The following is a 57,671-nucleotide window of genomic DNA, read 5'->3' as shown; positions in this document are numbered from 1 at the left end:
ACGTGATCGAAATGCCCTACCGCCCGGAAATTACCGGTGCCAGCTTACCCCAGGAGTTACCTCACGCTTATTTGCTGGGCGGGCAGAGCTGCCTCGCGGGGGATCGAATTGGTGAATACAGCTTTGCCGAGCCGTTGAATGTCGGCGACCGTTTGGTGTTTGAAGAGATGGCGTATTACACCATGGTCAAAACCAACACGTTTAATGGAATTCCGCTGCCTTCGATTGCACTGTGGAATTCGGATACGGATGAACTCCGGATGGTCAAAGAGTTTGGTTATGAGGATTTTAAAGGGCGCCTGTCGTGAATTACCGGCTTGAGATTACTTCGCCCCGAAGCCCGTGGCGGTATAGCACCAGGTACAGGTTTTTGGGACCGGGCTAGGCGCCCCCCTGTGAACCCATCCCTGGGCGCTGCGGCGCAAACATCCTGTTTGCGACGCTCCCAAAAACCTGTACCTGGCACTATCCCTTCAGCTTTAACCTCAGTGCCAATAATTTTTTTGAGTTACGAAGTATTTAGCTGTAATGCGAAGGCCAAGTGTTGGGGATCTATTTTCAAAAGCGTCGGCGCCATGGACGGCGCCGCCGCAGCGCCCAGGGATGGGTTCACAGCGGTTTTGAAAATAGATCCCCAACGCTTGGCCGCCACAGAAGGTCCTAGTGGGCCTCTCAATCTGGAACTGCGAAACCTAGAATCACTAGGCAAAATCTCATGCACCAAGATGATCCAAACATTTTCCTCGGCTCCGAAATCGAACAGCCCAAACCCGAAGAGGCACTGTTCCATATCCTACCGATCCCCTACGAGGAGACCGTCTCCTACGGAGGCGGGACCGGTAAAGGACCGGCGGCAATTATTGAAGCATCCCACCAGCTCGAGACCTTCGACAATTTTTCCTCCCCTTGTGATCTTGGGATCTACACGCGCAAAGCGGTGGACGTGAGCGGCCCCGCCGAGGGGGTGATGGAGAATATTGCCAGTGCCACCAGCGAAATCTTGCGACTCGGTAAAATGCCCGTGGGGATCGGCGGCGAACACTCGGTCACCTGGGGCATCATCAAGGGCTATCTGGACGCGGGCATCAAAGACTTCGGTGTCGTGCAGATCGATGCACACGCCGACCTGCGGGACCGATACGAAGGCCACAAGCACAGTCACGCCAGTGTGATGCGCCTGGTATGTGAGGCGGGCATTCCGCTGTATCAACTGGGTATCCGCGCTTATTGCGAAGAGGAAATCGAGGCGCGTAAACAGTACGGCGTCGGCTACATGGACGCACACGAACTGGTGCCTACCCAGATCCAGTCCATCGAGCTGCCACAGGACTTTCCCAGCAAGGTGTTCTTCACCCTGGATATCGACGGGATGGACCCATCGGTCTTCCCCTCCACCGGCACCCCGGTACCGGGTGGTCTCGGCTGGTACCAGACTCTGAACCTGTTTGAATCCGTGGCCAGGCAGCGCGAGATCATCGGCTTCGACCTGCTGGAGTTCGCGCCCATCCGCGGTTTCCACGCCTACGAATTCGGTGCGGCGCAGTTGCTGTACAAGCTAATGGGCATAATACAGCGCAACCTGAACGCCAGCTGAACTGACAATTCTTAACGGTGACGCGCCGTCCCTCGCTAGAAAGCGCCCCCAAATGCGGTTATTATTTGCACAGATAGTAAGTACTCGCTCGCGGGGGAATTCATGAAAAAAGCGGCTAAATACCTCTTGCTGGGAGTAGGCCTTGCGGCACTGCTTTCCTTTGCATTTGCCGCACCTGCGGAGGCTCATCCTGGGCACCGCGGTCATCACCACGGCCACCTTCCAGCCTATGGTCCACGTTACCGTCCGGTCTACGGGCGCGGCTACTGGGGCCCCCGTTATCGCGGGCCGCGTATCAGTATTGGGGTAACGGTTCCGGTACTGCCCGCGGGTTACGTGAACCTGGCAGTGGGCGGAGTGCCCTATTACTACTCCGGCGGTTACTACTACCGCCCGGCACCAACCGGCTTTGTGGTGGTCAACGCGCCGCTGGGCGCAGCGGTACTCACCCTGCCCGGCAGTGCGGTGCGCGTGCAAATCGGCGGACTGACGTATTACCAGTACGGCGCTTCCTACTACCAATGGCGCCCACAAATGAATCGCTACGTGGTGGTGCCGGCACCGGTCACTACCGTGGCAGCGGCCCCGGTAGTGGGTGTAACCCAGCAGGCCTACTCGCCGGGTCAGGTAGTCAGCGAGCTGCCGGTTGGTTATACCGCCGAAGTGATCAACGGCATCCAGTACTATCGCTACGGCGGCCACTACTTTATGCCGACCCAGCGCGATGGCCGTGAGGTCTATGTCGTCGTGCAGGTGTGATCCCCAACGACACAAACACCACATTGGTTTACAGGCCCTCGCAGGCGCGCCCGAGATAGCGGGCGAAGTCGGCGAGGGTCTTGTAGAATCCAGACAAACGTCCCGCATCCCAAGCCGTCTTCAGATCGACCACACCTGCAAACCCGTCCCGGTGGAATACCGGCAGACGAAATTAGCCAAATTCTTCCGTTGCTGCAGGCACGCAGCACTCGAGCCGGTAATCAAACTCACATAACCGCTTCAGCCGTTTGCGCTGCAACAGCTACCGCGAGCCTGTCCCACTGGCAGACTCGGCGCTTTGGTATAGGCTTTCAAAGGCTGTGGTGTGCACGACTACCTCGGACAGCGACACACCACTATCTGCGTAGCCCGGCGCGGACTTAACGCCCGCACGAAAAATGACAACAAACGGAGAGAACATTGCGCAACCGGCTCCCGCTTTTCGCCGCTTCATGGAACCGCATCTGTCACCTTGTCTGGCGCCTTTTCTGGCCGAGTGTTTGCCATCTCACTGTGGTTGTGGCGCTTTGCTGGGCGAGCTTCGCGCTCGCAGATGGATTCCCCAAGGGCCGCTGGGTCGACCTGTCCCACGACTTTGCCGATGACACCCTCTACTGGCCCACTGCCGACAAATTTCACAAAGACACGGTGTTCGCCGGGGAAACCGACAAGGGGTATTACTATTCCGCGTATAACCTGGCGGCAGCCGAACACGGCGGCACCCATGTGGATGCCCCGGTGCATTTCGGTCGCGGCCAGCAAAGCGTGGACCAGATACCCCTGCAGCAACTAATCGGGCCCGCAGTGGTAATTCGGGTCGCCGGGCAGATTCCGCAAGCGGGCAAAGGCGCCAATAGGAACTATCTGATTAGCGTTGCCGACATAGAACGCTGGGAACAGCAGCACGGCAAGATCGAGAAAGACACGATCGTGTTATTTGATACCGGCAGTGCACAGTACTGGCCAGACCCGGTGAAGTACCTGGGTACCGCAGAGCGCGGTAAAGCGGCCGTGGATAAACTGAATTTTCCCGGGCTATCTCCCGAGGCGGCGATATTTCTGGCAGACGAGCGCGGTATAAAAGCGGTAGGGCTGGACACGCCGAGTATCGACTATGGCGCGTCGAAACTATTCAAGGCGCACCGCGAATTATTCAAGCGGAATGTTCCCGCACTGGAAAACGTAACCAACCTGCAGGCGCTACCGGAGAAAGGCTTCACCCTGATTGCATTACCGATGAAAATCCGCGGTGGCAGCGGTGGGCCTACACGCGTGGTGGGATTTATTCCGGAGGATTAGCAGAGCAATTGCGCCGACGCTTAACCCGGCGCGAGGGCATCAAGAGCATCGAGGGCTGAAGCGGCAGCGGCTGAATGCGCTAACTGTAAATACAACACCTCATAGGTCGCAGGCAGTCCCACGTCGGTGCGTTCGCTCTCATAGGCTTCGGTTAGCTTGCGCAATTTCGCCCGACTCAGCAGCCCCTTGCCCGCTTCACGATTCACATTGTGGGCACCAATGCTCTTCAATTCCCGCATCAGCGATTTCACATCATCAAAATGCAATACACGCTGCTCGACCGCGGTGGTTGTTTGCAGGTGATTGGCCACACAGGCACTGTGCCAGTCACTCTCGGGCAGGAAACGATTCACATGTACCGCGTCATCCACCGCCGCCCAACTAACTTCCAGCTCACTGAGCGTCCCCGGTAGCAGCGTGGAAATTAATACGTCTCCAGCGGGCGCCAACACCCGGCGTATTTCCGCAAACAACTGCGGCAACCGGTAACACCACTGCAAGGCAAAGCTGGAAAAGACCAGATCGATACAACCGTCTGCCAGCGGCAGCTGTTCTGCATCCGCCGCCACATACGCATTGCTTACGGGACGGTGTGCGCGGGCAAACTGTAGCATCTGCGGGGCGATATCCAGCGCAATAATTTCCGCATCGGGGAAACGTTTGCGCAGCAGCTCGCTGCCGTAACCAGTGCCACTGCCCAGATCGAGAATGCGTCTTGGTACGCGGTGCTCCGGGGCGCGGCTAAGCAGCTCACGACAGACCGCGCGCTGCAGGTGGGCGGCGGCGTCATAACTCGCTGCCGCACGGCCAAAGGCCCGCGCCACGGAAGTCTTTTCCAGCGGTGCGGCAGAGTTAGAAACAGCGCTAGAAATAGAGTTACCAAGTGAATTACCGACAAAGTCGCGAATGATCTCCGCGACTTGCGCGGGACGGCTCAGGTGCGGGCAGTGCCCGGATTGCGGGATCACCTTGCACGACGCACCCAACACTTCCAACGCACTCGCAGCCTGTACAGGTACCAATGCATCACCTTCACCAAACAGGTGTAGCGTTGGCACCACAGGAGCAGACAACAGCTTGCGGTTATCCAGGCTACCAAGGCATTCGAGGGCCTGCGACCAGCTTTGTGGAACCGCTGCGGGCACCTCGGCCTTTAGCGTTTTCAGCAAGCCGCGCATCTCGGAATCACCGCGCGCCTGCAGGCCGGCAAAACGCTGCATATTTTTTGCCGGCGCCTCACGCTGGGCGCGACAGAAATCTGTGAACACCGTTTCCGGCATAGCCGCCGGCCAACCATCGCTGGCGACAAAGCGCCCGTTGGCACCGATGGTCACCAGTGCCCGCACTTTGTTACTTCCAACTCGCTTGCTGCGTTCGGCAAGCTGCACCGCGAGCATCCCACCCAGGGACCAGCCCAGTAGCAGACAATCTTCCGGCAACTGCGCTTCCAGTTCGGCAAGCAGGGTTTCGGTTTGCGGCCAGGGCTCGTTAGTACGCGCACCAAAGCCCGGCAAATCCACGGTGACAATGTGGCCATTAAAGGGGCCATCGAAGGGGCCATTGAAAGTGCCGGCAACGGATTGCCACTGCGCCAGCAACGGCTGCCAGCAACGGGAGTCGCCGCCCCAACCATGAATCAGCGCCAGACTTTTAATTTCGCCCATTGAACGAGTCACACCGGCACCTCCACCGCGCGCAGCGCCTGCACCAGTGCCTGCAGCAGGCCATCGATCTGCGCCTCGCTGTGTGCAGCGGACAGGGTGATGCGCAAACGCGCGGTGCCCGCAGGTACCGTGGGTGGACGAATGGCGCCCACCAGAAAGCCCGCTTCCTGTAATCGTCCGGCGACGGCGAGCACGGTTTGCTCACAGCCGAGCACCAGCGGCTGAATGGCACTGGTGGAGTTTTCCAGTGGCAACTGCAGCGTCGCGGCGCGCTCGCGGAAATAATCAATGCGCTGCTGCAAGGTCTCGCGCAACGGCTGTTGCTGCATCAGCTCGAGCGCGCGCAGGCACCCGGCAGCCACTGCCGGCGGCATGCCGGTGGTGTAGATATAGGTGCGGGCAAATTGGGTAAGGTATTCGATCAGCGCTTTTGAGCCTGCGACAAAGGCACCCGCATTGCCAGCCGCTTTGCCGAGGGTACCCATGAGGATGGGCGCACTGTGCTGGTCCAGCCCGGCGGCGACGGCACTGCCGGCGCTGGGATTCTCAGCGCTTCCCATCACGCCAAAGCCGTGGGCTTCATCCACCATCAACCAGGCGTCGTAGCGCTGACACAGCGCGGCCATCTGCGCGAGCGGTGCGGAGTCGCCGTCCATGCTGTACACGCCATCCACGGCGAGCAGAATTTTTCCGCTGTTTTTTTCCCGCGCACGGCGCAGCTGAACTTCCAAAGCCTCCAGATCATTGTGGGCAAAGCGCAGGTACTGGGCGCCGGAGATGCGCCCGCCATCAATCAGCGAGGCGTGATTGAGTTTGTCCTGCACCACAAAATCGCCGCGGCCAACCAGCGCATTGATAACACCAACGTTGGCCATATAGCCGCTGCCGAAGAGCAGTGCTGCTTCGCGGCCGGTGACTTCGGCAATCTTGTTTTGCAGTTGCTGGTGGATATCGAAGTGGCCATTGACCAGATGCGAGGCGGTGGCCCCGGCACCCAGCGCGGCACCGTGCTGCTGCGCTGCAATCACATCGGGATGGGTGGCGAGACCGAGATAATCATTGCTGCTGAAGGTAACCAGGGTACGGCCATCCACCTCGGCCACAGGGCCCGGCGCAGCCGCGAGAACTTTGTGCTTGCGGTACAGCTGCTGCGCCCGGCGTTCTGCCAGGCGCGCATCGAGAAAGTCCTGCAGGCTATTTACCACAGCGGTCACAGCAATAACTGAACTTACGCCTTGGCGGCGTCGTAGAAGAAGGGGTCGGATTCCTGTTCGGAAATTTTTGCCTGCAGCTCGGCTTCCACTGCGGACTCATCCTCGTACTGCTGGTATTCCTCTGGCTTGATGCCCAGGCGCTTGAACAATTGCATGTCCTCGTTGGCTTCCGGGTTGCCAGTAGTCAGCAGTTTTTCGCCGTAGAAAATCGAATTGGCACCGGCGAGGAAGGCGAGGGACTGCATCTCGTCGTTCATGGATTCGCGACCGGCGGACAGGCGCACATGGGACTTCGGCATCATGATGCGCGCCACTGCGATACAGCGGATAAACTCAAACGGATCCAGATCTTTGTTGTTTTCCAGCGGCGTGCCGGCAACTTTTACCAGCATATTAATCGGCACCGACTCGGGGTGCTCGGACAGGTTGGCCAGTTGCATCAGCAGGCCGGCGCGGTCTTTTTCCTCTTCACCCAGGCCGATAATGCCACCGGCGCACACCTTCATACCCGCCGCACGTACATTCGCCAGGGTATTCAGACGGTCTTCGTAGGTGCGGGTGGTAATGATGTCGCCGTAGTATTCCGGCGAGGTATCCAGGTTGTGGTTGTAGTAATCCAGGCCCGCTTCGGCCAAACCCTTGGCCTGCTCATCGCTCAGCATACCCAGGGTCATGCAGGTTTCCATGCCCAGGGCCTTCACTTCCTGCACCATCTTGGTGACATAGGGCATGTCTTTGTTCTTCGGTGAGCGCCACGCGGCGCCCATGCAGAAGCGGGTCGCGCCACTGGCCTTGGCTGCGCGCGCCTCTTCCAGCACCTTCTCCACCTTCATCAGCTTTTCGCGCTCAAGGCCGGTGTCGTAACGGGCGCTTTGTGGGCAGTAGCTGCAGTCTTCCGGGCAGGCACCGGTTTTGATCGAACACAGGGTGCTTACCTGAACCCGGTTGGCATCAAAGTGCTGTCGGTGCACCATCTGCGCGGTAAACAGCAGATCGTTGAACGGCAGCGCGAACAGGTCGAGCACCTGCTGGCGACTCCAGTCGTGGCGAATTTCGCCGTAAGTAGACGAGGCGGAAGACATTTGCAGATTGGCGGTCACTGGGATTACTCTCCTCAGACGACGAAACTCCATAGGGGGTTCGCCGTCGATCGGCTGCGGGACAGGGCTCCGAGCCACATTGTTCTTGGTTTTTACAGGTAAATCGTGCGCGAAAGGCTGTCAGTGTAGCGGTGGCCCTATCGCTGTCAACCAACAGAACCCATTCTGGTTTACAAGTCTGCAGTCAGGGAGGATTGCGGTGCCGCTATTGCGATTACTGGGTCAAGTACTCACCCGCCCCCTCGATAAGCACTTTGCCCGCTGCCTGTTGTGCGGCAGCGGTGACGAAGTGCAGGCCGGAGTCTGCGCATCGTGCCAGTGCGATCTGCCTTCGCTGGGCCACGCCTGTATAGGCTGTGCGCTGCCGCTGGCAGAAACGCAGGACCGGCACTTCGACCGCTACTGCGCCACCTGCATTCAACGCCCGCCACCCCAGGCCAGCAGCGTCGCCTGCTGGGCCTATGCCTACCCGATCGCACAGCTGGTGCAGCGTTTCAAATACCAGCGGGACTTTGCCGCCGGGCGCACGCTCGCCGAACTCGCGGCACAGGCGCTCCACCCGCACGTACAACAGCCCCCCCGCATCGACATACTGGTGCCGATTCCCATGCACTGGCGCAAGCAATTATTCGGCCGGGGCTACAACCAGGCGCGGCTGATCGCCGATATCTTCGCCGACTACTGGCGCCTGCCAGTGGCACCAGACGCACTGCGTAAAGTTGCCGCCAGCGATAGCCAGCAAACACTTTCACGCGCCCAGCGACGCAAGAATCTCGCCCACAGTTTTGCCGCCGGGCCGCAGGTAAAAGACCTGCATGTGGGCCTGGTGGACGATGTCATTACCACCGGTGCCACCCAGGAGGCGGCGGCCCAGTCACTCCTCGCAGCAGGCGCATCGCGCGTCAGTGTTTACGCTCTGGCCAGAACCCCCTGATAGTCAGCCAATCCCCCCTCAATGACCCGCCAGACTCGCGCATCCATTCATAGACCAATGTGACTCTAGGCGCCAAAATAGTCGCCCTTTCGCCGCCGCTGCGCAAAAAACCACCGGCTGCTAACGTTATAACTAGAGCGTGCTCGTAATTGCCCCTTCACTAGCAGGGCTATGCGGGTGCGATGCACAGGATGATGGGACCGAGAAACATGAGTGAATTCCAACTACCTCGCGGCATCGTGATCAGCGGTACCGGTCTGTGGACACCGCCTGAGGCCATCAGCAACGAAGAGCTGGTGGTGGCGCTGAATGCCCACGCGGAAAAATTCAATCGCGAACATGCCGATGCCATCGAATCCGGCCAGGTAAAAGCCAAGTCTTTTTCTTCCGCAGAGTTCATCGAGAAAGCGTCCGGTATCAAGAACCGCTACGTGATCAGCAAAGAGGGCATCCTCGATCCGAACCGTATGCGCCCGTACCTGCCGGAGCGCGCCGATGACGAGCTGTGCCTGCAGGCGGAGATGGGTTTGAACGCGGCAAAGCTGGCGCTGGAAAAGGCCAACAAGAAACCGGAAGACATTGATGCGGTGATTGTGGGTGCGTCTTATCTGCAACGCGCCTATCCGGCGATCTCCATCGAAATCCAGTCTGCGCTGGGTATCGACGGCTTTGCCTTCGATATGGAAGTGGCCTGCTCTTCCGCCACCTTCGCCCTGCAGCGCGCGGTGGATGCGATCAGTTCCGGTTCTGCCAAATCCGTACTGGTAATTAACCCGGAGCTGGCGTCACCGCAGATCGACTTTTCCGATCGCGACAGCCACTTTATTTTCGGCGATGTGGCGGTGGCCACCGTGGTGGAGCGCAAGGAGAGCTGCAATACCGACAGTGCCTGGGAAATTCTCGGCACCAAAGCCAAAACCGTTTTCTCCAACAATATTCGCTCAAACTTCAGTTACACCGCACGCGCCGCGGATGTGGATCCGTTTGGCGAGGGCAAGCTGTTCCGCCAGAACGGGCGCAAGGTGTTCAAGGAAGTCTGTCCGATGGCCGCCGCACATCTGGAAAGCCAGGTGCAAGAGCTGGGTTTCGAACCGAATGAGGTCAATCGCTGGTGGCTGCATCAGGCAAACATCAATATGAATTTATTGATTGCGAAAAAGCTGATGGGCAACGACGCCTCCCCTGAGCGCGCACCTATCGTATTGGACCAGTACGCGAATACCGGCTGTGCGGGTTCCATCATCGCGTTCAATTTGCATAACGACGATTTGCCGGTTGGCAGCAAAGGGGTGATTTGTTCCTTCGGTGCTGGCTACTCTATCGGCAGCCTGGCGCTGGAGAAAATTGCCGTTTGATTTTTGTCTCGTCACTTAATGTGGCGATCTATGAGCCTCTCCGCATGTCGATGAGCGGAGAGGCTTAGAGCCCTCCTTCTCCTTCCCTCCCCTCGCTTTTGTGTATTTTTCAACGCACGCTTGTTGTGCATCCGGGCTGTTATTGGCACGGATTTACTGCAAAAGTTTATATTTCACGAAATTACATTTTTTGGCGTAGAAATCATGCAATTTGCGTGATCAAGGTCTGGCACTGACGCACCAAGTTTCGCTTACAGTCATATATCGGCGTTTAAGCAACGCCGAGCTTGCGGCTTTCCATCGCGCGCGGCCCTACCGGCTAATCGTACTGGCGCAAATTATTGCTGCGAAGTAGCCCTGCCAACAGCAGTCCGCTGCGACTCAGCACACCACCCAAACAAAGATCCTGATACGGGGAGAACAATAAGAATGAAATCCATTCTGAAGGGGTATTCTTTTGCCGCCATTTCGGCAATCACTACGCTGGGGCTACTCGGCAATCACTCACAGGCTGTTGCACAGATTTCTGCCGATGCAGATTTTTCCAATGTGCCGCAGCGCCTGATCGTTCGCTACAAAGACACCCAGGCACGCGACTGGCAGTCACAGGCTACCACCCTGTCTAATCGCGGCGGCGTGAAGATGGGCCACCTGCGCAAAATGGCGCTTGAAGACCGCCAGGTATTTCGCCTGGAAACACGGATGGCGCCGGGCCAGCTGAAGAAGCTGCAGGCCACACTGGAAGCGGATCCCAATATTCTTTCCGTCGAGGAAGATGCGTTTATGGTGCCGCAATACACACCGAACGATACCTACTACAACGTACAGTGGCACTACTTTGAAGCCACTGGCGGTATCAACCTGCCCGCCGCGTGGGACAAGCAAACCGGTGCGGGTGTGACGGTTGCGGTACTCGATACTGGATACGTGTACCACTCGGATCTCGATGCCAACATCCTGCCCGGTTACGACTTTATCGATGATACCTTTGTGTCTAACGATGGCGACGGCCGCGACGCGGACCCCTCTGACCCCGGCGATGCCGTTACCCGCAACGAGTGCGGTATTTTCAATCCACCCCAAGACCAGAGCAGCAGCTGGCACGGTACCCATGTGGCCGGCACTGTCGCCGCGGTTACCGACAACAACAAAGGCGTAGCCGGTGTTGCCTTCGACGCGAAAGTGGTTCCGGTACGTGTACTGGGCAAATGTGGTGGTTACCTTTCCGATATTGCCGACGGTATCGTTTGGGCGTCCGGTGGCAATGTTTCCGGCGTACCGGTAAACGCAAATCCGGCCCAGGTGATCAACATGAGCCTTGGCGGTAGTGGAGCCTGTGATTCCACCTATCAAAGTGCGATTAACACAGCGGTTACCAATGGCTCAACGGTTGTTGTCAGCGCGGGTAACAGCGACGCCGACGCTTCAGGCTATCGCCCGGCCAGCTGTGACAATGTAATTTCTGTCGCGGCCACCGAGCGCTTCGGCGCCCGCGCGTATTATTCCAACTTTGGCTCCACCGTCGATGTGAGCGCACCCGGTGGCGATGTCGCATACGATGCAACCCATGGTGTCGCATCAACCCTGAACGACGGCGCTACCGGCCCAGGTGCCGAAAATTACGTGTACTACCAGGGCACCTCGATGTCGGCACCTCATGTATCCGGCGTTGCCGCATTGATGTACGCAGCCAACGGCGGCGTTACTCCAGCTCAGGTTGAAAGCGCACTCAAGTCTACCGCGCGTGCACTACCCGGCGCCTGCTCCGGCGGATGCGGTGCGGGTATTATCGACGCGAGCGCGGCGATCGATGCGGTCGGCGGCGGCACTCCCACTAATCAGGCACCGAATGCGAGCTTCACCTTTAACGCTTCAGACCTGTTCGTGACCTTCACCGATAGCAGTAGCGATAGCGATGGCAGTGTTGTGGGCCACAGCTGGGACTTCGGTGATGGCGGCAGCTCAACGGATGCCAACCCGAGCTACAGCTACAGTGCGGCCGGCACCTACTCTGTGACCCTGACCGTGACCGACGACGATGGCGCTAGCGATAGCAGCACACAGTCGGTAACCGTTAGCGATGGCAGCGGCGGCCCGAGCAGCGACGGCTTTACCGAGAGCAACATCAGTGTTGCCTCGCGTGGTTGGGAGTACTACACCATTGACGTACCCGCCGGCGCGACCAGCCTCGAGGTATCCACCTCCGGTGGCAGCGGTAACGTCAACCTGTACGTACGCCTCGGCGCCAACCCAACCAACAGCCTGTACGATTGCCGCGACACCGGTGGCGGCAACAATGAGTCCTGCACCATCGCCAACCCGGCGGCTGGCACTTGGCATATCGGCCTCAAGGCTACCCGCAACGGAGCCAGCGGCGTGACTCTGGATGCTTACTGGTACAGCAACTAAGGTGCGCTAACGCACCGCGCGGATTTCCTCAATTCGCAAGCAATATGGGCGCCCTGTTTACAGGGCGCCCTTTTTTCTACCCGATAAAACACGGCTGCCGACTACGCTTTTGCTTGCGGCGGCGTTACCACCCATTCCGGCTCCTCGTAAGAGCCGAGCACCCGAATCTCGACAAAGGGCGCAGCACTGCGAATGATGCTGTCGATCTCCGGGTTGTGTTTTTCCTGCATCGCATCGCGCTGCGCTTTGGAATCCCAATGTGCAATCGCAATCATCTTGTCCGGTTCACCAATCTTGCGATGCAGTTCAGTTCCACGTGCCCCCGGCGCCTGCTGAATCAGCTCTGATGCGCGCACCCAGGCATCGGCGTATTGCTCCGCACGGAAGCCCTGTTTTATCTGCACCTCAAAAATGTATTTCACCGTGTTCTCCTGTCGATTTCCCTGTATCCATGGACATCCATGCGTTCCATGAACAGTTGGTGCGCCAGTCCATCCGCGTTAGCATAGCGCCCCCATTTGATCCGAGCCCTATCGCGCTCAGTGGAGCCCCCATGACCGAATCGTCACATCCCTACGACGCGCTTACCCCCGACCGGGTAATCGACTGCGTGGAGAGCGTGGGCCTGCTGTCTGACGCGCGCATATTCCCACTCAACAGTTATGAGAACCGCGTTTACCAGGTAGGGATCGACGAGGCGCAACCGTTAATCGCCAAGTTCTATCGCCCGGGACGCTGGAGTGATGCGCAAATCCTCGAGGAACACGCGTTCTCGCTGGAGCTTGCGGCCGCAGAGATTCCCGTGGTGGCACCACTGGAATTTGATGGCACCACGCTGTTGGAAGCCCACGGGTTCCGCTTCGCACTTTTTCCGCGCCGCGGCGGTCACCAGATCGAGCTGGATAACTTTGACCACCTGGAACAGGTGGGCACCATGCTCGGGCGAATTCACGCCATCGGTGCTGCGCGCCCCTTCGCGCACCGCCCGCAACTGAGCCTGCAGCGCTTCGCTATCGATAGCCGCGAAACCATTCTGGCCGGAGATTTCCTGCCGCGAGAGAATGTGGAGGCCTACGCCACCACCACGGCACATCTCATCGAACAGATTGCACCTCAGTTTGAGCGGGAGTGGCCCACGCTGCGTCTGCACGGCGACTGCCACAGCGGCAACTTCCTGTGGCGGGACGATACCCCCTGGTTTGTGGATCTGGACGACTGCTTACAAGGTCCGGCCATCCAGGATATCTGGATGCTGATTTCTGGTGACCGCGCGGAGGCAACCGCTTATCTGGATACTGTGGTCGAAGGCTACGAAACCTTCTACCCTTTTGATCCGGCTCAGTTACAGCTGGTAGAACCGTTGCGCTGCCTGCGCCAGATGCACCACGCCGCCTGGCTGGCGCGGCGCTGGCAGGACCCGGCGTTTCCCAAGGCATTCCCGTGGTTCAATACGCCCCGCTACTGGGCAGAACATATTCTGGCCCTGCGCGAGCAGCTTGCCGCGCTGCAGGAGCCGCCCCTCACACTTGGGGCAGTCTAACCAGCGCGTAAATCGTGGTGAGAAAAAAGGAGCTGTATCCGATGGAAAACGTAAAGCCAAGCGCTGATCAAGTCGACCAACTTGACCCGATCTGGGACGGCATTCGCCGGGATGTCGCGGTGCAGGTCGAGCGGGAGCCGATCCTGGCGAGCTTCCTGCACGCCACCATCCTGAATCACGCCACGCTCGAATCGGCCCTCAGTTTTCACCTGGCCAACAAGCTGGACAGCCCGGTTGCTCAAGCCCTGCTGATTCGGGAAGTGATTGACGAAGCACTGGCCGCGGACCCGAGTATCGGTACCGCCGCGCGCGCGGACCTGGCCGCGATCGAACAACGCGACAGTGCCTGCCACTCGCTGTATGAGCCGTTCCTGTTCTTCAAGGGGTATCACGCCCTGCAGGCCTGGCGCGTGGCCCACTGGCTGTGGCAACAGCAGCGACGTTCACTGTCCCTGTTTATCCAACACCGTATCTCGGTGGTATTCGGTGTGGATATCCATCCCGCCGCCGAGCTGGGGCAGGGCATCCTGCTCGACCACGCCACCGGCATCGTCATCGGCGAGACGGCGGTGGTGGAAGACAATGTCTCGATCATGCAATCGGTGACCCTGGGGGGCACCGGCAAGGAAAGCGGCGACCGCCATCCGAAAGTGCGTTGCGGTGTGCTGATTGGTGCCGGCAGCAAGATTCTCGGCAATATCGAGATTGGCGCCTGCTCGCAGATCGCTTCCGGCAGTGTGGTGCTGAAGCCAGTACCGGAGAAATCTCTGGTAGCCGGGGTGCCCGCCAAAGTGATTGGCACGGCAAGCTGCGACCAGCCCGCCATCAGCATGAATCAAACCGCAATATCGCAGGTGGATCAATTGCGCTGATTCTGCTGTCACAGGTTGCACACATTCATTCCAGCCAGGCAACGGCAAGACTATCCTTTAACCATGAAATACAGTCTCAGTGCCAAAAACCTCGTTTGCCGCAACCTGGAAACTAAAGCTGGGTACTTTGCCGGGCTGGCCAACCCCAGTCAGACCAAAGAAATCACCGGCCTGCTGCGCACCGACAGCGGGCTCCTCTCCTCGCATTTCAACCAGGTAGTGAGCAACTCGGTGGTACAGCCGCGCATTTTGCAGCGTTTTGTCGTCGATTATTTTGCCGAGCGCCACAGCCCCTTTTCCCTGTGGCACTGTGCAAACAAGCCACTGGATGACGTGGCACTGGCGGAACTACATCTGATTCGCCAACCGCCATTGATTGCCATGGCGGCGGAGGTCAAACAACTGGCCCCAAACGACAAGGCCGATGACAAGCTGACGATTAAAAACGTCACGCGCGCAGAGGATGTCATCGCCTACGGCGACCTGATTGCCGCATCACAAAGCTGCAACCTCGAAGCCGCGCAAACCAAGAAGTTCTACAAACACTTATCCGAATTACCCGAACACAAATACAGCCGTCTGAAAATGCATATCGGCGAGTTCGAGGGAAAAGCGGTGGCCACCGGCTGCCTGTTTTCTTCCGCCGATGCGCTCGGCTTCTACGACCTGTGGACATTACCCGAATATCGCGATCACGGAGTCGGCAGTGCCATGTTCCAGCAAATGGTGCGGGAAGTGTTGCATAGCCACCACAAGCACGCAGTGGCACTGGTGGGAGAAGACCAACAAGACCTCTGGTTAGATACTGGCTTTTACGCCGTGGGCGAAGTCACCTGCTACGAATTCACCCCCGAGCGCGGTGCCAGCAGCCTCCGCCAGGACGCGCCCAATGACGATGCAAGTGAAGATCGCGAAAGCGCATGAGTGCAGCTAGCGGATAACCAGCGAGATTACGCACGCTCAATCGGAAACGCGATCACCTCATCAATACGCTCTGCCTCGCAGGCCAACATCAATATCCGGTCCACCCCCAGCGCCACGCCCGCGCAGGCCGGCATGCCAGACGCCAGCCCCTCCACCAGACGCTCCTCGTATGGATTTACCGGCTTGCCATGCTCTGCACGGTATTTCTGATCCGCTTCAAACCGGCGCTGCTGTTCCGCGGCATCGGTCAGTTCCCAGTAACCATTGGCCAGCTCCATCCCCGCCACATAGGCTTCAAACCGCCGCGCCACCGGCGCACCCAGCTCATCGTGCTCCACCCGCGCCAGTGCCGCCTGGCTCGCGGGGAAATCGTAGACCAGCGTAATCCCACGCTCGCCTGACGAATCCATATTCGGCTCGATATGGTGGCTCATCAACAGATCCAGACACTCATCGCGATCCGCCGGCTCGAACGACAACTCCAGCACCCGCGCCACAACCGCCTTCAACTCCTCCAGCGACGCCCGGTGCGGATCGATATCGAGAAACTTCAGAAACAGCGCGCGGTAACTGTAGGAACACACGCGAGAAATATTCAGCACCCACGACAGAAACTCACCCACCTCGATCATCAGCCGATGATCGTCCCAGCCCACCCGATACCACTCCAGCATGGTGAATTCCGGATTGTGCCGACCACCGGCCTCGCCATTGCGAAACGCCTTGCCCAGGTAATAACAATCTCCCATGCCCGCGGCCAGCAAACGCTTCAGGCCAAACTCCGGGCTGGTCGCCAGGAACGCCGGCGCGCCGCTACAGTCCGCCGTGATCGAATCGATATGCGGGTCGCTGGTGGCGCGACGGGACAGAATCGGCACCTCCATCTCCAGCACCTGACGCTCGCTGAAGAAACGGCGGATATCCGCGAGCAGGGTGGCGCGGCGGCGGAGGTTGTCGAGTGGGGCAGAGGGCTGCCAGAGGCATTCAGACATAGGAGTTTAAATTTAAAAAGATGTACCAGTTTAGCTGCCTAGAACCACCAATCGCCGATGCGAAGGCAAAGTGCCGGGTGCGGGTTTTCAGGAGCGTCAGCGGCAAGGACGCCGCTGACGCAGCGTACAGGGATGTATTCACAGCGGTCCTGAAAACCCGCACCCGGTATTTTGACGCCTCGAGGCCCTGGAAAAAGGAACCACCGCAGCCACAACTAAAAAGGGCGAATACCAGAGTATTCGCCCTTCAGAATCGCTGAGCAAAAGAGGATTAGTCTTCCTTCGCGCGACCCAGGTATTCCGCGGTACGGGTATCGACCTTGATAGTCTCACCGATTTCCAGGAACAGGGGTACCTTCACCACGGCACCGGTAGACAGGGTCGCCGGCTTGGTGCCGCCCTGTGCAGTATCGCCACGCACACCCGGATCGGTATCGGTGATTTCCAGGATCACGTGGTTTGGCGGAGTGACCGCCAGCGGCGCACCGTTATACAGAGTGACCACGCAGATATCCTGCTCCTTCAGCCACTTCGCCGCATCGCCAACCGCCTTCGCGTCCGCCTGATGCTGCTCAAAGGTCTCCGGCTCCATGAAATGGAAGAACTCACCATCGTTGTAGAGGTATTCCATGTCGCGGTCCATCACGTCCGCACTCTCCAGGCTCTCACCGGAACGGAAAGTACGCTCCCACACGCGACCGGTCTTCAGGTTGCGCAGCTTCACGCGATTGAAGGCCTGCCCCTTACCGGGCTTCACGAACTCATTGTCCACAATGGAACAGGGGTCGCCGTCCAGCATTACCTTCAGGCCGCCTTTGAATTCGTTAGTGGAATAATTAGCCATGAGCTCCTCGAAATATCAGCATTACGCCATCAAATTGATTAAACTTCGCGCGCCCCTCCGGGGCCAACCAGTAGCCAACGGCCACCGCGCCAAAAAAACAGCCCGCTATGATACAGCACCGCCAGCCCGCACGTGAAATAAGCAGCATCGAAATCGCCGCCTCCGGCGAGGAGATCCTGCGCCCGCGCCGCTGGCAGGAAGAAATGAGCGATCTGGTGCGCGACCCGCAGGAACTGCTCGAGCTGCTGCAACTGGATGCTGAGCAGCTGCCCCAACTGAGCGCTGCCTCGGCCACCTTCGAACTGCGCGTGCCACGCCCGTTCCTGAGCCGCATCCGCCCCGGCGATCCCAAAGACCCACTGCTGTTGCAAGTATTGCCCACCGCAGCAGAACTGCAGCCCAGCCCCGGCTACAACAACGACCCACTGGAGGAAGCCAACGCCAATCCGGTGCCCGGCGTCGTGCATAAATACCAGGGCCGCCTGCTGTTGATTGCCGCCGGCCAGTGCGCGGTCAACTGCCGCTACTGCTTCCGCCGCGCCTTCCCCTACGGCGACAACCATTTGAACCGCCAGCAGTGGCAGCAGGCGCTGGACTATATCCGCGCTCAGCAGGGCCTGCGTGAAGTGATTTTAAGCGGTGGCGACCCCCTGGTGATGAGCGACCGTCAGCTGGCCTGGCTGGCGGGCGAGCTGCAGCAGATCCCGCAGCTGGACAAGCTGCGTATCCACACCCGCCTGCCCATCGTCGCGCCGTCCCGCGTCAACGAAGAACTGTTGGGCTGGTTTACCCGTAGCCGCCTCAAGCCTGTACTGGTGCTGCACTGCAATCACCCCAACGAGATTGACGATGAGGTCGCGGCCGCCCTCGGCCGATTGCGCGCTGCCGGCGTTACCCTGCTCAACCAGGCTGTGCTGCTGAAAAACGTCAACGACAGCGCCGACACGCTGGCCGAGCTTTCCGAAAAGTTGTTCGCCAATGGGGTGCTGCCGTATTACCTGCACCAGCTGGATCACGTGCAGGGTGCCGCACATTTCGAAGTGGCAGACACCCGCGCGCGCGCACTGGTGGAAAGTGTGCGCCAGCAACTGCCAGGTTATCTGGTACCGCGCCTGGTGCGGGAAATTCCCGCGGAAAAATCCAAGACACCGGTATAAACAGCGTTTGTCGCTGAGCCCCCAACGCTGGCGCTCGCATGGAGCCGCCAAACACGCTCCAAAAGCCCCCCAAAAGAGCTAATATACGACAAGTTTGTCGCCTGTTCGGCGATTTTTGGCGCCGTAAGCTTCTATTTAGACGCCTATTTCCTCTGACATGTTTGTGCAAATTTCGCGGCCTCGTATACTGCATGCACGCAACACTCGGTTATCGCCATGCAGGACGCAGCAGATACAGAAGTCGGGCAGGATGCCCGTCGCGGAAATAAAACCGCACATAACCCCCACTCCGATTTCCCATCGCCACAGGGCACACAGGCCGGCCCATCCACGCCTCCACTCAGGGACCTTCCCCAGCTCACCTGCGGATGCCGCAATCATCGTCAGCTAAAGCAATGGTTGCGCGACTTCCTCAGCCGTAACCCGCTGGATGAAAAGGCCCAGCGCAACGCCGGCACCCTGCGCAGCCTGCTCTCGGAGATTACTCGTTGGGATGCACCGGTGCGTCTGCGCCTGGCCTGCCTGGAGGTGCTGCGCCCGGCAATCGCCGAGCATTGCGGTACCCTCGCACTCGCGCCGTTGGCCAATTTCGCCAGCGCTCAGCGCGGCCAAAACCAGCGGCAGCGTCGCGAACAACTTACCGCCGTCATCCTCTACCAGCATCTGGCACAGGCCTACGCCAGTGTGAGCAGCCAGCTTATGGAGGAGACCCACACCCTGTTTTTCCGCCGCCGGCTTGCCCGCGCCCTGCATCGCGGCTGCGACAGCTATCGCCGGCTGATTCAGATCTGCAACCTCGCCTACCAGGCCCCGCCACAAGGCAGCTGGTTGCGCTTGCAGCAACTGGTGCAAACAGCGCGCGAGCACGGCCTGGAACAACGCCGGGTTGTGGATCCGCTGGCGACGGGTGCCGCGGATGCTCCGCTGCGCGCCACTCGCCGGCTGAACCGCTGGGAAAAGCTAACGCACCCCTATCTGCAAACCGCACTATTCGCCAGCGCCAACCCACTGCAGCTGACCCTGGATGAACAGCTGCAACTGTGGTTGTGCTGCGGCCGCTGGGCGAGCAAGGCAACACTGCTCGAACGTGCGGAAAAATCCGCGCAGACTCTGCTGTGCTGCCTGAATCTGGACCAGCCGCCCATTCCCGCGGTGCGCCTGCGCCGCAGCGCAGTTGACCTGAAGCATTTCTCCGCGCCACTGGGTTGGCCCGTGGATCTGAGCGGGCCGCTGCGACTGCTGCAAAAACGGCTGCGGCGCCCCGGGGCGCTGTCGGTAGATATGCTGGAGCGGGTGCAGGCCATCTGGGCGGGCGCCAAGAGCCGGGGCGAACAGCGCACTCCGGTGGCGTTGGACTGCCAGGTTGCCGTTGGCATCAGCGCGATCGCCTACCACCTCAAGCAGGACGGCGATGAAGGCCCGGAGCTCGCGGCAAGTTTTAATACCAGCAATGCCGCGGATCTGGTGATGGAGGTGGATTCCATCGACTTCAGCACTGGCCGCGCTCTCAAGGATTATGAAGTGGCCACGCCACTGCCCTGCGCGCCATCGGTGTCGCGTCGGCACAGCGAAGGTGCGAGCACAGCGCCAAAACGCTACTCGCCAACGCCCGCCACACTGCTCAACACCAGCGGCAACGGCGCGGGATTGCGTATGCCGGCAGAAGTTCAGGGGCGTCTTCACAGCGGCAACCTGATCGCACTCAAATTCGCTGAGCATTGGGAGGTAGGGCTGGTGCGCTGGCAGTTCGGTCTGCCCGATCAGTGTCGCGCTGGACTGGAGTTACTCGGCGGCCACACCAGTGCGGTGCGGGTGCGCCGCCACACCAGGGACGGGCGACGCTCGGATTCCATGGCGGGCCTGCTGAACGGCGTCGCGGGGCAGCTGCCAGAGCTATTGCTGCCCACCCCCCTGTTCCAGCAAGGTGACACAGTAGACATCATCGCCGCCGGTCAATCCCGTACGGTGACCCTGCGCCAGCAGACCCTGAACACCGGCAGCATCGCCATCTTTGCCTTTTCCTGAATGGTCTCCCGGGCACCTCACCAGTGCCCCCGCCCATCTACGGCACAATTCTTGTGCACAATGGCGAAGATTTTCCCTTCACTTTCCAGGAACGTAGAACCATATCCCAGAGTGCCGACTGTGCACTTGTTCACGGTATTTATAACGACCTAAACTATCAGGTTCGCGGTACTGGACCGCCTCAACCGGGGCGGGCACCGGCAGGGAAGCGGTCGATCTGAAACCGATCAGAGTGAACAATTAAAAATAACCGCCGCGACGCAGTACAACAGGAACACAATGAGCAGCGAAAACACCATCCGCCTTCTTCTTATTCACGATGTCCCGGCCGAGGCCCAGCGACTGGTGAGCATGCTGCACAATGCCGGCCGGCCCAACCGCGCCAAGCACGTCGCCAGCGAGGCGGCGCTGACCAAGCTCCTGCAGGAACACACCTGGGATCTGCTGATTGCCGCAGAGCAGGGTAAGCAGCTGGAAGCGGCGACCGCCATCCGCACCATCAGCAAACTGCAGAAAGACGTTCCCGCGATTTTGCTTACCGAACGAGCAGGCTCGCAGCCGGTGGTGGAAGGCCTGAAAGCCGGCGCCCGCGACGTGGTTACCATCGATGAGGATCAGCATCTGCTGCTGACCATCCAGCGCGAACTCAGCGCACTGGAAGAGCGCCGCCAGGCTCGTCAGCACCAACGCCGCTACCACGCCACACTCAACCGCACCAAAGAACTGCTGGACAGCTCCAAGGACGCCATCGCCTACATTTCCGATGGCCTGATTGTTTACGCCAACGAGTCTTTCGCCGAGCGCTTCGGCTACGAGGACCGCGATGATGTGGAATACCAGCCGCTGATCGACATGCTGACCGAAGGCGAGCAGCCGGACGCGCGTGAATTCCTGCGCAGCTGTGCCATCAACAACAATGAGGTGGAAGCCCAGGAGTGGCAGTTCACCGCGCGCACCGCCAAGGGCACGCCACTCGCCACCAAGGCGGAAGTACTGTCGACGGTGTACGACGAGGAGCGCTGCCTACAGGTGCGCATCGCCGCCAGCACCGGCAACACCGAGGAGCTGGAAGCGCAGCTCAGCGAAGCCAAGAGCCGCGACTCCGCAACCGGCCTGTACAACCGCCAGCGCTTTGTACAGCTGCTCAACAGTGCCATCCAGTCTGCAGCGGGATCCCAGCGCACCGGCGGCCTGATGTTTATCGAGATTGACCGTTTCGAGGAATCCGTGCAGCAGGTGGTTGGCGTCGCCGGCGCCGATCAGGTGCACAAAAAGTTCGCCGAACTCCTGCAGAGCAGTGTGCGTCGCGGCGATGTCATCGCCCGTTATGGTGAGGAAAGTTACTGCCTGCTGATGCCGGAAACCACACCGGACAGCGCCGAGTCCCGCTCGAAAGAGTTGCTGCAAAAAGTGGCGGATACCATTTTCGAGGCCGCGGGCAAAACCGTGCACATCACCGCCTCCATCGGCATCTCCCTGCTGAGTGAAACCTCTGGCAATGCGGACAAGGTGCTGGAGCAGGCCTCCAAGGCCCACGACCAGGCCCTAACCAAAGACAATGGCAACGGTTTTGCCCTGTTTGAACCCGACGGCGAACAACAGGGCGGCGATACCGATACCTATCTGCGCGCGCGGGTTGCACAGGCGCTGGAAGCAGGCAACTTCAAGCTGCTGTACCAGCCGATCCTCAGCCTGCAGGGCAGCGGTGAAAAACTCTACGAGGTGCTGGTGCGTCTCGTAGACGGCAAGGAGGAGCTGGCCCCCATGGCCTTCCTCGAAACCCTGGGTGACGCGGGCTTGTCCTGCAAGATGGATCGCTGGGTAATCCTCAATGCGATGAAAGCCGTCGCGGCAAAAAACAGCCAGGGTAACGCCGCCTCCATTCTCATCCACCTGACCGCGCCCTCCCTAAAAGACGGCAGCCTGCCCGCCTGGCTGGGTGTGGCCTTCAAGGCATCCAAGGTGGCCCCCAAAAACGTGACCTTCCAGCTGCGCGCCGAAGACCTCAGCAGCAACCTGCACGCCGCGCGCGACTTTGCCAAACAAGTCCAGGACCTGGGTTGCCGCGTTGCCGTGTGCAGCTTCGGTACCGGCCTCAGCCCGTTCAAGGCGCTGGAACACGTAAAGGTGGATCTGGCCAAGATCGATGCCTCTTTCGTGCGCGAGGTGCAGGATCAGGGCGAAGACAGCGAAACGCTGGTCAACCTCGTCAGCCAGCTCAAGGAAAGCGACATCAAGGTTATTGTCCCGCATATCGAACAGGCCAGTATGCTGCCCACCCTGTGGCAGTCCAGTACCGACTACATCCAGGGCTACTATGTTCAGCCGCCCGCGGACGAAATGGACTTCGACTTCAGCCTGGACTAATCCCACCCGGCAGCCCCCGGCACCACCTTTACAGGGTGATGCCCGGGGCTCATCACCACTGCCCAGCGCTGCCTATCCGGGGCAAAACCTCAAAATTCGGTCTAACCTAGGACCAAAACAGAAATCCAATTTCCCCGCCACCCGTGTGATTGGGTATTCTGTCCCGCGAAGAATTCACCCGATTCTCACTCAAGAAATACAACAATCACGGAGCCCAACATGCTGCCCCAATTGTTTCACACCAGCCTCGGCCGCCTGATCGGTGCCGGGCTGCTTACCGCCAGCCTGGTCACACTCGGCGCGTGCGGCAAACCCGCGGATACCGACGCAAGCAAGGCTAAGCAGGAAGCTGCCGCCAGCGGCGAGAGTGCCGGCGACATTCCAGAAAGCACCACCAAATACACGCCAGAAGACTTGGAAAAGTCCGCACCGATGGCGCAGCAGGCGGGCCCCGAATCCGGTGTCGACTACCACTCCTTCGCCAACACCAACGATTACCTGATCAAACATGTGGATCTGGACCTCACCGCAGACTTTGACAACAAAGTACTGAAGGGCGAAGCGATCCTGGATATCCAGCGCCTCACCCAGAAGAACCCGGCGCTGATTCTCGACACCCGCGATCTCGACGTAACCAATGTGCGCGCGGGTGTTGGCACCAGCCTGCAGGATGTGAAGTTCAGCCTGGGCAAAACCGACCCCAATCTGGGGACCCCGCTGAAGATCAATCTGCCCAAGGGCGCCAACCGGGTCGCCATCCAGTACCAGACTTCCCCGGGCGCTTCCGGTGTACAGTGGTTGGAGCCGGAGCAAACCGCCGGCAAAAAGCACCCCTTCCTGTTTACCCAGGCACAGGCGATCCACGCGCGCAGCTTTATCCCGCTGCAGGACTCCCCCAAGGTGCGCGTGACCTACAAGGCCACCATCCGTACTCCGGAAGAACTGCTGGCGGTAATGAGCGCCAACAACGACCCGGAGACGGAAAAAGACGGCGTTTACGAATTTGAAATGCCGCAACCGATCCCGTCTTACCTGATTGCCCTCGGCATTGGCAATTTAGAGTTCAAACCCATGGGCGAGCGCACCGGCGTCTACGCCGAGCCGGAACTGCTGGACGCAGCAGCCGCCGAGTTCGAAGACACCGAAGACATGCTGGAGGTTACCGAGAAAAATTACGGGCCCTACCGCTGGGACCGCTACGACCTGCTGATCCTGCCCCCGAGCTTCCCGTTTGGCGGCATGGAAAACCCGCGCTTGAGCTTTATCACCCCCACGGTCATCGCCGGTGACAAGAGCCTGGTCGCCCTGATTGCCCACGAACTGGCACACTCCTGGTCCGGCAACCTGATTACCAATGCCAGCTGGCGCGACCTGTGGCTGAACGAGGGTTTCACCACCTACCTCACCAACCGCATCATGCAGTTTGTGTACGGTGACGAGCGCTATCAGATGGAAATGGCCCTTGGTTACGACGACCTGAAGGCCGACCTGGATGACCGCGAAGACAAAGACGAGATCATGGCCATCGACCTGCGCGGTCGCGATCCCGATGAAGTCTTTTCCAATATCCCTTACGAAAAGGGCTCCCTGTTCCTGTACGAACTGGAACAAAAAATCGGTCGTGAGAACTTCGACCAATTCCTGATGGACTACTTCAACCACTTCGCCTTCCAGAGCATCACCACGGAAGACTTTGTGAAGTATCTGGACGAAACGCTGTTAAAACAGTACCCGGACAAGCTCGACCGCGCGCGTATCCAGCAGTGGATTTTCGAACCCGGTATTCCAGAAGGTGCACCGCAGCCCAGTTCCGATGCGTTTACCAAGCTGGACCCGATACGCCAGCAGTGGCTAAACGGCGAGATCAAGGCCAGCGACATCGACACCGAGGGCTGGACCTTCCACCAGTGGAAATATTTCCTCGATGGCATGCCGGAGAAACTGAGCGAAGACCAACTGGCCGAGCTGGACAGCACCTTTAATCTCACCCAGTCGAAAAATAATGAGATCGCATTCAGCTGGTTGATGATTGCGGTGCGCAACCAATACAAGCCCGCCGAGCCTCGTCTGGAAGATTTCCTGGTAACCATCGGCCGCAACAAGTTCCTGCGCCCGCTGTACCGCAACATGATGGTGCACGGCCAGAGCGATAGCGCCAAACGGATTTTTGAAAAAGCCAAGCCCGGCTACCACCCGCTCACCGTCAAGGTAAACAGCAAAATTATCTACGGCGATTGAGCCGTCTCACCACACTCCGTAGCGGATAATCCCGCGGAGTAAAACGTTCGTCGATTTACCTCTCGCCGCCTGCTCGGCGGGAGGTAAATTTTTGTAAACTCCCCCCTCTTTGAGATCTCCGCCGGTTACTCTGGCGTAAATGTTGCTGCAGCAACTTCTCTGATCCAACGCAAGATTTCCATTCGGCGGAGGTTTATTTCGACCACTCGCCGACCATAACCACAAATACAGACCGCCCTACACAACATGAAATCCATTGGTGTATCCACCCTAAGTGCCCTGCAGCCCGCCTGTGCCAGGCTCGCCCTCGTCGCCACACTGCTGCTGCCCTCTGCCGCCCTGGCGCAACCGAACAAGGCCCCGGTGCCGGTGCGCGCAGCGCCGGTCGAGCTGGAACAGATCTCCAACCCGGTAGAAGCCCTCGGCACCGCCAAGGCGTGGGAGTTTGTCTCCATTCGCGCGGGGGTCACGGAACACATCAGCCGCGTGCACTTTGAGAGCGGCCAGCGCGTAAAGGCCGGCGATGTGCTGGTGGAACTGAGCCACGGCGAGGAAAAGGCGGAACTGGCGCGTGCTCGCGCCACCCTGCAGCGCTACGAGCGCGATGCAAAGCGCCTGCGCGGCCTGGTAACCAAAAACCTCACCACCCGCGAACAACTGGAGGCCGCCGAGACGCAGGTGGCCGAAACCCGCGCACTGGTGGATGGCCTGCAGGCGCGCATCGACGATCGCATTATCCGCGCCCCGTTTGACGGCCAGCTGGGCCTGCGCAATATCAGCGTCGGCAGCCTGGTGACCCCGACCACCGAAATCACCACCATTCAGGACAGCGCGCGCCTGAAGCTGGACTTCACCGTACCCGAGCGCCAGCTGTCCGCGATCAGCGGCGGCATGGCCATCGAGGCAACAAGCCAGGCCTACCCCAACCGCGTGTTCAACGGCGAAGTGATGATTGTCGAGGCGCGCGTAGACCCGCAGACCCGAGCGTTTACTGTGCGCGGCCGCCTCGACAATCGCGACGGCCAGCTCAAGCCCGGCATGCTGTTGCGCGTACGCGTTGTCACCAACCCGCGTCGCGCACTGACGATTCCGGAGGCCGCGCTGGTACCGCTGGCCGGTGAACAGTCGGTGTACGTGGTGAAGAAAACCGAAGGCGGGCATATGGTGCAGCGCCGCGAGGTGCAGATCGGCCAGCGCTACGAAGGTAAGGTAGAGGTACTCACCGGCCTGTCTCAGGGCGACCAGGTAGTGACCCGTGGCACGCTGCATATTCGCGACGGCCAGCCCGTTGCCGTGGAAGTTGAGAACGGGGCCCACAAGCAATGATCATCAGTGATACGGCGGTCAAACGCCCGGTTTTTGCACTGGTACTGTCGCTGCTGCTGGTGGTATTCGGCCTGATCAGCTTCGACCGCCTGGCGCTGCGCGAGTACCCGGATATCGACCCGCCGATTGTCTCCATCGACACCAACTATCCCGGTGCCTCTGCGGAGATTGTCGAGACCCGCATCACCCGCCTGATCGAAGACCGCATCGCCGGTATTGAGGGCATCAAGACGGTCACCTCGTCCAGCAGCGACGGGCGCTCGCGCATTTCCATCGAGTTCAATATCAACCGCGACGTGGATGGCGCCACCAACGATGTGCGCGACCGCGTCTCCGGGGTGCTGAACAACCTGCCGGTGGAAGCGGATCCGCCCGAGATCGAAAAGGTCGACAGCAGCGACGACGTGGTGATCTGGCTGAACCTGACCTCCGACCGCATGACCGTGCCGGAACTGACCGACTACGCCAACCGCTACCTGGTGGACCGCTTCTCGGTACTCGACGGCGTGGCGCGGGTGCGGGTCGGTGGTGCCAAGGACTTCGCCATGCGTATCTGGCTGGACCGCGGCGCGATGACCGCGCATAACGTCACCAGTGCAGATATCGAACAGGCGCTGCGTGCGGAAAACCGCGAGTTGCCCGCGGGCTATCTGGAGTCCAGCGATCGTCAGTTCACCCTGCGCCTGCAGCGCCAGTTCCAGAGCGCCGAAGACTTTGCCCGTCTCGCCATCACCACCGGTGACAGCGGACATGTGGTGCGCCTGGGCGATGTGGCGCGGGTCGAACTGGGCTCCGCGGAAGACCGCTCGACTTTCCGCGGCAATGGCGAGCCCATGGTGGGCATCGGTATTACCCGCCAGTCCACCGGCAACATCGTCGCCGTGGCGGAAGCGGCCAAGGCGGAGATGGTTGAGGTCAACAAGTCCCTGCCGGACGGTATGCGCCTCAGCCAGAGTTACGACGCTTCGGTTTTCGTATCCGAGGCGATCAAGGAGGTGTACACCACCCTGGCCATCGCGGTGATTCTGGTGACCCTGGTGATCTACCTGTTCCTGGGTAACTGGCGCGCAACGCTGGTGCCCGCGGTTACCGTACCGGTGTCCCTGATCGCCACCTCAATCCTGCTGTATGCGTTCGGTTTCAGTATCAACCTGCTCACCCTGTTGGCGCTGGTACTGGCCATCGGCCTGGTGGTGGACGACGCCATCGTGGTGCTGGAAAACATTTTCCGGCGCATGGATGAGTACGGCGAACCGCCGTTGCTGGCCGCCTACCGCGGTGCGCGCGAGGTGGGCTTTGCGGTGGTCGCCACCACCCTGGTGCTGGTGGCGGTGTTCGTACCCATCACCTTCCTCGAGGGGGATATCGGCCGGCTGTTTTCCGAGTTTGCGCTGACCATGTCGGCGGCGGTGATCTTCTCCTCCATCACCGCGCTTACCCTGTCGCCGATGCTCGCCGCCAAGCTGATCCGTCCCAGCGATTCCCACAACGCGGCCACCCGCTTCATGGACAAGGCGCTGACCCGCGTGCAGCACCGCTACAGCCGCGGGCTGGATGTGTTGCTGCGCAAACACTGGATTGCCGGTGTGGTGTTTCTCGGGGTAATGGCATTCGCTGCGCTGGCATTCCGTCTGATCCCCACCGAATATGCCCCGCGGGAAGACCGCGGCTCCTTCTTCCTGCTGGTCAACGGCCCCGAGGGCGCCAGCTACCAGTACATGCAGGAGTACATGGACACCATCGAAGAGCGCCTGATGCCGCTGGTGGACAAGGGTTACGTCAACCGCCTGCTGGTGCGCTCACCGCGTTCCTTCGGCACTTCGGCCACGTTCAATACCGGTATGGTGATCTTCACCCTGGCACCCTGGGGTGAACGCCCCTCCGCATTCGAGCTGATGAACCAGGTGCGCGCGGCGGTGAAAGACCTGAGCGGTGTGCGCGCCTTCCCGGTGATGCGCCAGAGTTTCGGTGGTGGCCTCGGCAAGCCGGTGCAATTTGTACTGGGCGGTAGCAGCTACGGCCAGCTCACCGGGTGGCGCGACCAGCTGAACCAGGCGCTGGCGGAATCCAACCCGGGACTGCTCGGCGTCGACTGGGACTACAAGGAAACCCAGCCGCAGCTGCGCATCAATGTGGACTACGAGCGCGCCGCGGACCTGGGGGTTCAGGTGAGCGATGTGGGCACCACCCTGCAGACCATGTTCGGCTCCCTGCGCGCCACCACCTTTATCAACAACGGCGAGGAGTACGACGTAATTCTTGAAGGCGAGCGGGACCTGCAACGCACCCCGGACAGCCTCGAGAACCTCTACGTGCGCTCCAAAACCAGTGGTGCGCTGATCCCGCTGCAGAGCCTGGTGGAAGTCAGCGAATACGCGGACTCACCGCAGCTGCAACGCTACAACCGGGTGCGCGCGATTACCCTGGACGCCAATCTGGCCGATGGCCTGGTACTGGGAGAGGCGCTGGCCTACCTGAACCAGCTGGTGGCAGATAATCTGGAAGGCACCCCGGTGGTTGACTACAAGGGGCAATCCAAGAACTTCCAGGATTCCGGCAACACCATTCTGTTTGCGATACTGCTCGGCGCGCTGGTGGTATTCCTGGTGCTCGCCGCCCAGTTCGAGAGCTTCGTGCACCCGCTGGTGATCATGTTCACGGTGCCACTGGCCATGGCCGGCGCCCTGCTGGGCCTGCTGCTGACCAATCAATCGCTGAACATTTACAGTCAGGTGGGGTTGATCATGCTGGTGGGACTTGCCGCCAAAAACGGCATCCTGATCGTGGAATTTGCAAACCAGTTGCGCGATCGCGGCGTAGAATTTGGCCAGGCACTGCGCCAGGCAGCGGAAACCCGCCTGCGCCCGATCCTGATGACCGGCATCACCACCGCAGCGGGCTCGCTGCCACTGCTGCTGTCATCCGGTGCGGGTTCCGAGACCCGCGCGGTGATCGGTACCGTGGTGTTGTTCGGGGTGCTCGCGGCCACACTGTTCACTATTTACATCGTGCCGACGGCCTATGATGTACTGGCTCGCCGCACTGGCTCGCCGGGACAGGTGGCGCGTAAAATTGGTGAGCTGGACGCGGAGTACCCAGCGCAAAAACAGGATTGAGTGGCGGCTAATTCTGCGCCGGACTATCTAAGCTGGCGCAGATCTCTTAACCTCTGCCAGTCTTTTGTGAGACGACCGCAACTTTTTTCGCGTTGAGGTCGTCTAACTCGCACAATTGGACAGAAACAGAACATCGTATACAGGGAAACGACCATGTTCATGGGCAAGCGACTTCTCGCCGCCACGGCTTTGATCTCACTGCTAATGATGATGAGCGCCTGCACCAAGCAGGTGTGCTATCGGGATGGGGAGCGCAAGCCGCGCATGCCATTTGCCAGTACCGTGAACGAGCTGGCGCCAGCGGTAGGCCTCGCCGCCAGATACGCGGCGGCTTACCACGCCTTCGATTAAGACATTTCCGCTAGGCGGCCCAGCCCCTAATCAAGCGGCTGCGTCTCCACTCAAACGGCTTCGCCCCTAATCAAGCGGCTTCGCCTACCAAGTCGCTAATCTGACGGTCGTTCAGGCCAAACAGGTACAGCGCCGCATCCAGTCCAAATCCGTCAATCGCCTGCGGCGCCTCGGCCCGCACCTTCGGCTTGGCATGGAACGCAATTCCCAGCGCACCCAGCGACAGCATCGGCAAGTCGTTAGCGCCATCGCCCACCGCAATCACCTGATCCAGTGACAGATCCAGTTGCTGGGCAATTTCTTGCAACAGCAGTGCCTTGCGCGCGCCGTCCACAATCGGGTCAATCACCTCACCGGTGAGGGCACCGTCGGCAAAGGCCAGCTGGTTGGCGTGGACAAAGTCCACCGCCAGATGGTTGTCTTGCAGATAATTCGCAAAGTAGGTGAAGCCACCGGACAGAATCGCGGTTTTGCACCCCAGTGCGCGCAGCGCCAGCAGCAGGCGCTGGGCGCCGGGCATAACCGGAATACGCGGGGCAATTTCCGCGAGGCTCGCTTCGGTAAAGCCCTTCAGCAAGCCCATGCGCTTGCGGAAGCTCTGCTGAAAATCCAGCTCGCCGCGCATCGCCGACAGGGTTATCTCCGCCACCTGGTCACCAACACCGGCGATCTTCGCCAGTTCGTCGATCACTTCCGCCTGGATCAGGGTGGAATCCATATCGAAACAGGCAAGCTTCGGTGCGCGCTGGGTACTGCCCGCCTGCAATACCAGCTCAAGGCCGAGGGTTTGCGCCAGCTCCAGCAGGGCCAACCGCGCCGCGGCAAACGCAATATCCCCTTCCAACTGGATACGTAGCACGCGGCAATCTTCCCGCGCGGCCAGAATATCCAGCATCACCGGGCGCCATTCATTCGCCTCAATAAACTCCGCCAGTCGCTGCAGTTGCACCGCCTCGATGTCGTCCGCCAGCACCGTCAGGCACCAGGCAGCAGTGACCGCCGCGGGGGCCTCTGGCAGGGTTGCGGCAACCGGCAGCGAGAAGGCTGCATGACTGGCATCGGCAAGGGAGGTGTACTGGGTGGATGGGTGGGCTGATGGGGAGCTGGCGTCCATGACTGAATCTCGTTGGCTGGCTGCTTTATACGCGCGTCATTGAGCGCGATTTGCCCGGCCCGGGCGCGAATGACCGCCGGGCCGCAAGTGAATTGGCCGCGCATTATAGCCCGGCGCCTTTTTTCACTGAAGAAGTGGGATAGAATCGGGCGGACTTCTGTTCGCACAGTAAAAACACGATGAAAACACTCCTCACCCGCCTGTCCGAACGTTCCGGATCGCTGCCCCAGTGGCTGGAAGAACTGAGCCCCAAGCGCCAGCGCCAGCTCATTGCCGCCACCATCTGGTTGACCCTTTGCGGCTTCTGCCTGGCCACTCTGGGCCACGCCTACAGTCAGCAGTTATCCACAGCGCAGAACCGCGACCGAGCAAGTGCCACTGCAGCGGCAAAACTGCTCGCGAGCCAGAGCCTGCAACAGATCGTTGCCGGCGACCGCATCAGCCTGCAGCTGCTGGCCCAGCAAACACTGGTACTGCCCGCCGTACATGGCGTGACTATTCAGGACGTAGACTCCAGCCCACTGGCACAAACCGGGGTGCGCGACCGCGGAGAAATGATTACCGAGCCGGTGGTGCTGCACGATAGCTTTGCCGGCAGTGTGGCGCTGAACATTCAGCCCGGTGCGCAGGTAGGCTACCCCTGGGCGAGCCTGCTGCTGTGTATGATCTTTGCACTGCCGTTCAGCGCCGCCTGCGCCATGGGCATTTCCCAACTTCGGTTCAACAAACCCAAGCAGCGCAAACCCCTACTGGTGCCCAAGGCCCAGCCCAAACCGCAGCCACAAGTTACTTCCGGGCTTTACCTGCGCCCGCTTAACTGGGCACAGCTCGGCAACCAGCTCTCGCGCAGCGCGCTGGATAATTTGCAGGGCGAACTGGAACAGCGCCTGCAACTGCTCACCCGTATTTACGATGCGCAGCCGCTGCCGAGCGCCGGCCCTTCCGTCGGACTCGGCTTTGCCGGCGAAGATGCCGCTTTCCGCGCGGTGTGTGCCGGCCTGTTACTGCGCGGCCTGCAGCAATCCAGCCGCGCCACCGGCCTGCAGTTGGCCCTCGCGGTACTACCGTCGAAGCCCGATCAGTTCGACTTCAATGGCGAACAACTGCTAAGCCAGTCGCGCGGCCTGACCCTACACCCACAATTGCTCGATGACGAGTCTCTGGCGGACCGCATCCAGTGCCACACTACCGACTGGGGCGCCGAGGTCACCGGGCTCAATCCCAAGCTGCAGCAATTGCTGGACAACCAGTTACAGCAGTTGGTTTCGGCCTAGCTTCCTCTCACGCAAAATATTTGCGGTCAGATGTGAAGGGGGCGCTATCCGGTGCGGGTTTGCGAGACCTTCGAAAACAGGGATGTTTTCGCAGAGCCCCCATGGATGGGTGCACGGCGTGTCTCGTAAACCCGCATCGGATAGCGGCACCGCCACTCAACTTCCAGCCATCCGCTTATATCCCACCACCCCTTCATAACTTTTTAGTTGTTGATATTCATCGCAATGGGTAGTGATTAGCCTTCCGCGACCTTTAAATAACTTTCACTTGGGTTTCGAGGCTGTTTCACCTGTTGTCAAGCAGCGAACAGATCGAAAGGAAGTAAAAAAGTTACCCGCCTACGGGCGCGGAGGTTTTCATGAAGCGTTCACCAGAACGGTTCGCCGGGCGATTCGCCGGAGCAATGGGGGCCGCAGCAATGCTGCTTGCCACCGGTTGCACCACCATGGAAGACATGACCGACACCACGACGGCCATCAACCGTACCAACGAAGGGCCCGGCTACTACCGAGTCCAGAGCCGCTACTACCACTGCCACCAGAACAACCGTTGTCACAACGTTCGGCATCCGAACTACTACACCCGTGGTGGCGGCGACTACCGCCGCGAAATGCCCAGTAGCCGAATTAATCAGCCGCGCTAATCCAGCGCACACGTAATTTCAAAACTTTTGGTGTACCGCACTGCCAACCATTCCGGTTTGCGCAGAGCCACACCCTTACTCTGCAACGCGGAGGTCTCGCATGAAGAGTATTATCAAGAAAGGCCTTTTGGCCATAACGGTGTTCGGCACCCTCACGTTAGGCGCCTGTGTCTCCGACGGATATTATTCGTCGAGTAGCGTGGGCTATTCGAGCTACCCCTACTCACGGCCCTACGTCTATCCGTCGAGTAGTGTGTCCTTCTATTACTCTTCGCCACGCTATTACCGTTACGGCTACCCGCGCTATCGCGGTAGTTACTATCGTTATGGGCGCGGTTACTACCATCGCCACCACCGCTATCATGGTCGCCACTACTACAATCGTGGACATCGTTATCATGGAAACCGCTACCATCGCGGTGGATCCCATCGTTACCATCGTAGCGGAGCGCATCGCGCTCATCGCAGCGGAGCGCATCGCGCCCATCGCAGCGGAGCACATCGCGGCAGAGCGCATCGCCGTTAAGCTTGGCTAGTTAATCAGGACCAAGTAGACCAAGGTATGAGCCCTCTCTCATACCTTGGTCATACAGACCCGCAACTCCCGCCACTGCTAGGATTTCTGCAAAGAAGAAAGCATGCGGGAGTTTGCCGTGCAACAAGATACATCACGCGCCGTCTTGATTACCGGTTCCACCAGTGGAATCGGCCTTGCAATGGCCCATTGCTTCGGTCGCGCCGGCTACCATGTGATGCTGCACGGGCTTGCCGATGCGGATAATGCCCAAGCCATACGCCAAGAGTTTGCCGATTACGACGGCAAGGTAGGCTTCAGCAGCGCCGATGTGTCCAGCGAAGAGGGTTGTGCCCTGCTGGTAAGCGAAACCCGCGAAGCCATTGGCAACCCCTCTGTGCTGGTGAATAACGCCGGCATTCAGTTCACCGCCCCCACCCATGAGTTCCCCTCGGATGTTTGGCAACAGATCCTTGCGATCAACCTGAGCGCCAGTTTTTATCTGATGCGCGACCTGGTGCCGGCCATGCGTGCTGCGAACTGGGGACGCATCATCAATATCGCCTCGGTACACGGTCTCGTTGCGTCGGAAAACAAGGCCGGTTACTGCGCGGCCAAGCACGGTTTGGTGGGGCTAACCAAGGTTGTGGCTCTGGAAAATGCCGACTGCAATATCACCGCCAATGCAATTTGTCCGGGTTGGGTCGAGACCCCACTGATCCAACCCCAGATTGAGACGATCAGTCGCGCGCAGAGCGTGGATTTGGATACCGCTCGCGCACAGCTGGTCGGCGCCAAACAACCCATGGCAAAAGCCAGTCCAGCAAATGCTATTGCCGAACTGGCTATGTATTTGTGCGGTGACTTTGCCAGCACGATTACGGGAGCATCACTACCGGTGGACGGTGGATGGACCGCACAGTAGTATCCTTCGCACCCGCTCACTTTATCCTTCAGGGTGCTGCCGTGAATTATCAGTTGCTGATTGCCGACGATCATCCGCTCTATCGCGATGCGTTGGCGACGACCCTTTCCAGTCATTTTCCCAATGCGGATTTGCTACAGAGTGAGGATCTCGATTCCACCCTGGAACGTCTCTCCCAATCGGAAGTCGACCTGCTGCTGTTAGATCTGAATATGCCCGGCAGCGAGGGCTTCAGTGGCCTGGCACGTATCCGCAACGATTTTCCCGCGGTGCCGGTCGTGGTTGTGTCCGGCAGCGATAAACACTCCGTTATTCAACAAGCATCTGGCCTCGGCGCCAGTGGTTTTCTGTCCAAAACTGCGCGGCCGGATGAAATCCTGCAGTGTATAGAATGCGTGCTTTCTGGGGACCAGTGGTTCAGCGAGGAGGCACTGCAGGCGGAGACCGAATCTGCGCTCGCCGACAAACTCACGCAGCTTACTCCCCAGCAGTTGAAGATTTTCCAGATGATTGCGCAGGGCATGCTGAACAAGCAGATTGCGTATGACCTGGACATCACCGAGCCAACGGTGAAAAGCCACGTGACTGCGATTTTACGCAAGCTTGAATTGCGGGATCGCAAGCAGCTGATTCGAGAGGCGCAGGCGCTGATTCAGCTCTAATTCTGCTTTATTCAGCACTTCGTAGCCTTAAAAGCTTTGTTCTGAATTCCATGGCGGCGGATTGCCGGGTGTGGATTTTCAGGACCGCTGTGAACCCATCCCTGGGCGCTGCGGCGCAAACATCCTGTTTGCGACGCTCCTGAAAATCCACACCCGGCACTCCACCTTCACATCCGATATATCCACTCCGTAAGCTGGGTTTTTCCAATGCTTACGAAGTACTAATGGGTAATTTGAAGGCTTGGTACCGGGGATTCGTTTTTGAAAGCGTCGGCGACAGGGACGTCGCCGACGCAGCGCCCAGGGATGGGTTCACAGCGGTTTCAAAAACGAATACCCGGTGCCGAGGCGCCGCGAATCGCGACCAGAGCACCGAGGGCCCACCTAGACGCCCTGCAAATACTCAGCAACATGGCGATAAACCCGCTCACACGCCTCAGGCACAAGGTTTTCCACATTCAAGAACGCGTGAATCATGTCATCAAAGTGCAGCAGCTCTGCATTGGCACCACCGGCGCGCACCTTATTCACATATTCCACGCCCTCATCCCGCAGAGCACAGAACTCCGCAGTAACAACCAGGGTTGCAGGCATATTTTTGGTGAACTCGCCGTGTAGAGGCGAAACCGAATAGGGATTTTCCGCACGCTGCAGATAATTCTGGAAGTACCAGAGAATTTTTTCTTTCTCCAGCAAATAGCCTCGCCCATTCTCTTCAATGGAAGGCGTCTGCATGGTGTAGTCCAGACTCGGGTAGATCAGCACCTGCGCATCAATGGTATGCGGCTGATGTTGCAGTAGCCGGCTAGCCGAAGCACACAGAGCACCACCGCCGGAATCGCCCATCAAGATCCAGCGACCATTGTGGGCAACACCCTTGCGGTCCAGTGCCGTACCCAGATGGCGTACCACACTGATCAAGTCATTCAATGCAGCCGGGTAAGGATTCTCCGGCGCCAGACGATATTCGAGGGAGATAACTGTGCGCTTGCTGGCATCCGCCACGCGTCGACAAATTGGGTCATACACCGTAACGCTGCCGGCCATATGCCCGCCACCATGGCAGTAAATAATCGCCGCGCCATCGATCGCGCCTTCCGGCTGATAAATCCGTACCGGCACCGCATATTCACCACCGGTTACCACCGTATCAGACACCTTCATCTCTGGCCCTGCAGTAACGAAACCTGCAGTGAGATTAGCGAGACTCTCGCGCGCGTTCACCGGGGTCGGTTCGAAGCCGGCGGCTTTAACCTGTGCGACCTGGGCGTTGACCGCCACCAGCCATTCGGCGAGTTTCGGATTAAGCTGTCGCATTGTCGGCCTCCAGGTTTTCTTCACTGGGTTTCTTGCCGCTTTCCGGCAGCAGGAAAGAAAACACAAACAGGGAGGCAGAACAGGCGACCGCAAAATACGCAGCCGTTGCCGGCTCACCGGTAACGTCTGCGAGCACACCGGCGCCGTACATCAACACCGTTTCCACACCGTAAGAAACGGACCAGAACATGGCGAAAGTGACGGTAATTTTTGCCGGGGTCATACCGGGCAGTTCCTGCGGCAGGGTAACCAGTGCGGTCATCGGCAGGAACATGCAGAAGCCGGCCAGCGCGGCTGCGGTGTAGGCAATCATCGGATCGCGGCTGGTGACCATCAGCGCGGCAAATACCACCAGCGCAAGACCACCGAAGCGCAACACCGGCAGACGCAGCGGATAGCGCTTGGTGACGATAATGCCAGCTACGGTGCCCACCATACCCGCGGCAATCATCACCGCAGACAGGTGATTACTCGCCACCGCAAAGCCGTCGATCAGGGGGAACAGTGCAAATACCGCGATGTAGCAGAACAGCACACCACAGTAGGCCAGCGGCAACCACCAGTTGAAGCCTTCGCGGGCGCCCTGCCTGAAGCCGTACTCTTCCTGCGGCTTGTCGCCGCCGCCTGACAGCGGGAAGTTCTCGGCACTCAGCCACCAAAGGATACCCAGCGCCAGCACCATCACCCCGTACAGCACCACCACGGACTGCCAGCTGCCCAACCAGCTCAGCAGCGCGGTGGTGGTCAGCAGGGCCAGCAGGTTGCCGGCATTAAACGCGGCGGCGTTGATGCCATTGATCAGCGGGCGCTCTTCGGCAGAGAAGTAATGCAGCACCACCGGTGCGAAGTAAACGATCGCCAGCGCGCCACCGAGGCCCAGGGCCAGACGGGACATCAACCAGGCACCGTAACTGCCGGCGAGGGCACCAAAGCCACCGGCGGCAATCAGGATGATCGCGATCAGAAACGCGCGCTTGGCACCGAGGCGCATCAGCAGGGCCGCGGCGGCGAGGTTGCCGACGATCTTGGCGATGGTGATGACATTGCTGCCCCAGGTCGCATTCGCGAAGCCTTCCTCACCAAAGGACGACTGGATCGCCGGAGTGAGAATGGCCCCGGACACCCAGCTTGCGGCGAACAGCGCGTAGGCGCTGAACATCAGTATTTCCAACACGGTTTTTTTCATCGCGGGATACCACTATTTATTCTTGATGTATTCACAGGTCAGACTGCGTCGGATCGCAGGCTTTTGCCTATACGACCTTGGTCGCAGACTCCGCACTGCACGACTTTTGCCGCTGCTGCAGCAAGGCGCGCAGTGCCGCCGGGCGCAGCGGTTTCTGCAGGAACTGCCAGCCCGCGTTCTGGGCGCGAGTCTTCACTGTATTGGTGTTCTCGGCAGAAATGATCACGCAGGGAATGCCGCCTCCCCAGCGGGACAGCAGCTCACCGGCCAGATCGATACCGTTGTCGCCATCGTCCAGATGGAAGTCCATCAACAGCAGATCCGGCTCCGCCGCCGCGAGTGCCTCGGCGCGATTACGCGCGCAGTGCACCGTGCACCCCCAGCCACTCAGCAGTGCCGCCATGGCCTCAAGGATCGATGGCTCGTTATCCACACACAGCACCTGCAGATTGAGCTTGGCGCCGCGCCCGGCGATCGGCGTCACGGCAGGGCGCGATGCGGCACGGGCGGTGGCGCGCGGCAAGCGCACGCGGAACACACTGCCGCGGCCGAGTACCGAAGACAGGCTGATGGGACTGTTCAACAGCCGGCACAGGCGCTCCACCGTGGCCAGGCCGAGCCCATAACCGTGCTGGCGCGCCACATTGTCGGAATCCTGCGAAGTTAAACGGCAGAACTCGCGGAAGATCGCCTGCTGCTGCTCAGGGGCGATACCTTCACCGGTATCCCACACCTCCAGGGATATGTCCGCGCCGCGTTTGCGCGCCGCTACCAGTACGCCACCGCGCGCGGTGTATTTCACCGCGTTATCCAGCAGGTTCTGCACCACCCGGCGCAGCATCTTTTCATCGCTGTGCACCCACAGGTGGCTGCGCCGGTAACGCAGGCGGATACCCCGGCTGCCGGCGGCGACCCGGGCCTGGGCCACGGCGTCGTCGAGGATACTGTCGAGGGATACCGGGGCGAAGCTCGGGCGAATATCCCCCGCGTCCATGCGCGCGATCTGCAACATGTCGGTGATCAGCTGTTCGGCGGAGGCGAGGGCGCGGTCGGCACGGGTGAGCAGCTGTCGACTGTCATCTTCCAGCGCGTGCGCGGCCAGCGCATCGATAAACAGGCGGCTGGCATTGAGCGGTTGCACCAGGTCGTGACTGGCGGCAGCCAGGAAGCGGGTCTTGCCGGCGCTTGCCGCCTGCAGCTCGCGATTCAGTTCCTGGAGCTCATCGTTAACGGTTTCCAGTTCAACGGTGCGGTGCGCCACCTTCTGTTCGAGGGAGTTGCGAATCTCGGTCAGCTCAGCCAGCGCGCGCTGGTAATCGGACACATCCGTATACGTGGTTACGAAGCCGCCGCCGGGCAGCGGATTACCGCGAATTTCCAGCACCGTGCCATCGGTGCGATTGCGCTGCACCCGATAAGCGGTGCCGTTGCGCAAATGCTCGACGCGTTTGCGCACATGTTCTTCGACATCGCCGGGGCCGCACTCACCGCGGCTGGCGTTGTAGCGCACCAGCTCCGCCACCGGGCGCCCCACGTAAATCATCTCCGCAGGGTACTTGAACAACGCCAGATAACGGCGGTTCCAGGCCACCAGATTGAGGTTGGCATCCACCACCGAAATACCCTGATCGATATTGTCGATGCTGCTCTGCAGCAGTCCGCGGCCAAACTGATAGATTTCCGAGGCCTGCTGCAACTCCTGCGCGGTCACGTCCGGCTCACCCAGCTGGCGCACCAGGCGCTGGGCACTGGTACTGCCGACGATGCCCGCGAGAATCTTTTCTACCGTCTCGCGGTATTTACGCGCAGCCTCTCTGGCTGCCTTGCTGCCGGAGTCGGCCTCAGCCCCCTCTGCCAGCGGCGCCAGCGCCCGCTCGGCGGCCGCCTCGCCCACAAACCGTGCCAGTAACTGACGCAGCTGCGACTTATCCACAGGGGCGGCCTGCACCGCACCACCGCCGGGCTGCAGACGCTCCTGCAACAGCGACACTGCCGCCAGCGCAATTGCGTTCAAACCGAGTCCGAATACACAGCTGGTGGTCAACGCATTCCACTCAAGCCCCAGCGCACCGGCGATCAGGTCGGCCTGCCCCAGCGCCGCTGGCAGCGCGGACATGGCCCATACCGCCGAGCCCACCAGCAAACCGGCGATCACACCGGCGGCGCGCAATTGGAACCAGTGCCCAGGCCAGGTCACTGCCGCGACCATCGATGGCGCCAGCTGGGCCACCAGTGCCAACGACAGCAACCCGAAGGTACCCAGGCTGACCCCGGAGCCAATCAGTTCGCTCACCCCAAACGCGGCGAGCATCAGCAGGCCGATAATCACCCGCCGCACCCGGCGCAGGTCGCTACCCAGTGCCACCCCGGCCGGGCGCTGCTGCAGGCGCTTCAGCCACCAGGGCACCACCATGGTGTTGGCGATCATGGTGGAAAGCGCAATCGTGGCAATAATCACCATACTGGAACCAGCAGAGAGGCCGCCGATAAACGCCAGCAATGCCAGCCACGGCGTACCGCTCTCCAGCGGGATACCCAGCACATAGCGCTCGGCATTGGCGTAACTCTCCGGCAGCCACAGCAGGCCGCCGTAGCCGACCACCAGCACTGCCGCCGATACCAGCGCCAGATATAGCGGGATCAATCGGCGCACGGTCTTGATATCGCGCTCGCCGTCGCTCTCGATCATCAGAATATGGAACTGCCGCGGCAGGCAGAAGATGGCCGCCATCCCCAGCACCACCACCGCGAAAAAGCCGGTATCCGCAGGGCGCGATTCCGCCAGCGCCGCCACCCGCTCGCTGGACAGTACTGAACGTGCCAGATCCACCGAACCGTCAAACGCGGCACCCACCACAAACCAGGCCACCGCCACCAGCGCGCCAATCTTGACCAGCGCCTCGAACGCCACCGCCAGCAACATGCCGTTGCGGTGCACACTGCTGTCGATATGCCGGGTACCGAATAGCAGCGCAAACAGCCCCAGCGTGACACCCACCACCGCAGTTACCACCGAGGCACTGATGCCCCGCTGCTGGTCAGCGCCGTCTGCCAATAACAGGAAACTGTCCGCAACGGCCCTTAACTGCAGTGACAGGTAAGGGACAATCGCCACCACGGCGAGTAGCGCGACGATGGCTGCAAGCCACTGGGAGCCGCCGAACTGGGCGCTGATAAAGTCAGCGATAGACGTGGAGCCCTGCCGCTTGGACAAGCGCACAAAGCGCATCAGCAGCGGCGCGCCGAAAATCAGCATCAGGCAAGCGCCAACGAACGTCGGCGGCAGCAACCAGCCCTCGGTTACCGCCTGTGCGGGCACACCGAAAAACATCCAGGCGCTGGTGTAGGTGCCGGCCAGGGCCAGCAGCAAGGGCTTGACTGGGCGAATCCGGGCAACAGGCAGGCGATCACCCCAAAAGGCGATGGCAAATAGCAATAGCAGATAGGAGAGGCCGACGACGGCCAGCAGGGTAAGGCTAAACACTTGGCGCCTCATTCATTATTGTGTTTATGATGAAGAGGTTAACCGATCGTGCGTTTTTTGTCCTGCTCCCGGAGGTGTGACCCACGTCATACCTTGGTCTAGCAGGCAGGAACCCCGCCAGCCGATACAGTGCCAGTCCGTAACTTAGATAAAAACCATAAACCGGTGATCGGAGAGAGCCATGCGCAATCCAAGTAAATTCAATCCTCTTGCCGCGGGCGTCATGCTTGCCTGTGGTGCATCTTTCGCTTATGCGGAGCCTCAGCTGGAAGAAGTGACCGTGACTGCGCAGAAGCGCGAGCAGTCTCTGCAGGAAGTACCGGTTGCGGTAACCGCCTTCGGTGAAGATCAGCTGCTGGAAAACGGCGTCGCCGACCTGACAGACATTCAGAAGCTCACCCCCAACACCACTCTGCAGGTGAGCCGTGGCACCAACTCCACCCTGACCGCTTACATCCGCGGTATCGGCCAGCAAGACCCATTGTGGGGCTTTGAGCCGGGTGTTGGTATCTATGTGGACGATATCTACGTAGCGCGCCCTCAGGGTGCGGTAATGGACGTATTTGATGTAGAGCGCATTGAAGTTCTGCGCGGCCCTCAGGGTACCCTGTACGGCAAGAACACCATCGGTGGTGCGGTTAAATATGTAACCAAGCGCCTGAGCGGTGACACCGAGTTCAGCATCGGGGGCGGTCTTGGCTCCTACAACCAGCGCGATCTGGTGATCAGCGGCCAGACTGGCCTGTCAGACACAGCTGCCCTCGGTTTTGCTGTGGCCAGCTATCAGCGTGATGGCTTTGGTGAGAATATCAATACCGGCGCCGAAAACTACAACAAAGATATTCTGAGCGGCCGCGTTTCTCTGGAATTCAATCCCTCAGAAAGTTTGTGGATCCGACTGGCGGCTGATACGACCAAAGACGATTCCAACGCGCGCTTCGGCCACCTCATGTTTGACGCGCCTACCGGAGCTGAAATGCCACTCGGCAGTGTCTATGACAACCGCTCCAATATGACGCCGAATAACTCGGTTGAATCCACTGGCGCATCGCTTACTGCCGAATGGACCATCTCCGACAGCGTTACCGTTAAGTCAATTACAGCGACCCGCTCCGGTGACACTGAAACGAGCATTGACTTCGATTCAATCGACCGCCCGGACTTCGACGTACCGGCTTACTACAAGGACGATCAGCTAACCCAGGAATTTCAGTTAGCCTGGAACAGTGATCGCGCTAACCTGGTATCCGGTATCTACTACTACGAAGGTACTGCCGAAGGTGGTTTTGACGCGGTACTGGGCATGTTCGGTATCACCCAGAATGTTAGCGGTAACGTTGATACCGAGAGCCTCGCGGTTTACGCCAACTATGAATACGCACTGACCGATGCTCTGAACATGACCCTGGGTGGCCGCTACACCAAGGACGAGAAGTCTGCTGACGTATTCAAGGGCAACTACCTCGGTCTCTACTCGCCCATGTTCGCCGACCGCTACGACGGCACTCCGGCTGCAGACACGCCATACGCGGTACTTACCGACTACAGCAACAGCGACGACTGGGGCCAGTTCTCCCCTAAAGCGGGTCTGAACTACCAGATCGACGACAACACCATGGTTTACGGCAGCTTCAGCTCTGGCTTCAAGAGTGGCGGCTTTGATATGCGCGGCGATGCCAGCGTAAACCCGGAGACCGTAGACGGATTTGACCCGGAAATCGCTGACACCTACGAAATCGGTATCAAGACTCAGCTGCTGGACGATCGTATTCGTCTGAATGCCGCGGCCTTCCACACCGATTACGAAGACATGCAGGTTACCGTCCAGACCTTCTCCGAAGCGACCCAGAGCTTCTCCAGTGCCGTACTGAATGCCGGCCGCTCTGAAATTCGTGGTCTGGAACTGGAAATGCTCGCCAGCATTACCGACAACCTGACTTCTAACCTGGTACTGGGCTATACCGATGCGGACTACATCGAAGTAATCAATGCCGGGCAGAACATCGCCGACATCTGGGACAACTTCCAATACAGCCCGCAAAAAACTGCACTGGGTCAGCTGAACTACGCCATGGACGTTGCCGGTGGTGAGCTGGTACTGAACGGCTCTGTATCCTACCGCGACGGAATCCAGATCTACGCAGCACCGAGTGCGCTGGATGAAGGCTCTGTAACCCTGATGGACGCTGGCGCCACCTTCTTTAGCGGTGACGGCAACTGGCAGGTTTCACTGCAGGGCAAAAACCTGAATGACGTGGAATACCGTAACGCTGGTTACAACGCATTTGGCTGGGTAACCGGCTACTACGGCGCACCGCGCACAGTTGCTCTCACAGGTAGCTACAACTTCTAAGATTTGTCATAGACGTCATCGCGAATTTGCAACGCACGTTTTGTGCATCTTCATTGCACTTTCCCTTGGGGCCCACTGGGCCCCTTTTTTGTTTCTCTTTCTTCGTTTTCCCGTTACGAACCCGACTGCACCGGCGTACAAATAATTAATTTGGCGCGCAATTTCACACTTTGGCGGAAAGCTCTTCTAATCTGAAGAAAGGTGGTGGCAGTGAGGCCGCTGCTCGAATCAAGCCATTGAGGTATCCGCGTGCAGAAATTCAGAAGTATTCTGCTGACGGTGGCCATTGCGACAGGAGTTGTTGCCGGTTGTACCACGACCGAGCCCAGGGAAAGTCAAGTCAACCGCGCTTTCAGTAGCGCCGTCCCGCCACATCTGGAGTCCTCGCACTTTACCGTGCGCTCCTCCGAGCGACGCCCCCGGCGCCGTGTTCGCGAAGCGCCCCGCTCGCTCAACGTTAACGGCACCCGTTTCCGCTGCTTCGAGCAGGAGCTGGAATCGAAGGTTGTGGTGCGCTGTGTGCGACAGCAGTCCTAACCACCGATCACCACGCGCCTGCTGACGCGCAGTGCTGCAGGCTTTTGTGAACCTCTCCGCCACAAGCTGTCGCGTCATTCCACTCGCCGGGCGATGGCCTGACTAAGCTTGAACTATCTGCAGGGACGCAGCGCGGCCGCAACCCGGCCTGTGACCAGAGAAAGGAACCCAGACAATGAACAAATTGCTGCCAGTGTGGCTGTTGGGCATCGCCGTCGCTATCGCCGGTTGTATGAGCATGAGTGAAAGCAGCTCAGGCCCCACCCAGAAGCCGGGCACCGTTGGTGATGTGTGTGGCGGAAAATGGGAATTGAGCCTACTGCGCATCAACGGCCAGGCAATTCCCGTTGACCGGCCGTCTGAGTTCACTTTCCTGTGTAACAGCGGTGGCGAGGCCATGGGCAAGAGCGGTATCAATACCTACCGCGGCTCCATGCACGTAACCGACAACGGCCAGGTCTTGTGGGATACCGGCAGTTTTGCCTCCACTAAAATGGCGGGCCCACCGCAGCTGATGGACCAGGAAGCGCAGTACCTGAGCGCGCTTGCCCGCACCCGCCAAGCATTCGTAAAAAGCAGTGGTGGCCGCCTGATACTGCGAGATGCTTCCGGCGACGTGTATATCGAATACGTCAAAGCCAACTACTGAGGCCAGCGCGCAAGCCACAGAAACGCGCCTGGGTCACAGAAGACTCTACGGGTTTACGTTTAAATGGTGCAAACGGCTACAGGACAGACTTGATGGACCTCTTGCACCGCTCGTACTCCGGCATACTTTCCCAGCGGCTCACTCGCCGTAGCGCTGCTCTGGTTCAAAGTATTTGTGCACGCACATTCAGCGCGTCCAGCACACTATGCCTGATTGCCCTACTCGCCAGCGGCTGCAGTTCCACCACCCCCAACTCTCTGGTCAGCCTCCCCAGCCACCCCGGGGAAATCTGCGATTACCAGTGGATACTGCACGGTATCAGCGTGGACGGTGAAAAGCAGAAATCTCGCCTGTTATGGCAAAAAATGGTGCGCGACCGCCCCTACCTGACCTGTGACAAACTTGGCTTTGTGCGCGGCAGTGCCGGCTCCAATCCCTACCTGGGCAAGTTCTCCCTCGACGACGACGGCCGCATCGAATGGCGCAAGCCACCGAAGATTTCCCGCATGGTTGGCCGACGCGACAGCAGTGATCTGGAAAGAGATTTTCTGAAAGCGCTATCGCGTATCAACCGCGCCAGTGTCGATGGCGATATGCTGACCTTGCGCGGCGACGACGGCACCCGTATCGAGTTCAAACAGACCGGCGAACTCCCCACCCCTGCCCAATAAAAAAGGCGGCCACTGGGGCCGCCCATTCAAGACGCGGATGAACGCGCAAATTCGGCGTTCAGTCCCAGCCCTCCAACTGGAGGCACCTCCAAACTCGGAAGTAAAAAGAACCAATAAGACTATTGGCGCGATGCAAAGAGAGAAGAACAACGAAAACAAGTCAGATGAGCAAACGATTGCACAAAATGTTTCGTTGTAGGGATACTTTAACGGGCCGACGTGACAAACAGATTACGGTTTTGACCGTCGCTGGTGTTGCTCGAGGTTTTGTTGGCGCTTGCGCTCGCTCTTGCGCAACAGAATGTAGGTAGCGCCAAGGCCGCCGTGCTGCTTCTGCGCACTGTGGAATGCCAGCACTTCCGGTAACTGCGGCAACCAGGCATTCACACAGCTCTTGAGCACCGCCTGGGTCTTGCGTCCCTCACCCTTGCCATGGGTAACCAACGCACAGCGCACATCCGCTTCCAGGCAATCCTGCACAAACTGATACAGCGCACTGCGCGCCATCTCCACGGAGTGATTGTGCAGGTCGAGGCGCGCATCCACGGTGTATTTGCCCAGGCGCAGGTTGCGGTAAACCCCGTTCTGCACACCGTCGCGTTTGAACTCGATGGGGTCGAACGGCTCCACCGGTTCCACAAACTCACCACCGAGAGGGTTCAACTCTCGATGGGTTTGCGCGGTCGCCGCCTCGCGGCGCGCGCGCAGGTTGAGCGGGTCCTTGGTGTCTTTTTTCAACGCGCTTTGGCGCTGCTTGGGGGGCAGCGGCTTTACGTCACCGAGCGCACCCATGGCGCCGCGAAAATCGTCCTGGTCACTCTTACCCACAACTACCCCCAAATAACCACTGCTTTGGCCCGCAGGTGTCAGGGATCGAGGAACAGATCCACCATCAACTCGCCGGCCTTGGCGGGATTGTGCGCATACTGGCTGAAATCGTCTACCCCCCGTGCGCGCAGCAGGGTCTCGTCGATCAACTGGGCTCCGCTCAGGGACTTGTCGCTGGTGCTCAATATCTCGTAGGCCGCATCCGCCATTACCCCGGGTTTGCGGCTCTGATCGAACATCTCGCGACTGCCCACGGCAAATTCAATTGCCGCGGTAGCAACAATGGTCTGAGGCCACAGGGTGGCGACGCTGATATTGGATTCACGCAATTCTTCCGCCAGCCCCATACTGAGGATGGTCATGCCATATTTGGACAGGGCGTAAGGCGCAAAGGGGCCGAGCCAGCGGGGTTCGAGATTGATCGGCGGCGATAGGCTGAGGATATGGCCGCTGGCAGACTGTTTCAGGTAGGGCATGGCCAGATGGGCGGTCAGGTATACGCCGCGGGCATTGATATCCATCATCAGGTCGTAGCGCTTGGGCGGGGTTGCCTCCACACTGGTGAGGTTGATGGCGCCGGCGTTGTTGATCACCCCATCAATGCCACCAAAGGTATCTGCGGTCTTCTGCAGGGCTTCCGCCACCTGGTCTTCTTCCCGCACATCCACCTGCATCGGCAGGGCCTTGCCGCCGGCGGCCTCCACTTCCTCGGCCACGGAGAAGATGGTGCCAGGGAGTTTCGGATGGGGTTCGGCGGATTTGGCGGCAATCGCGATATTGGCACCATCGGCGGCGCACTTCAGCGCAATGGCGCGGCCGATGCCGCGGCTGGCACCGGTAATAAAGATCGTCTTGCCCTGCAGGGCGCCCGTGTTCTTGGTGAGAGTGATGTCTTCGCTCATACAGGCGCTCCCTGGGTAGTTTCTGGTATTTCCGCTATCGGCCTAGTCGTGTGAGGTCTCCGCCACCACTGCCGGGCAATAGATATCTTTGAAGGTTTGCGGCATACGCTTGGGCTTGCCGCTGGAGAGTTCGATACACACCAGCTGCCACACCCCGCGCAGAATCAGCGCCTGGTCACTGGCGCGATATATCTGAAACTTGCGCGTCATATTCAGGCGGCCATCGACCTTGGTCAGCCAGGTGCCGATCAGCAGCTCATCGCCCTCTCTCGACGCCAGTATATAGTCGTACTCCGCGTGACGAATGGCCATGCCCCGGTCGAGGGATTGGTAATTTGTGACATCCAGGCCCAGTTCGACACTGTGTGACCAGCCGGCCTGTTCACACCAGCGCAAGTATTCCGCGTTGTTGGCGTGGTGCAGGCCGTCCACGTGCTCCGGCGCCACCTGCACGCGGTGGATATAGGGGTTGGGGTAGTCCCACTGCATAGACATGACTTCCTTACAGATACAAAAAAGGCTCCCGAAGGAGCCTTTTTCCGAGTTGCCGTCGCTTAGGCGTCGGTTTTCTCACCACCTTGTTCGGCAGCTTGCTGCTGCGCCTGCTGCAGAGCGGCGGCGAACAGGGCGTCGAAGTTGATCGGCGGCAGCATCAGGGCAGGGAAGGAGCCCTTGGTTACTACGTTGTCGATCACCTCACGTGCGTATGGGAACAGGATGTTCGGGCACGCAGTGTTCAGCGCCTGTGCCAGCTGCTGACCTTCCAGGCCCTTGATGCCGAACAGACCGGCCTGCTGCACTTCCACCAGGAAAGCGGTTTCGTCTTCAACCTTGACGGTGATGGTCAGGGTCAGCGCCACTTCATACAGATCTTCGTCGATTTTGGCGGTTTTGGTGTTCAGCTCCTGGTTCACCTGGGGCTGCCACTGCTTCTTGAAAATCTCTGCACCCATCGGGGTTTCAAAGGACAGGTCTTTCAGGTAGATGCGCTGCATCGCGAATTGTACTTGTTGTTCTTCGCCGTTTACCGCAGCGCCGTTTTGTTCTTCAGCCATGTTAGTAGCCTGTTCACTCAATAATGTTGGTTAAATGCCTTCCCTGAAAGAAGACTCCCTGTATGAGTCTTACTTATGGGGGCCTCGAAAACCCCTTTCAAGGCACTTTTTCAAATTTCTTTGCCTGGCGGCGCGTCTTAGCGCAGCAGGGTATCCAGCTGGCCGCTGCGCTCAATGGCCATCAGCTCATCGCAACCGCCCACATGATGGTCGCCGATCCAGATCTGTGGCACCGTATGGCGCCCGGCCTTGGCGGTCATCTCCGCGCGCGCTGCGCGGTCGCCATCCACGGAGATCTCCTTATAAGGGACATTCTTGTTGTCCAGGAGGTACTTGGCGCGGATGCAGAAGGGGCAGTAACGGGTGGTGTAGATAACAACGTCTTTCACGACCGGAAAACCTCTTTGCGTCACTTAATCCAATGACTGCCGGCTCAGCCTTTCACCAGCGGCAGCTTTTGGTTTGTCCATTCGGACATACCACCTTCCAGACGGCGCACGGTGTAGCCCGCCTTTTTCAGCTGACGGCCAACCGGGCCTGCGTGCTGGCCAATCTTGTCCGCCAGAATCAGGGTCTTTTCTTTATAAGGTGCCAGCTCACCAATGCGCTTCTCGATCTCGCTGTGGGGGATGTGAATGGCATCCACAATGTGCCCGGCAGAGAAGTCGGCGCGGTCGCGCAGGTCGATCACCTTGGCCCCATCGCTATTGATCAGCTGGGTGGCCTCGTGGGCCGACGCGGGCTTACCCGCTTTGATACGTTCGGTGATAGCCAGCGCATAAATCAGCGCCACCAACAGACTCACCAGCAGCCATTGCTCGCTGATAAAGACGAAAAAGTCCACTTCGCCCCCAAATATTCACAATTCGTTGTTTTGATACGGTGGCACCACAGACCAGGCAGTCCACCAGTTTAGCGTCGCCGAGGATAAAACTGCTGGGCAGTCATCACTTCGCGACACTCTCAGACTCTCAATCGAGAGGTGGCGCAGTATACACGATGACGGCGATTTCTTATTCCGCCAATTGGGACCTGCTGCCCCGGCGCGCAATGGGAAAATGACCCGCTAGTACTGAGCAATTACTGACCTGAGCCGCACAACAGGGTAAAATCCGCCACCTGCTGTTGTGCACCTCCGGCTTGGCCCGGGCCGTGCATCCGCTTAGCGACCGGTTTTCGGCAATGACGCCGTACGATCTCCCAGTCAAATTTTTCGTTTGACCCCCAGACAACCCAATACAGGAATTCCGAACCCATGGCCTCCGAGACTTCGCCCAAACGTCCCCTGGTACTGCTGATTCTGGACGGTTTCGGCCACAGCGAGCACAGCGAACACAACGCCATTGCCGCGGCCAAGAGTCCGGTATGGGACGACATCTGGGCGAGCCGCCCCAAGACCCTGATCCACACCTCGGGCATGGCAGTAGGCCTGCCGGAAGGACAGATGGGCAACTCGGAAGTGGGCCACATGACCCTCGGCGCCGGCCGCGTGGTGTACCAGAACTTCACCCGCATCAACAAGGCGATCCAGGACGGTGACTTCTTCAAGAACCCGGCCTACACCGCCGCGGTAGACAAGGCCATCGCCAGCAAAGGCGCGGTCCACATTATGGGCCTGGCCTCCGAAGGCGGTGTGCACAGCCACGACGACCACATTGTCGCCATGGCCACCCTGGCCGCCCAGCGCGGCGCCAAGGCGGTGTATATCCACGCATTTACCGATGGCCGCGACACCCCGCCGCGCAGCGCTGAAACCCCGCTGGCACGCCTGACCCAGGTGTGCGACGCACTGGGCACCGCGCGCATCGCCAGTATCGCCGGCCGCTACTTCGCCATGGACCGTGACAACCGCTGGGAGCGCGTGCAGCCGGTATACGACCTGATCACCCAGGGCAAGGCGGAATACCAGGCGGAATCTGCACTGGCCGGCTTGGAAGCCGCCTATGCGCGCGATGAAAACGACGAATTTGTTGCGCCGACCCTGATCGGTGAACCCGCGCCGCTGAACGATGGCGACGCCCTGATCTTTATGAACTTCCGCCCGGACCGCGCGCGCCAGCTGACCCGCGCCTTTACCGAAGCGGACTTTGACGGCTTCGAGCGCGCCGCCACACCGCAACTGGCCGACTTCGTGATGACCACCGAATACGCCAGTTCCATTGATGCCGCCTGCGCCTTCCCGCCGGAGAACCTGGTCAACACCTTCGGTGAGTACCTGCAGAGCCAGAACAAGACCCAATTGCGCATTGCCGAGACAGAAAAGTACGCACATGTGACCTTCTTCTTTAGCGGCGGCCGCGAAGAGCCCTACAATGGCGAAGAGCGTATCCTGATTAAATCCCCAGATGTCGCCACCTACGACCTGCAGCCAGAAATGAGCGCACCGGAAGTCACCGACAACCTGGTATCCGCGATCGAGAGCGGCAAGTTCGATGCCATCGTGTGCAACTACGCCAATGGCGACATGGTGGGCCACACCGGTGTATTCGACGCTGCGGTACAGGCGGTAGAAGCACTGGACGGCTGCGTGGACCGCGTGATCCAGGCGGCGCTGGCTGCCGGCGGCGAAGTGCTGATTACCGCCGACCACGGCAATGTGGAAGAGATGTTTGACGCGGGCTCCGGCCAGGTCAGCACCCAGCACTCCACCCTGCCGGTACCGTTTGTGTACGTGGGCGAGCGCGACGTCACCATGCGCGATGGTGGCAGCCTGGCGGATGTGGCACCGACCATGCTGGCGCTGATGGGCCTGTCGCAGCCAGCAGAAATGAACGGCGAGCCGCTGATCAAAGTTAATTAATCGAGGATGCCCGCCGCGCGGGCACTCCCAAATGCGAGAAAAGCAGAGACGATGAAATTTCCCCGGATTATCTTCGCCGCACTGTTATCGTTCGCACTGGTGCCCACCTGCTTTGCGCAGGCCAGTGACGAAGAGCAGCAGGCGCGGCTGGCGGAAATCAAGCAGCGTATCGAAACCCTGCAAAAGGAACTCAACCAGGTAAAGAGCGACCGCGACCAGTTGCTCAGGGACCTGGAAGCCAACGAGAAAGACATCTCGGAACTGCTGCAGCGCATCGACAAGATCAAGTCCGACATGCAAAGCCGCGGTGAAAAACTGCAGGAATTGAAACAGGAAGAAAAACAGCTCGAGGAATCCCGCCGAAGTATGCAGCGGCGGGTCGAGCAGGAAGTCGCCGCCGCTTACCGACTCGGTCGCCAGGAGCAGGTCAAACTGCTCCTCAACCAGCAAGACCCCCAGCACATCGCCCGCCAACTCCGCTACCACGACTACTTCCTCCAACAACGCAGCCGCGTGATCGACGACTACGTCAGCACCCTCGACCAACTCTCTACCGTCAGCACCGGCATCGAACGGGAACGCAATACCCTCGCCCGTGAACGCGACCAGCTGGAAGACAAACGCCGCGCGCTGGTGAGTGCACAAACCAAGCGCCAGCGCACCCTGGATAAACTCGCCAGGCAACTGGCCAGCAAGGGGGGTGAACTCGACCAGCTGCACAGCGACCGCAGTCGTCTGCAGCGCCTGGTGGACGAAGTGGGCCGCGCCATTGCCACCCTGATCAACCCCAGCGACGAGACCCCCTTCGCCAAACAGCGCGGGCGTATGCAGTGGCCGGCGAAAGGCCGCCGCGCCAACGCCTTCGGCCAGCGCCGCGCCAACGGCATCACCTGGACCGGGGTCACCCTGCGCGCCAACGAGGGCAACCCGGTGCGCGCCATTCACCGCGGGCGCGTGGTGTTTTCCGATTACCTGCGCGGCCAGGGCATGCTGATCATCCTCGACCACGGCGACGGTTATATGAGCCTGTACGGCCAGAACCAGTCACTGACCCGTGCGGTGGGCGAGTGGGTAGAGCGCGGTGACACCATTGCCAAGGTGGGCAACACCGGTGGCGCCAGCCAGTCCGGTCTCTACTTCGAAATTCGCCGCAACGGCAAACCCCAGGACCCTACCGCGTGGTGTCGGGGATAACCTCCGGCACCCCTGTCACTGCGCCGTCCGCCGCCCCCTCCTCTAGCATATTTTCCTCTGCATTTTTATCCCGCCGCACGCACCCCAGTTCGAATCGCCGCCAAGTTGAAAACCCCGCGTTGGCCCCGGGTCTACAATTTCAAGTGGAACACCACGGGTAGTAGCCGCGATTTAGACAGTAACGATAAATGCCAAGGACGTGCAGATTATGTTCACCCCCAAAATGCTGACCAGCCTTCTCGGCGTGGCAGCACTCACCGCACTGCCGCTGATGGGACTCAGCCAGGGCGACCCCGAAGAACGCGTATCGCTGGAGGCAGAATCCCGCCTGCCACTGGAAGACCTGCGCAGCTTTGCCAAGGTGTTCGAGCAGATTCGCCGCGGCTATGTCAAAGAAGTCGACGACAGCACCCTGCTGGAGTTTGCCATCAAGGGCATGCTGCAGGGGCTGGACCCACACTCTTCCTACCTGGACAGCCGCTCGTTTACCGACTTGCAGGCCAACACCACCGGCGAGTTCGCCGGGCTTGGTATCGAGGTGGGTGTGGAAGACGAATACATCACCATCATTACCCCCATGGACGACACGCCCGCGGAACGCGCCGGATTGCGCGCCGGGGATGTGATCCTGCGCCTCGCGGGTAAATCCATGCGCGGTGTGAGCCTTGACGATGCAGTGGAACAGATGCGCGGCCCGGTGGGCTCTTCCGTGACCCTGACCATCGGCCGCAAGGGGCACAAGCAGCCATTCGACGTGACGCTCAAGCGCGACAAGGTGCGTGTGTACAGTGTACGCGGTGAGATGCTGGAAGATGGCTACGGTTATCTGCGCATCAGTCAGTTCCAGCTGGATACCGGTGGCGACCTGATGCGCGCGATGAAAAAACTGAAAAACGAGGGCGAACTGAAAGGTTTGATACTCGACCTGCGCAATAATCCCGGCGGCGTGTTGCAGTCTTCCGTCGAGGTGGTGGATGCGTTTCTGGAAGAGGGTCTAGTGGTCTATACCGAGGGCCGCAACGACGCCTCCAACCTGCGTTACTCCGCCAGCCCAGGCGATGTGACCAAGGGCGCACCGTTAGTAGTCCTGATCAACGACGGTTCCGCCTCCGCCGCAGAGATTGTTGCCGGTGCACTGCAGGATCACCGACGCGCGGTGGTTATGGGTACCGACAGCTTTGGCAAAGGCTCGGTACAAACGGTGATTCCGATCAATGATGACCGTGCCATCAAACTCACCACGGCACTTTATTTCACGCCCAAAGGCCGCTCTATCCAGGCCCAGGGCATCAAGCCGGACATTACCGTGGAGCGCGTGCAGATCACGCGTATGGAAGGGCGCTCACGCTCCACCGAAGCGGACCTGGCGGGCCATCTGGGCAACGGCAATGGCGGCAAGGAAAGCGGTTCACAGGACCGCAAGCGGGCCAAGGCCGAGAAAGAAGACTGGTACAGCCGTGACAACCAGGTATTTGAAGCACTGAATGTACTCAAGGGCCTGAACCTGTATGTGCGCCGCGCGCCAGTCAACCGCGATGCGGACCGGGCCACTGCTGAGCCGGAGCCCAAGGACAAGGTTGCACGGGTTAACCCGGAAGACCTGTAGTGCGGTTCCCAAGAAAACACTTGAGGAAAACGCCCGAGAGAACTGTAGATACCTGAAAAGTTCTGCCAAACAACGGCCCTGAAAATTAAACCGGCGCCCCTGCGATTTGATGCGGCTACCCAGTAGCTAAACTTATTTCAGGAACGCCGGTTTTCTATTTTGGATGGCTCTGCCAGTGGACGTCCGTTGCGGACTTGTGCTGAACCTGTGCCTTCCAAGCCGCAAAGCAGTAACGAGGTAGTCATGCAGTATCGTAGTGGCGAACAGGGCACCACCATTCCCGTACGTTCAGACCGTTTTTACAAACTCGGTGACGATTGGTATTTCAATGTGCGTGGCGGCAAGGCCTTTGGGCCTTTTCGCTGTAGAGAAGAAGCAGAAAAGGCGCTGGATGAATTTCTGAATCCGGCGCAGGACTATACGGGCAACGTACGCCCGTTCGGCAGCCTGCGTGCGCTGCGCTGGCGAAAACAGTTTCGCGACTGAAATCGCCATATACTCTGAAGTTCAAATAACTTCGGAAAAAAGCCGGCGGAAGTTACCACCAAGGATCTTCTCTATTCTCGACTCACTGTGGCCGCGGCGGGACAATAAATCTGCGAGATCGTAGAAGCGTCGCGGAGTATAGAGGTCTTCAATATACAGAAAGGAATCCGCCTCTTCCCGCGGGGCAGAAATCCCTGCCTCCTTTCTCTTCTTTAACTCCTCATTCCACATCCGCAAGTCTTCCTCTGAGTATGGAGCAGTGTGTGTTGCATTATCGGTACCAATACCAACACCCTCTTCACCACAAACGTTTATAGCGTGCTCAATATGGGCGATAAGATCTTCTGAACGCGCAGTGCCCTTGGCACACAGGAATGGCATAAAATAAATCCCAATCACGCCACCGCGGTCCGCCAGCATCTTCAGAGTATCATCCGGATTATTGCGTGGATGTGAAAACACGGCATCGCAACCGGAGTGCGTAATAGCCACCGGGTAGTCCGCATTTTGCAATGAGTCTCGAGTAGTTTTGCGAGAAGCGTGACTCAAATCCAGAAGGATCCCCCTATCCCGCATCCGCTCTATTACTTCATAGCCAAAAGGTTTTAATCCTCCATCCACGTCAGAGAGGCAACCACTACCTGCATGGTTATCAAGGTTATATGTAAGCTGGATACAACGTACGCCAACCTCATAGAAACGATCGATATTCTCCACACGCTTTTCAAGCTGCCGGGTATCTTGAAAACCCATAATCAACCCAACCTTTTCGGACTGGTACACTGTTTCCAGATCTGCTGCTGATTGCACAATCTGAACTGTGTCAGGAAACGCGGCGACCTCCCCATGAATTCGCTCAATATCGGCCATAGAGCGTTTAAATAGATCTTCCCCTGCACCTACAGTACCAACTGTCGACTGCAACATTCGGTACCCTGCCGAATGCAGATCGGAAATCACCCGATCAGTGAGCTGGACCCTGAATTCCGGTTCAGGGGGGTGCGGAAATCCGGCACCATCAAATACGGAAATTTGACGCTCTACTTTTTTTCCGCAAGACCACTGAAAGCCACCGAGCGCGGCAGCTCCGAGCATCAGTCCCATGTTTTTATTAAAGGCCCTTCTGTTCATAACGCTCCCCCTATTCTTAGGCAATAGCTGTTGTCGTTGTTTCTTTACCACTCTTCTGAATAGGCTGAATTTTCCAGTAAATCAGAGACCGCCACAGCCACTCGAACGGTCCGAAGCGGAAATATCCCAACCATATAGGACTCCATACCAACTGCCCCCCAGATCGCGAAAACAAGGGCATGAAAATAGACTAAGTGAGTCGGGGCGTCCGTTCGGTCTCCCCATAGAAAATAGGGTTACCGTAGTAACCGGAGGGATGCGCAAAAGCACAAATATTCATCGCGAGTATGCCAAGAACTGCAACACCTCGTAGAACATCCAACCTTTTATTTCGGCTACCGTCGGAAACCGGTGATGGAATAGCGGACATAGCGAACTCCTGGATCATATCCAGACCCGGGTGCCGCTGGGCCTTTTTCGAGAAAGAGATGAGGGATCACGTATAACGTGCTGACAAAACCAAGTCAATTACAGGCAATTACACACGAATTCACATTCTTGGGAACAAAAATGAGCAATGTGACTTTTGAGAATTAAGAAGCCCGCAGGAACGGCGGGCTAGAAGGGCGAAACATTTAGATAGAGCACCTACAGTCGCATTTCAATTCCCGCGTCCTGCATAAAGGCCTTGGCTTCACCCACGGTGTATTCACCGAAGTGGAAGATGCTCGCCGCGAGGACCGCGTCGGCCCCGCCCTTCAATACACCGTCGGCCAGGTGCTGCAGATTACCCACACCGCCGGAAGCAATCACCGGTACCGATACCGCATCGGAAATCGCGCGGGTCAGCGCCAGATCAAAGCCATTTTTGGTACCGTCTCTGTCCATGCTGGTCAGCAGGATTTCGCCGGCGCCGTAGCTATCCATTTTCTTCGCCCACTCCACCGCGTCGATACCGGTGGGCTTGCGTCCGCCGTGGGTAAAGATTTCCCATTTGGGCTCCTTGTCATTACCCACCTGCTTGGCATCAATCGCGACGACGATACACTGGCTGCCGAAGCGGTCGGCGGCTTCGCGCACGAAATCCGGATTGAATACGGCGGCGGAGTTGATCGCGGTTTTATCCGCACCGGCGTTCAACAGGTTGCGGATGTCCTGTAGCTCGCGCACGCCACCACCAACGGTCAGCGGGATAAACACTTCTGACGCCATTTTTTCTACGGTGTGCAGGGTGGTGTCGCGGCCTTCGTGGGTGGCGGTGATGTCGAGGAAGGTGACTTCGTCGGCACCGGCTTCGTTGTAGCGACGAGCGACTTCTACCGGGTCACCGGCATCGCGGATGTCGACAAAGTTAACGCCTTTGACGACGCGACCGGCGTCAACGTCGAGACAGGGAATAATGCGTTTGGCGAGGCCCATGGTCGGTTCCCGGTAAGTTATTTGGTCCAGTTGTCGCACAGTTCCTGTGCTTTGCGCAGGTCGAGCTTGTCTTCGTAGATGGCCCGCCCGGTAATGGCGCCGAAGATTTCGGTTTTGTCGTCGCCGGCTTTCAGCAGCTGTTCGATGTCTTCGATGCAGCTGACACCGCCGGAGGCGATGATGGGGATCTGTACGGCGCGGGCGAGATCCATGGTGGATTCGAGGTTCACTCCCTGCATCATGCCGTCGCGGGCGATATCGGTGTAGACGATGGCGCTGACACCACAGTCCTGGAACTGTTTGGCCAGTTCGGTGGCCTGCACGTCGGAAACTTCGGCCCAACCTTCGGTGGCGACGAGGCCGTCTTTGGCGTCGAGGCCGACGATGATGTGACCTTCAAACTCGCGGCAGGCTTCTTTCACCAGCTTGGGGTTCTTTACGGCGGCGGTGCCGATGATGGTCCAGCTGACGCCGGCCTCCAGATACCATTCGATGGTTTTGAGGTCGCGGATGCCGCCACCGATCTGGATAGGAAATTGCGGGAACTGGCGGGCGATGGCGTTGACGGCGTCGCCGTTCACGGGGTTGCCGGCGAAGGCACCATTGAGGTCGACGATATGCAGGCGTTTGGCACCCTGGCCGAGCCAGTGTTCGGCGGTGGCAACCGGGTCGTCGGAGAAGACGGTCGCGTCTTCCATTTCACCCTGGCGCAGGCGCACGCACTGGCCGTCTTTCAGATCAATGGCTGGGATTACGATCATTTGTATAACTTCCTGTAGCTCTAGGCCCCGGGGTGTTTTTATCCGGTTCTGTGGCGGTGAAGCATCGGACTTAGGGTTTCGGAACCGCTGTGAATAAGTCCCTGTACGCTGCGTCGGCAACAACCCTGTTGCCGACGCT

The 57,671-nt window shown here is 59.3% G+C and carries 49 protein-coding genes (1 of these 49 running past the window's edge); 29 read left to right on the top strand and 20 right to left on the bottom strand.

What is annotated here, in order from left to right; all coding sequences use genetic code 11:
• The 4 genes from nspC to ACP15R_RS23335 all read left to right on the top strand — a co-directional run.
• Window positions 1-308, top strand: partial view of a carboxynorspermidine decarboxylase gene (nspC, locus tag ACP15R_RS23350; protein ID WP_224868536.1) — the 3' portion only. Its footprint begins 886 nt before the window's first position; 308 of the gene's 1,194 nt are visible here — the last part of the coding sequence; the start codon falls outside the window, past its left edge; its stop codon occupies window positions 306-308.
• 407 nt (window positions 309-715) lie between these two features.
• Window positions 716-1,594: an agmatinase gene (speB, locus tag ACP15R_RS23345; protein ID WP_224868535.1), complete on the top strand. Its 879-nt coding sequence runs from the start codon at window positions 716-718 to the stop codon at window positions 1,592-1,594.
• A 102-nt stretch (window positions 1,595-1,696) separates the two neighbouring features.
• The gene (locus ACP15R_RS23340; RefSeq protein WP_224868534.1) at window positions 1,697-2,353 is read left to right on the top strand and encodes a DUF6515 family protein; all 657 of its coding nucleotides are present in this window, start codon (window positions 1,697-1,699) and stop codon (window positions 2,351-2,353) included.
• Window positions 2,354-2,773: 420 nt separating this feature from the next.
• Entirely contained in the window at window positions 2,774-3,652 is an 879-nt protein-coding gene (locus ACP15R_RS23335) for a cyclase family protein (protein ID WP_224868533.1), read from the top strand.
• 20 nt (window positions 3,653-3,672) lie between these two features.
• On the opposite strand, the gene bioC is transcribed toward ACP15R_RS23335, so the two are convergent.
• From bioC to bioB, 3 genes are read right to left on the bottom strand one after another with little or no spacing between them, the layout of a single operon-like run.
• Window positions 3,673-5,316, bottom strand: a complete 1,644-nt coding sequence (bioC, locus tag ACP15R_RS23330) for a malonyl-ACP O-methyltransferase BioC (RefSeq protein ID WP_224868532.1) — start codon at window positions 5,314-5,316, stop codon at window positions 3,673-3,675.
• A gap of 8 nt (window positions 5,317-5,324) precedes the next feature.
• The gene (gene bioF / locus ACP15R_RS23325; RefSeq protein ID WP_224868531.1) at window positions 5,325-6,530 is read right to left on the bottom strand and encodes an 8-amino-7-oxononanoate synthase; all 1,206 of its coding nucleotides are present in this window, start codon (window positions 6,528-6,530) and stop codon (window positions 5,325-5,327) included.
• A 14-nt stretch (window positions 6,531-6,544) separates the two neighbouring features.
• Complete coding sequence (bioB, locus tag ACP15R_RS23320) at window positions 6,545-7,612, bottom strand: biotin synthase BioB (protein WP_224868686.1); 1,068 nt, start codon at window positions 7,610-7,612, stop codon at window positions 6,545-6,547.
• A 217-nt stretch (window positions 7,613-7,829) separates the two neighbouring features.
• Between bioB and ACP15R_RS23315 the strand changes: the two genes are divergently transcribed.
• The 3 genes from ACP15R_RS23315 (at window position 7,830) to ACP15R_RS23305 (ending at window position 12,328) form a co-directional block, all read left to right on the top strand.
• Window positions 7,830-8,564, top strand: a complete 735-nt coding sequence (locus ACP15R_RS23315) for a ComF family protein (protein ID WP_224868530.1) — start codon at window positions 7,830-7,832, stop codon at window positions 8,562-8,564.
• A gap of 209 nt (window positions 8,565-8,773) precedes the next feature.
• Window positions 8,774-9,919 carry a beta-ketoacyl-ACP synthase III gene (locus ACP15R_RS23310; protein WP_222231446.1) on the top strand — a complete coding sequence of 382 codons (1,146 nt, stop codon included), beginning with the start codon at window positions 8,774-8,776 and terminating at the stop codon, window positions 9,917-9,919.
• A gap of 429 nt (window positions 9,920-10,348) precedes the next feature.
• Window positions 10,349-12,328, top strand: coding sequence for a S8 family serine peptidase (locus ACP15R_RS23305; RefSeq protein WP_224868529.1), 1,980 nt, complete (start codon window positions 10,349-10,351; stop codon window positions 12,326-12,328).
• Between the two features lie 101 nt (window positions 12,329-12,429).
• On the opposite strand, the gene ACP15R_RS23300 is transcribed toward ACP15R_RS23305, so the two are convergent.
• Window positions 12,430-12,750, bottom strand: coding sequence for an antibiotic biosynthesis monooxygenase family protein (locus tag ACP15R_RS23300; protein WP_224868528.1), 321 nt, complete (start codon window positions 12,748-12,750; stop codon window positions 12,430-12,432).
• Between the two features lie 131 nt (window positions 12,751-12,881).
• On the opposite strand from ACP15R_RS23300, the gene ACP15R_RS23295 reads away from it, so the two are divergent.
• The 3 genes from ACP15R_RS23295 to ACP15R_RS23285 all read left to right on the top strand — a co-directional run bounded on the left by ACP15R_RS23295 (window position 12,882) and on the right by ACP15R_RS23285 (window position 15,664).
• Window positions 12,882-13,868, top strand: coding sequence for a serine/threonine protein kinase (locus tag ACP15R_RS23295; protein ID WP_224868527.1), 987 nt, complete (start codon window positions 12,882-12,884; stop codon window positions 13,866-13,868).
• A gap of 41 nt (window positions 13,869-13,909) precedes the next feature.
• Window positions 13,910-14,740 (top strand): serine O-acetyltransferase, encoded by an 831-nt coding sequence (gene cysE / locus ACP15R_RS23290; RefSeq protein WP_222248643.1) that lies wholly within the window; start codon window positions 13,910-13,912, stop codon window positions 14,738-14,740.
• A gap of 63 nt (window positions 14,741-14,803) precedes the next feature.
• Window positions 14,804-15,664, top strand: a complete 861-nt coding sequence (locus ACP15R_RS23285; protein ID WP_224868526.1) for a GNAT family N-acetyltransferase — start codon at window positions 14,804-14,806, stop codon at window positions 15,662-15,664.
• Between the two features lie 26 nt (window positions 15,665-15,690).
• Here the strand turns inward: ACP15R_RS23285 and epmA are convergent, their stop codons facing one another.
• On the bottom strand, window positions 15,691-16,656 hold the full coding sequence (gene epmA / locus ACP15R_RS23280) for an EF-P lysine aminoacylase EpmA (protein WP_224868525.1): 966 nt from the start codon (window positions 16,654-16,656) through the stop codon (window positions 15,691-15,693).
• A 271-nt stretch (window positions 16,657-16,927) separates the two neighbouring features.
• Complete coding sequence (gene efp, locus ACP15R_RS23275; RefSeq protein ID WP_010133269.1) at window positions 16,928-17,500, bottom strand: elongation factor P; 573 nt, start codon at window positions 17,498-17,500, stop codon at window positions 16,928-16,930.
• Between the two features lie 107 nt (window positions 17,501-17,607).
• Between efp and epmB the strand changes: the two genes are divergently transcribed.
• From epmB to ACP15R_RS23240, 7 genes are all read left to right on the top strand, one after another.
• The gene (gene epmB, locus ACP15R_RS23270; RefSeq protein ID WP_224868524.1) at window positions 17,608-18,657 is read left to right on the top strand and encodes an EF-P beta-lysylation protein EpmB; all 1,050 of its coding nucleotides are present in this window, start codon (window positions 17,608-17,610) and stop codon (window positions 18,655-18,657) included.
• Between the two features lie 399 nt (window positions 18,658-19,056).
• Window positions 19,057-20,682: a hypothetical protein gene (locus tag ACP15R_RS23265; RefSeq protein WP_424988363.1), complete on the top strand. Its 1,626-nt coding sequence runs from the start codon at window positions 19,057-19,059 to the stop codon at window positions 20,680-20,682.
• Between the two features lie 279 nt (window positions 20,683-20,961).
• A complete protein-coding gene (locus ACP15R_RS23260; protein WP_224868522.1) occupies window positions 20,962-23,049 on the top strand; it encodes a GGDEF/EAL domain-containing response regulator in 2,088 nt (695 codons plus the stop codon).
• A 219-nt stretch (window positions 23,050-23,268) separates the two neighbouring features.
• On the top strand, window positions 23,269-25,287 hold the full coding sequence (locus ACP15R_RS23255) for a M1 family metallopeptidase (protein WP_224868521.1): 2,019 nt from the start codon (window positions 23,269-23,271) through the stop codon (window positions 25,285-25,287).
• A 246-nt stretch (window positions 25,288-25,533) separates the two neighbouring features.
• On the top strand, window positions 25,534-26,613 hold the full coding sequence (locus tag ACP15R_RS23250; protein ID WP_224868520.1) for an efflux RND transporter periplasmic adaptor subunit: 1,080 nt from the start codon (window positions 25,534-25,536) through the stop codon (window positions 26,611-26,613).
• Window positions 26,610-29,729 (top strand): efflux RND transporter permease subunit, encoded by a 3,120-nt coding sequence (locus ACP15R_RS23245; protein WP_224868519.1) that lies wholly within the window; start codon window positions 26,610-26,612, stop codon window positions 29,727-29,729. The genes ACP15R_RS23250 and ACP15R_RS23245 overlap by 4 nt, the downstream gene beginning before the upstream one ends.
• A gap of 153 nt (window positions 29,730-29,882) precedes the next feature.
• Window positions 29,883-30,080: a hypothetical protein gene (locus ACP15R_RS23240; protein ID WP_424988362.1), complete on the top strand. Its 198-nt coding sequence runs from the start codon at window positions 29,883-29,885 to the stop codon at window positions 30,078-30,080.
• 70 nt (window positions 30,081-30,150) lie between these two features.
• Here the strand turns inward: ACP15R_RS23240 and serB are convergent, their stop codons facing one another.
• Window positions 30,151-31,194, bottom strand: a complete 1,044-nt coding sequence (gene serB, locus ACP15R_RS23235; RefSeq protein WP_224868517.1) for a phosphoserine phosphatase SerB — start codon at window positions 31,192-31,194, stop codon at window positions 30,151-30,153.
• 179 nt (window positions 31,195-31,373) lie between these two features.
• On the opposite strand from serB, the gene ACP15R_RS23230 reads away from it, so the two are divergent.
• The 5 genes from ACP15R_RS23230 (at window position 31,374) to ACP15R_RS23210 (ending at window position 35,213) form a co-directional block, all read left to right on the top strand.
• Window positions 31,374-32,468: a hypothetical protein gene (locus ACP15R_RS23230; RefSeq protein ID WP_224868516.1), complete on the top strand. Its 1,095-nt coding sequence runs from the start codon at window positions 31,374-31,376 to the stop codon at window positions 32,466-32,468.
• Window positions 32,469-32,827: 359 nt separating this feature from the next.
• Entirely contained in the window at window positions 32,828-33,112 is a 285-nt protein-coding gene (locus ACP15R_RS23225; protein ID WP_224868515.1) for a hypothetical protein, read from the top strand.
• A gap of 398 nt (window positions 33,113-33,510) precedes the next feature.
• Window positions 33,511-33,648, top strand: a complete 138-nt coding sequence (locus ACP15R_RS23220; protein WP_424988361.1) for a hypothetical protein — start codon at window positions 33,511-33,513, stop codon at window positions 33,646-33,648.
• Window positions 33,649-33,750: 102 nt separating this feature from the next.
• Window positions 33,751-34,551, top strand: coding sequence for a 3-hydroxybutyrate dehydrogenase (locus ACP15R_RS23215; protein ID WP_224868513.1), 801 nt, complete (start codon window positions 33,751-33,753; stop codon window positions 34,549-34,551).
• Window positions 34,552-34,592: 41 nt separating this feature from the next.
• Window positions 34,593-35,213: a response regulator gene (locus ACP15R_RS23210; RefSeq protein WP_424988360.1), complete on the top strand. Its 621-nt coding sequence runs from the start codon at window positions 34,593-34,595 to the stop codon at window positions 35,211-35,213.
• 384 nt (window positions 35,214-35,597) lie between these two features.
• On the opposite strand, the gene ACP15R_RS23205 is transcribed toward ACP15R_RS23210, so the two are convergent.
• The 3 genes from ACP15R_RS23205 to ACP15R_RS23195 form a co-directional block, all read right to left on the bottom strand.
• Entirely contained in the window at window positions 35,598-36,530 is a 933-nt protein-coding gene (locus ACP15R_RS23205; RefSeq protein ID WP_224868511.1) for an alpha/beta hydrolase, read from the bottom strand.
• Window positions 36,517-37,716 carry an MFS transporter gene (locus ACP15R_RS23200; RefSeq protein ID WP_224868510.1) on the bottom strand — a complete coding sequence of 400 codons (1,200 nt, stop codon included), beginning with the start codon at window positions 37,714-37,716 and terminating at the stop codon, window positions 36,517-36,519. The genes ACP15R_RS23205 and ACP15R_RS23200 overlap by 14 nt, the downstream gene beginning before the upstream one ends.
• Window positions 37,717-37,783: 67 nt before the next feature.
• A complete protein-coding gene (locus tag ACP15R_RS23195) occupies window positions 37,784-41,200 on the bottom strand; it encodes a PAS-domain containing protein (RefSeq protein WP_224868509.1) in 3,417 nt (1,138 codons plus the stop codon).
• A gap of 181 nt (window positions 41,201-41,381) precedes the next feature.
• Here ACP15R_RS23195 and ACP15R_RS23190 point away from each other — a divergent pair, with 181 nt between their 5' ends.
• From ACP15R_RS23190 to ACP15R_RS23180, 3 genes are all read left to right on the top strand, one after another.
• Window positions 41,382-43,553 carry a TonB-dependent receptor gene (locus tag ACP15R_RS23190; RefSeq protein ID WP_224868508.1) on the top strand — a complete coding sequence of 724 codons (2,172 nt, stop codon included), beginning with the start codon at window positions 41,382-41,384 and terminating at the stop codon, window positions 43,551-43,553.
• A 712-nt stretch (window positions 43,554-44,265) separates the two neighbouring features.
• Window positions 44,266-44,739: an META domain-containing protein gene (locus ACP15R_RS23185; RefSeq protein ID WP_224868506.1), complete on the top strand. Its 474-nt coding sequence runs from the start codon at window positions 44,266-44,268 to the stop codon at window positions 44,737-44,739.
• A 92-nt stretch (window positions 44,740-44,831) separates the two neighbouring features.
• The gene (locus ACP15R_RS23180; RefSeq protein ID WP_224868505.1) at window positions 44,832-45,410 is read left to right on the top strand and encodes an META domain-containing protein; all 579 of its coding nucleotides are present in this window, start codon (window positions 44,832-44,834) and stop codon (window positions 45,408-45,410) included.
• Between the two features lie 231 nt (window positions 45,411-45,641).
• On the opposite strand, the gene smrA is transcribed toward ACP15R_RS23180, so the two are convergent.
• The 6 genes from smrA to ACP15R_RS23150 form a co-directional block, all read right to left on the bottom strand.
• On the bottom strand, window positions 45,642-46,238 hold the full coding sequence (smrA, locus tag ACP15R_RS23175) for a DNA endonuclease SmrA (protein ID WP_318247432.1): 597 nt from the start codon (window positions 46,236-46,238) through the stop codon (window positions 45,642-45,644).
• A 38-nt stretch (window positions 46,239-46,276) separates the two neighbouring features.
• On the bottom strand, window positions 46,277-47,140 hold the full coding sequence (locus ACP15R_RS23170; RefSeq protein ID WP_224868503.1) for an SDR family oxidoreductase: 864 nt from the start codon (window positions 47,138-47,140) through the stop codon (window positions 46,277-46,279).
• Between the two features lie 42 nt (window positions 47,141-47,182).
• Window positions 47,183-47,629, bottom strand: a complete 447-nt coding sequence (locus tag ACP15R_RS23165; protein ID WP_424988359.1) for an acyl-CoA thioesterase — start codon at window positions 47,627-47,629, stop codon at window positions 47,183-47,185.
• 65 nt (window positions 47,630-47,694) lie between these two features.
• A complete protein-coding gene (gene secB / locus ACP15R_RS23160; protein ID WP_224868502.1) occupies window positions 47,695-48,195 on the bottom strand; it encodes a protein-export chaperone SecB in 501 nt (166 codons plus the stop codon).
• Between the two features lie 137 nt (window positions 48,196-48,332).
• Window positions 48,333-48,584, bottom strand: coding sequence for a glutaredoxin 3 (gene grxC, locus ACP15R_RS23155; RefSeq protein WP_224868501.1), 252 nt, complete (start codon window positions 48,582-48,584; stop codon window positions 48,333-48,335).
• Window positions 48,585-48,628: 44 nt separating this feature from the next.
• Complete coding sequence (locus tag ACP15R_RS23150; protein WP_224868500.1) at window positions 48,629-49,039, bottom strand: rhodanese-like domain-containing protein; 411 nt, start codon at window positions 49,037-49,039, stop codon at window positions 48,629-48,631.
• Window positions 49,040-49,450: 411 nt separating this feature from the next.
• Between ACP15R_RS23150 and gpmI the strand changes: the two genes are divergently transcribed.
• From gpmI to ACP15R_RS23130, 4 genes are all read left to right on the top strand, one after another.
• Window positions 49,451-50,995: a 2,3-bisphosphoglycerate-independent phosphoglycerate mutase gene (gpmI, locus tag ACP15R_RS23145; RefSeq protein WP_224868499.1), complete on the top strand. Its 1,545-nt coding sequence runs from the start codon at window positions 49,451-49,453 to the stop codon at window positions 50,993-50,995.
• 51 nt (window positions 50,996-51,046) lie between these two features.
• Window positions 51,047-52,189 carry a murein hydrolase activator EnvC family protein gene (locus tag ACP15R_RS23140; protein ID WP_224868498.1) on the top strand — a complete coding sequence of 381 codons (1,143 nt, stop codon included), beginning with the start codon at window positions 51,047-51,049 and terminating at the stop codon, window positions 52,187-52,189.
• A gap of 208 nt (window positions 52,190-52,397) precedes the next feature.
• Complete coding sequence (locus ACP15R_RS23135; protein ID WP_224868497.1) at window positions 52,398-53,795, top strand: S41 family peptidase; 1,398 nt, start codon at window positions 52,398-52,400, stop codon at window positions 53,793-53,795.
• A gap of 243 nt (window positions 53,796-54,038) precedes the next feature.
• A complete protein-coding gene (locus ACP15R_RS23130) occupies window positions 54,039-54,281 on the top strand; it encodes a DUF6316 family protein (RefSeq protein WP_224868496.1) in 243 nt (80 codons plus the stop codon).
• Between the two features lie 21 nt (window positions 54,282-54,302).
• On the opposite strand, the gene ACP15R_RS23125 is transcribed toward ACP15R_RS23130, so the two are convergent.
• From ACP15R_RS23125 to hisA, 4 genes are all read right to left on the bottom strand, one after another.
• Window positions 54,303-55,412: a dipeptidase gene (locus tag ACP15R_RS23125; protein ID WP_224868495.1), complete on the bottom strand. Its 1,110-nt coding sequence runs from the start codon at window positions 55,410-55,412 to the stop codon at window positions 54,303-54,305.
• Window positions 55,413-55,428: 16 nt separating this feature from the next.
• On the bottom strand, window positions 55,429-55,593 hold the full coding sequence (locus ACP15R_RS23120; RefSeq protein ID WP_224868494.1) for a DUF418 domain-containing protein: 165 nt from the start codon (window positions 55,591-55,593) through the stop codon (window positions 55,429-55,431).
• A 407-nt stretch (window positions 55,594-56,000) separates the two neighbouring features.
• Window positions 56,001-56,771 (bottom strand): imidazole glycerol phosphate synthase subunit HisF, encoded by a 771-nt coding sequence (gene hisF / locus ACP15R_RS23115; RefSeq protein ID WP_224868493.1) that lies wholly within the window; start codon window positions 56,769-56,771, stop codon window positions 56,001-56,003.
• A 17-nt stretch (window positions 56,772-56,788) separates the two neighbouring features.
• Complete coding sequence (gene hisA, locus ACP15R_RS23110) at window positions 56,789-57,532, bottom strand: 1-(5-phosphoribosyl)-5-[(5-phosphoribosylamino)methylideneamino]imidazole-4-carboxamide isomerase (RefSeq protein ID WP_077407482.1); 744 nt, start codon at window positions 57,530-57,532, stop codon at window positions 56,789-56,791.
• Window positions 57,533-57,671: the final 139 nt, after the last annotated feature.

The sequence above is a fragment of the Microbulbifer sp. S227A genome (assembly GCF_049800935.1).
The sequence above is the reverse complement of the archived record's forward strand: the minus strand, read 5'-3'. Positions and strand labels throughout refer to the sequence as shown.

Excerpts from the sequence above, each read along its gene's own strand:
- speB (WP_224868535.1), top strand. The coding sequence starts at position 716 with ATGCACCAAGATGATCCAAACATTTTCCTCGGCTCCGAAATCGAACAG.
- ACP15R_RS23340 (WP_224868534.1), top strand. The coding sequence starts at position 1,697 with ATGAAAAAAGCGGCTAAATACCTCTTGCTGGGAGTAGGCCTTGCGGCA.
- bioC (WP_224868532.1), bottom strand. The coding sequence starts at position 5,316 with ATGGGCGAAATTAAAAGTCTGGCGCTGATTCATGGTTGGGGCGGCGAC.
- bioB (WP_224868686.1), bottom strand. The coding sequence starts at position 7,612 with ATGTCTTCCGCCTCGTCTACTTACGGCGAAATTCGCCACGACTGGAGT.
- ACP15R_RS23310 (WP_222231446.1), top strand. The coding sequence starts at position 8,774 with ATGAGTGAATTCCAACTACCTCGCGGCATCGTGATCAGCGGTACCGGT.
- ACP15R_RS23305 (WP_224868529.1), top strand. The coding sequence starts at position 10,349 with ATGAAATCCATTCTGAAGGGGTATTCTTTTGCCGCCATTTCGGCAATC.
- ACP15R_RS23295 (WP_224868527.1), top strand. The coding sequence starts at position 12,882 with ATGACCGAATCGTCACATCCCTACGACGCGCTTACCCCCGACCGGGTA.
- cysE (WP_222248643.1), top strand. The coding sequence starts at position 13,910 with ATGGAAAACGTAAAGCCAAGCGCTGATCAAGTCGACCAACTTGACCCG.
- ACP15R_RS23285 (WP_224868526.1), top strand. The coding sequence starts at position 14,804 with ATGAAATACAGTCTCAGTGCCAAAAACCTCGTTTGCCGCAACCTGGAA.
- epmA (WP_224868525.1), bottom strand. The coding sequence starts at position 16,656 with ATGTCTGAATGCCTCTGGCAGCCCTCTGCCCCACTCGACAACCTCCGC.
- efp (WP_010133269.1), bottom strand. The coding sequence starts at position 17,500 with ATGGCTAATTATTCCACTAACGAATTCAAAGGCGGCCTGAAGGTAATG.
- epmB (WP_224868524.1), top strand. The coding sequence starts at position 17,608 with ATGATACAGCACCGCCAGCCCGCACGTGAAATAAGCAGCATCGAAATC.
- ACP15R_RS23260 (WP_224868522.1), top strand. The coding sequence starts at position 20,962 with ATGAGCAGCGAAAACACCATCCGCCTTCTTCTTATTCACGATGTCCCG.
- ACP15R_RS23255 (WP_224868521.1), top strand. The coding sequence starts at position 23,269 with ATGCTGCCCCAATTGTTTCACACCAGCCTCGGCCGCCTGATCGGTGCC.
- ACP15R_RS23250 (WP_224868520.1), top strand. The coding sequence starts at position 25,534 with ATGAAATCCATTGGTGTATCCACCCTAAGTGCCCTGCAGCCCGCCTGT.
- ACP15R_RS23245 (WP_224868519.1), top strand. The coding sequence starts at position 26,610 with ATGATCATCAGTGATACGGCGGTCAAACGCCCGGTTTTTGCACTGGTA.
- ACP15R_RS23240 (WP_424988362.1), top strand. The coding sequence starts at position 29,883 with ATGTTCATGGGCAAGCGACTTCTCGCCGCCACGGCTTTGATCTCACTG.
- serB (WP_224868517.1), bottom strand. The coding sequence starts at position 31,194 with ATGGACGCCAGCTCCCCATCAGCCCACCCATCCACCCAGTACACCTCC.
- ACP15R_RS23230 (WP_224868516.1), top strand. The coding sequence starts at position 31,374 with ATGAAAACACTCCTCACCCGCCTGTCCGAACGTTCCGGATCGCTGCCC.
- ACP15R_RS23225 (WP_224868515.1), top strand. The coding sequence starts at position 32,828 with ATGAAGCGTTCACCAGAACGGTTCGCCGGGCGATTCGCCGGAGCAATG.
- ACP15R_RS23220 (WP_424988361.1), top strand. The coding sequence starts at position 33,511 with ATGGAAACCGCTACCATCGCGGTGGATCCCATCGTTACCATCGTAGCG.
- ACP15R_RS23215 (WP_224868513.1), top strand. The coding sequence starts at position 33,751 with ATGCGGGAGTTTGCCGTGCAACAAGATACATCACGCGCCGTCTTGATT.
- ACP15R_RS23205 (WP_224868511.1), bottom strand. The coding sequence starts at position 36,530 with ATGCGACAGCTTAATCCGAAACTCGCCGAATGGCTGGTGGCGGTCAAC.
- ACP15R_RS23200 (WP_224868510.1), bottom strand. The coding sequence starts at position 37,716 with ATGAAAAAAACCGTGTTGGAAATACTGATGTTCAGCGCCTACGCGCTG.
- ACP15R_RS23190 (WP_224868508.1), top strand. The coding sequence starts at position 41,382 with ATGCGCAATCCAAGTAAATTCAATCCTCTTGCCGCGGGCGTCATGCTT.
- ACP15R_RS23185 (WP_224868506.1), top strand. The coding sequence starts at position 44,266 with ATGAACAAATTGCTGCCAGTGTGGCTGTTGGGCATCGCCGTCGCTATC.
- ACP15R_RS23180 (WP_224868505.1), top strand. The coding sequence starts at position 44,832 with ATGGACCTCTTGCACCGCTCGTACTCCGGCATACTTTCCCAGCGGCTC.
- ACP15R_RS23170 (WP_224868503.1), bottom strand. The coding sequence starts at position 47,140 with ATGAGCGAAGACATCACTCTCACCAAGAACACGGGCGCCCTGCAGGGC.
- ACP15R_RS23165 (WP_424988359.1), bottom strand. The coding sequence starts at position 47,629 with ATGCAGTGGGACTACCCCAACCCCTATATCCACCGCGTGCAGGTGGCG.
- secB (WP_224868502.1), bottom strand. The coding sequence starts at position 48,195 with ATGGCTGAAGAACAAAACGGCGCTGCGGTAAACGGCGAAGAACAACAA.
- gpmI (WP_224868499.1), top strand. The coding sequence starts at position 49,451 with ATGGCCTCCGAGACTTCGCCCAAACGTCCCCTGGTACTGCTGATTCTG.
- ACP15R_RS23140 (WP_224868498.1), top strand. The coding sequence starts at position 51,047 with ATGAAATTTCCCCGGATTATCTTCGCCGCACTGTTATCGTTCGCACTG.
- ACP15R_RS23135 (WP_224868497.1), top strand. The coding sequence starts at position 52,398 with ATGTTCACCCCCAAAATGCTGACCAGCCTTCTCGGCGTGGCAGCACTC.
- ACP15R_RS23130 (WP_224868496.1), top strand. The coding sequence starts at position 54,039 with ATGCAGTATCGTAGTGGCGAACAGGGCACCACCATTCCCGTACGTTCA.
- ACP15R_RS23125 (WP_224868495.1), bottom strand. The coding sequence starts at position 55,412 with ATGAACAGAAGGGCCTTTAATAAAAACATGGGACTGATGCTCGGAGCT.
- ACP15R_RS23120 (WP_224868494.1), bottom strand. The coding sequence starts at position 55,593 with ATGCCCTTGTTTTCGCGATCTGGGGGGCAGTTGGTATGGAGTCCTATA.
- hisF (WP_224868493.1), bottom strand. The coding sequence starts at position 56,771 with ATGGGCCTCGCCAAACGCATTATTCCCTGTCTCGACGTTGACGCCGGT.
- hisA (WP_077407482.1), bottom strand. The coding sequence starts at position 57,532 with ATGATCGTAATCCCAGCCATTGATCTGAAAGACGGCCAGTGCGTGCGC.